Raw genomic sequence first — 57,671 nt, 5'->3', positions numbered from 1 at the left:
GCATAAAAGAGGAGTTTATTGGTTTCTTAGAAGGTAAACTTGCCGAGCTGTTTGATGAAGGTCAGCCCTTTGTACCAACAGAGAATGAAGCTGGTTTCGCATTTTCTCCATATTTAACTCTGTGTGGAATGTAAAATGCCAAATTATTTTAGCCGATTTGAGGCTTCTAAAGTGTAATTAAAACACTACTTTATAATTGCATTACAATACTTATATTTGTGCCAGTTAATATTTGAATATACAATGAGAGAGATTCAATTTAGAGAAGCTTTGCGTGAAGCCTTAAGCGAAGAAATGCGTAAAAATGAAAACGTTTTCCTTATGGGCGAGGAAGTTGCGCAGTACAATGGCGCTTATAAAGTTAGTCAGGGTATGCTTGATGAGTTTGGCGAGAAACGTGTGATTGATACACCGATTGCTGAGTTAGGCTTTGCCGGTATTGCTATAGGTGCTGCAATGAACGGATTAACTCCGGTTGTAGAATTTATGACTTTTAACTTCTCTCTGGTTGCTATAGATCAGATCATTAATGGTGCAGCTAAAATGTTGTCTATGAGTGGTGGACAGTTTCCTGTACCAATCGTATTCCGTGGCCCAACAGGTAACGCGGGTCAGTTAGGTGCACAGCACTCTCAGAATTTTGAGAACTGGTATGCAAACTGCCCGGGTTTAAAAGTTGTAGTTCCTTCAACTCCTTACGAAGCTAAAGGATTGCTTAAACAAGCTATTCTTGATCCGGATCCAGTTATTTTCATGGAATCGGAAGTCATGTACGGTGATAAAGGTGAAGTTCCTGAAGAAGAATATTACCTGCCGATTGGTAAAGCCAATGTGGTAAAAGAAGGTACTGATGTAACCATCGTTACTTTTGGTAAAATGCTTACTCGCGTGGTAAACCCTGCGGTTGAGGAATTGACTAAAGAAGGAATTAGTGTTGAAGTGATCGATTTACGTACTGTACGTCCTATTGATTATGCTACAATTATTGAGTCTGTTAAGAAAACCAACCGTTTAGTGGTTGTAGAAGAAGCATGGCCATTGGCTTCAATTTCTTCTGAGATCGCATTTAATGTTCAAAAGAATGCTTTTGATTATTTGGATGCTCCAATCTTACGCATTACTTGTGCAGATGTACCATTGCCTTACGCACCTACACTTATTGCAGCTAGTTTACCTAACGCAGAAAGAGTGGTAAAAGCTGTTAAAGAAGTAATGTACGTGAATAAATAAAACCCGTGGTTGCTCTTCTGAGCACATTATGATATAGAATCCTGTCGGTAATTCCGGCAGGATTTTTTTGTTAACCATAATTTATTTTAGGATGTCAATTGTTAGGTTTATTTTTGGCGGCAATTGTACGTTGGGAGATCAAACAAAACATAAATGAGCAATCATTCTAAAATCATTGCTGCTGAATTAGCAGTAACGGAAAAACAAGTTATCGCTACTATTGAATTACTGGATGGGGGAGCAACAGTTCCTTTTATTTCACGGTATCGGAAAGAGGCGACAGGAAGCTTGGACGAGGTACAGGTAGCTGGTATTCGCGACAGGTTTCAGCAATTGAGGGAGTTGGACAAGCGCAGAGAGGCTATTTTAAAGGCACTTGTAGCACTAGACAAACTTAGCCCGGAATTGGAAGCGCAGATCAATGCAGCGACAGATATCGCAACGATAGAGGATATTTACCTGCCTTATAAGCCTAAACGCAAAACAAGAGCTTCTGAGGCTAGAAAAAAGGGATTAGAACCTTTGGCATTATTGATACTTGAGCAAGGGAAGGTATCGCCGGAAACTGAGGCTGGTAAGTTCTTAAATGACGAGTTGGGTGTAACGTCTTTAGCTGATGCATTGGCAGGAGCCAGGGATATCATTGCGGAGATGGTAAATGAAAACGTAGAAGCGAGAACTGCTATGCGTCATTATTTCCAGCAAAAAGCAGCTTTTAAATCTACTGTAATCAAAGGTAAAGAAGAAGAAGGTATAAAGTATAAGGATTATTTTAACTGGGAAGAGTCGCTTAAAACGGCACCATCCCACCGGGTTCTGGCTATTCGCCGGGGAGAAAATGAAGGTATTCTGAAGTTGGACGCAATGCCGGCGGAAGAAGGTGCCTTGGATATCCTGGAACGACAGTTTGTTAAAGGTAACAATGCTTGTGCTGCTGAGGTCAAAATGGCTGTTCAGGATAGTTACAAACGTCTGCTTGGTCCTGCAATGGAGACTGAAATCAGAAGTGTTTCTAAAGAAAAGGCTGATGAAGAAGCTATCCGCGTATTCGCTGAGAACGCACGTCAGTTGTTGCTTGCTGCGCCAATGGGACAGAAGAATGTGCTAGCTATAGATCCTGGTTTCCGGACTGGATGTAAGGTGGTGTGTCTGGATAAGCAAGGCAAATTACTAGAAAATACAACCATTTATCCGCACACTGGGCAGGGAAATGTTAAAAAGGCAGCAGAGATACTTACAGCGCTTTGTGCTAAATATGAAATTGAAGCCGTTGCTATTGGTAATGGTACCGCTGGTAGAGAAACTGAGGTTTTTGTTCGGGGATTAAATATTCCGGGCGTTATGGTCGTGATGGTGAGTGAAAACGGAGCTTCTATTTATTCTGCATCAGAAGTTGCGCGCGAAGAGTTTCCAACACAGGATATTACGGTAAGGGGTGCTGTTTCTATTGGTCGCAGGTTAATGGATCCATTGGCTGAACTGGTCAAGATTGATCCTAAATCGATAGGTGTAGGACAGTATCAGCATGATGTTGACCAGAATAAATTACAGGCTTCCCTTGATGATACGGTAATGAGCTGCGTAAATGCGGTAGGTGTTGAGTTGAATACAGCCTCGAAGCAGGTATTGGCTTATGTCTCTGGTTTGGGTCCTCAGTTGGCGCAGAATATTGTTAATTATCGTAATGAGCATGGTGCGTTTAAAAACCGTGAGAGCTTAAGGAAAGTGCCTCGTTTGGGTGATAAAGCATTTGAGCAGGCTGCTGGTTTCTTAAGAATTAGAGATGCTGAAGCTGTTTTAGATGCAAGTGGTGTGCACCCTGAGCGTTATGCTTTGGTTCATAAAATGGCAAGGGATTTAAATTGCAGTGTAAATCAATTAGTCAAAGATACTGATCTGCAAAAGCAGATTAAGCTTCAGCAATATGTAAGCGAAGAGATTGGCTTACCCACCTTAAATGATATTCTTGCCGAGTTGGCTAAACCGGGAAGAGATCCTCGTGAGCAGTTTGAAGTGTTTAGCTTCACGGATGGGGTGAATGAAATTGCAGATCTGAAAGTAGGAATGAAATTACCAGGTATTGTAACTAACATTACCAATTTTGGTGCATTTGTAGATATAGGTGTACATCAGGATGGTTTAGTGCATACTAGTCAGATTTCTGATAAGTTTGTCAGCAATGCCAATGAGGTTGTTAAAGTGCATCAGAAGGTAGAAGTTACCGTGGTTGAGGTTGATGTGGCGCGCAAAAGGATTTCCCTTTCTATGAAAAAAGAAGTGGGTGCTAAAGCTAAGCAAGATTATAAAGGTGGTGATAGATCTAAAAATCCTGCGGGAAGGTCTTTCGCAAAGCCTGATCAGCATAAAAAAGTAGCAGCTAAACCTCAGCATAAGGCAGGGCAGAAAGAAAAGGCACTACCTGATGGGGATTTGCAATTGAAATTAGAGGCCTTGAAAAATATGTTCAAGTAATCGGAGAAAATAACCGTTCTCTTCAGAGGCTGCATTACTTGTCGCTGAAGAAGCTCCAAGAACGCTAAGGCCTCTTCTGAGAAGGTAATTTTCTTACTTACAACACAAAAGGCAGGGGTTGAACTCCTGCCTTTTGTGTTGTAATGTTTTTTGTAGGGATTGATCTTTCTTGGGATCGATTTTATCCGAAGACTTTTAGTGTTTCGTCAAAAGCTGCCCAAACCATGTATGGGTGAGAATCTGTATGGTATACTTCGCCGCTTGCGCTAATGCCAATAACACCGGCAAAGCCATCAATGGTAGCTAATTCCTGAAATGATTTATCACAGGCAGCTTTAAGGGTAAAACCGTCGGTTACGCGGGTGACAATCTTAGCGGCAAGGCCAGCGCTTACAATGTCTTCGCCAACTCCTGTGCAGGAAATGGCTGCATGTTGGTTGGCAAAGTTGCCTGCTACAGTCGCGGAGTCGCTAACGCGACATGGGATCTCAAAGCCTTTACCTCCAGTAGAGGTCGCTGCGGCAAGGTTGCCGTATTGATCTAAAGCAACGCAGCCAACAGTTCCTTTGCGTAAGGATTCTTCTCTTTTGGTTTCGTATTCCTGCTGGCGCTGCGGAGTTATGGGGTTGTAAAAGTCGAAGCCGTTTTTGCGGGCAAATGTGAGGGCGCCATCTCCGCTTAACACACGGTCATCGTAAGCCAGTAGCTTTTGTGATACCTTTATTGGGTGTTGTACGTTCTCAATATTAATTACCCCGCTAAACTTTTGGGTTATCCCATCCATTAGAGAGGCGCTTAGCCTTACCTTGCCATCACTTTGTATTTGCGAACCCAGGCCGGCGTTAAAAAGTTCATTGTCTTCCAATAATTCCGTTGCAAAAACGACGGTTTCTAAAGCTGTATGTGTTTTTAGATAGTTATAGGACTGTTGGGTAATATTAGACAAGGCATCCTGTTTTGCTTTTTTGGTCTCTTGATTGGTTGCCGACTCACTGAAAAAGCCACCATGAATAATAATTTTCATTTGCTGTTAGTCTATTGAAACTGATTTTGGATGGTGTATAGTGAGTTTGTGTAAGTTAAGGTCGTATACATCGCCGGCAGACATCGTGTGGACGGTCAAGTTACTGATGGATACCGGTTGCCCCATTTCTACATCCGTAAGGTTGGTGTCGGTGATATTTCTACCATCGACCAAGATTACCATGCCTGAGCCAATGGCCTCCATGGTATTGCCGTTTGAAATGTATAAACCTGTATCTTCTCCCAAGCCTATGCCCAGAATTCCAGGGTTGCTGGCAGCTGCATATAAAAGTCTGCCTATACGTCCTCTCTGAACGAAATGAGTATCTACAATTACGCCGTCAATAAAGCCTAATCCACCCGTGATTTTTACTTCTCCTTTTAACAAGGCGTCTTTGCTGCTGCCTTGGTAGATCATGTTTTTTGAGCTGGCTGCTGCTCCGGCAGATGTGCCTGCAATGACAATCGTCTCGTCTTGATATTTGTCGAGTAGAATTTGATGAATTGAAGTGCCACCAAAGATAGAAGATAAGCGGAGTTGATCGCCGCCGGTAAAGATAATCACATCTGCTGCCTTTACACGAGCACAATTTTCTGCTGCGTTCGCATGCTCTCTATTGGCGATATTCAATACCCCAACATTATGAACCTCAAGTTGGGCAAATGCTTTGATGTACTCTTCGCCTACTTTTTCGGGTATTAATGATGCGGTAGTGATGATTTCAAAACGCGATTCCTTATCCTTTGATGATTCAGTTGTGATTCTTTTTAAAATGCCCCTTTCAAAAAAGTTCATATTCTGAGGTAATCCAAACATGGTTTCTGTGAAACTCCCTGTATTTATCGCTCCTCCTATAATTATTAATTTCCCTTTTGGAGTCATTTTGCCTGTAATATATTATCAATAATTCCAAATATATACGCAATAGTGTAAAATCCGCCATTTTTATTAATAATAATGGGATTTATTTGTGGTTTTTTGAGTGGTTTTCCAGATTATTTCCTTGTAAAAAATAGATGTAAAGAATCGATATTGGCGTAGTAATTTATTAGAAAAATATACCCAACTTTAATGTCTCCATTTGACCGTATCAAGATAACTGTAAGATATTCCTATAATATGGTCACAATCAACACATAAAAGAACAATTTCAATATGAATATATTAGGCATACAAGTGCTCCGTGGACCGAATATTTGGTCGATTAGAAGAAAGAAGTTAATCCAGATGCGTTTGGATTTGGAAGAGATGGAGCAGCGGCCTACAAATGTGATTGAAGGTTTTGGTGAACGGATAGCAAAGTTGCTGCCTAGCTTATATTCCCACCGTTGCTCCAAGGGTGCGCCTGGTGGTTTTCTAGTTCGTATTGAAGAAGGCACCTGGATGGGGCATGTGATTGAACATATTGCGCTGGAAATCCAAACTTTGGCAGGAATGGATACGGGTTTTGGAAGAACAAGACAGACTAAAACAGAAGGTATATACAATGTTGTGTTTAGCTATATCGAGGAGAAGGCTGGCTTGTATGCTGCCGAAGCTTCGGTTAGAATTGCAGAAGCATTGATTAATGATCAGGAGTATGATCTGGAGGCAGATATCCAGCGAATGCGGGAATTAAGGGAAATAGAGCGTTTTGGCCCAAGTACCGGTTCAATTGTGGATGAGGCTATTTCAAGAGATATTCCCTGGATAAGGTTAAATAAAAGTTCTCTTGTCCAGTTGGGTTATGGTAAGAATCAGGTTCGTTTTAGAGCGACGATGACAGAAAGGACCAATAGTATTGCTGTTGATATTGCTTGTAATAAAGATGAAACCAAGAGGATTTTGCAGGATTCTGCTATTCCTGTGGCCAAGGGGGTAACCATTTCAGATGTCGCGGATTTACCTGATGCTATTAAAAAGCTTGGTTATCCGTTGGTGTTTAAGCCGCTGGATGGAAATCATGGTAAGGGTGCTTCTATCAATGTGCTGACGGATGAAGCCGCTGCTGCGGCTTTTGAATACGCTAAAATCTATTCGCGTAAAATTATTATTGAGCGTTTCATAACTGGATATGATTTCAGAGTTTTGGTTATCGACCATAAAATGGTTGCTGCTGCCTTGCGTGTTCCGGCTCATGTAACTGGTAATGGACAAGGAACAATGCAAGAGCTGATAGATAAAGAAAATGAAGACCCTAGAAGGGGGTACGGGCATGAGAATGTTTTAACGGAGATTGGTGTTGATCGCGATACGCTCGATTTGCTGGAAAAGAAAGGTTATACTTTAGAGACTGTTCCGCCGAAAGGTGAAATTGTTTACCTAAAATCTACGGCCAACTTAAGTACAGGTGGGACATCCATAGATGTAACCGATTTGGTGCATCCTCAAAATATATTTATTTGTGAACGTATTTCCAGGGTTATTGGCTTGGATATTTGCGGAATTGACATCATGGCCGAGAACCTTACTCAGCCTTTACCTGAAAATGGTGGGGTTGTATTAGAGGTTAATGCTGCACCTGGTTTTAGGATGCACCTGGCTCCAAGCGAAGGTTTACCTAGAAATGTTGCGGCTCCGGTAATTGATATGCTTTATCCGCCAGGTAAATCAGCCAGGATTCCTATTGTGGCGGTTACTGGTACCAATGGAAAAACAACGACAACCCGACTTATTGCGCATATTTTGAAAAGTAATGGTACCAGAGTTGGTTTCACAACTTCTGATGGTATTTATGTGCAGAATACGATGCTGATGAAGGGGGATACAACTGGGCCGATTAGCGCTGAGTTTATTTTAAGAGATCCTACGGTTGAAATTGCTGTACTGGAAACTGCTCGTGGAGGTATTTTAAGGGCTGGTTTAGGCTTCAATCAATGTGATATTGGTATAGTGACCAATATACAGGAAGATCATCTTGGGATTTCGGACATTCACACATTGGATGATCTGACCAAGGTAAAAGCTGTGATTATTGGCTCGGTTAAGAGAGGTGGTTGGGGAGTATTAAACGCAGATAACAAATACTGTGTTAAAATTGCGGGCAATGCCGATTGTAATGTGGCTTATTTTAGCATGGACGAAAATAACCCTGTTATTGTAGAACATAGTAAGAAAGGTGGCATAGCGGCGGTTTACGAGAACGGTTATATTACGGTTAAAAAGGGCGACTGGAAGATCAGGGTAGAAAAGGTAACACATATTCCTTTAACCTTTGGTGGAAGCGTGGATTTTATGATCCAAAATGTATTGGCTGCTACACTGGCTACTTTTTTATGGGGGTATAAAATTGAAGATATCCGCATGTCGCTAGAAACCTTTATCCCTTCTGCGGCTCAAACGCCAGGGCGGATGAATATTTTTAACTTTAAAGAGTTTAAGGTTTTGGTTGATTTTGCGCATAATGCAAATGGTTACAACGGCATAAAAAACTATCTGAAATCTATTGAGGCTACGGACCATATCGGTGTAATTTCTGCTACTGGGGATAGAAGAGATGAAGACATCAGAGAAACAGGACGCATCTCTGCTCAAATGTTTGATAAAATTATCATTTGTCAGGAAAAATATCTGCGTGGACGTGTTCCTCAGGATTTGATCGATTTATTGCTAGAAGGAATTGCTGAGGTGAAGCCTGATATGGAAGTTGTGATTAATAACAGTGGAGATGATTGTTTGAAATATCTGATGGCTACTACTAAATCAGGGTCATTCATTACAATCTTGAGTGGTACAATTGATAATGCGGTGGATAAAGTATCTGAATATCTGGATAAGGAGTTGGGCGTTTAATCGGACTTTGGAGTTTTAATGTGAATCCAAATAATAAGAGGATACTCAGTTGAATTGAGGGCCCTCTTATTATTTGAAATTGTGTAGCTTATTGTCAATCCTTTTCAGTTCCAGCGATCGACCCGAATAGTGCCTTGATAATTGCGACAACAATGGCTAAAAATGCGGCTGCCCAAAATCCTGAGGTATGAAATCCTGACATTACATTGGAAACTAATAAAATCATTAATACGGAGATGATAAAGGAAACCAATCCAAGCGTTAAAAAATTAACGGGAAAAGTGAGTACCCGTAGAATAAATCCAATTGTGGCATTGGCGAGTGCAATTAAAAGAGCTGCGATGACAGCTGACCCGAAGCTGTCTACTGTAACGCCAGGGACCAAATAGCGTGCTCCAATAAATACAGCAAGTCCGGTCAATAATAATTCTACAATAAATCTCATAATGTTTAATTTAGCGGTATGGTTAAAAGTTTTGTTAAGCAGTTCGGTGTTTTTTTCTTTGCTTTTTTTTTGTTTGCCTGTTCATCAGCAAATAACAAGCCACTTTTAATAGATTTTTCTGCAGATAGTTCGGCTATTGCATTTGACAATATCGATCGCGCCGGGTTGTTGCAATTGCAAAATGAGTCCTCTGGGACAGATTCGACACTTAATGGTTTGGTCTCTGTTCTGCAAACGCCATCCGATCAGGATTCTACACTAAAAGAGCTCCCAATCGAGGGTAGGGTTGTAGTTACTGATACTAATCTTGTTTTTATTCCTAAAATGCCTTTCGTAAAAGGAAGAGATTATTTAGTTATGACTCATTTGAATGCTCGGTTTGGAAGTGTAAAAGAAATGTTGAAAAACGACTTGAAGCCTGGGGTAAGAGCTCAGCAGCAATTACTAACCAGATAGGAACATTTCAAATATTAGAACTCATTGTGTTATAGCATTTTTAATTTATAAAAATATTTCTTACATTTGCGCTGTAATAGAGGTAAGAGGGGGCAGAAGTCCCCTCTTTTCTATTATTGGCAAATTGGTTATGCAAGTAGAAAAAAGAGTAACAGAATTAGTTGAAGAGAAGATTTCGGATAGGCCGGAGTTGTTTTTAGTTGAGGTTAGGATGCTGCCAAATAATAAGCTTATTATACACGTTGATGGCGATGAGGGGATTAGTATCCAGGATTGTGCAGCCATTAGCAGGCATGTGGGTTTTCATTTGGAGGAGGAAAATACAATTGAAAAGGCATATAATCTGGAAGTATCTTCACCAGGAGTTGGTGAACCGTTAAGGCTTAAAAGACAATATGTTAAAAATATTGGACGTGAGCTAAGTGTAAAGCTGACTGGTGGTGAGGTGAAAGAAGGGAAGTTGTTGAATGCTGATGAAAACAGCATAACCATAGAAGCAAAGGTTAAAGAAAAAGGTAAGAAAGTCCAGTTGGTAGAAACCAGCATAGACTTTAATGATATAACAGAAACAAAGGTTTTAATTTCATTTAAATAAAAATGAGCAATATTAATTTAATCGATTCATTTCAAGAGTTTAAAGACTTCAAGAACATCGACCGTCCTACAGTGATTAGTGTGCTGGAAGAGGTATTTCGCAGTATGTTGCGTAAAAAATATGGTACGGATGAGAATTGCGATGTAATTGTTAATCCGGACAATGGAGATTTGGAGATCTGGCGCACCAGAAAAGTAATGGAAGATGGCTTTTCTGAGGACGATGATTTAGAAATTGAATTGGCAGAGGTAAAACAATTGGATCCGGATATGGAAGTTGGCGACGACTACATTGAGCAGATTACATTGGAAAGTTTTGGTCGTAGAGCGATTTTAGCTGCTCGTCAGACACTAGTTTCTAAAGTATTGGAATTAGAAAAAGACGAGATCTTTAAAAAATATAAAGACAGAGTTGGGGAGATTGTTACCGGTGAAGTTTACCAGGTTTGGAAAAAAGAAACTTTGGTGCTTGATGATGAGGGTAATGAATTGATGATGCCTAAAACGGAGCAAATCCCAGCGGATTACTTCAAAAAAGGAGATTCTGTTCGCGCGGTGATTTTGAAGGTTGACATGGTAAATGCTACACCAAAAATCATTATCTCGAGAATTGCACCTGAGTTTTTACAACGTTTGTTCGAAATTGAGGTTCCTGAGATTTTTGATGGTTTGATTACCATTAAGAAAATTGTTCGTGAACCAGGAGAGCGTGCCAAGGTTGCTGTTGAATCTTACGATGACAGAATTGATCCGGTTGGAGCTTGTGTTGGTATGAAAGGTTCACGTATCCACGGTATCGTTAGAGAGCTTAAAAACGAGAATATTGACGTAATTAACTTTACAAACAATATCTCACTATATATAACCAGGGCATTGAGCCCGGCAAAAATCACCTCTATTAAATTAGATGATGAAACTAAACATGCTTCAGTTTATTTGAAGCCTGATCAAGTTTCGTTGGCAATTGGCCGTGGTGGACATAACATTAAACTAGCTGGTAAATTAACTGGTTACGAAATTGATGTGTACCGTGAAGCAGGTGAAGAAGATGAGGATGTGGATATCGAAGAGTTCTCGGACGAAATCGATAGCTGGATCATTGATGAGTTGAAATCTGTTGGCTGTGATACAGCTAAGAGTGTATTAGCTTTGTCTGTTGATGAGTTGGTAAAACGTACCGATTTAGAAGAAGAGACCATCAAAGAAGTCATGAGTATTTTAAAATCAGAGTTTGAATAACGTTGGCTATGGTGTTTACAAAATAATGTAGTAATTAAAAACTAATTGCCTACACATGAAATAAACAAGAATAAACGTTACTTTTGTATAAGAATTAAAGAAAAAATAGGATATCAATGTCAGACGACAAACCAATAATTTTATTTAAAGCAGTTAAGGAACTTAACGTAGGTATAGCTACGGCCGTTGAGTTTTTAGAAAAGAAAGGCTTTTCTGTTGAGAATAAACCCACTACTAAGCTCTCCCGCGACATGTACAATGCATTGTTGAAAGAGTTTCAGGGCGATAAGATCGTAAAAGAAGAAGCCAATCAAATTGTTATTGGTAAAATTCGTCGTGATGAGCCGGAAGTAACCGAGAAAGTTGCTGAAGCACCTAAGAAAAATGTTGAATTTGAGAACGAGGGGATTTTAATTAAAAACCTGAATGCTTATACTCCTCCGGTTGAGAAACCTAGGGAAGAAGCTCCTGCTGCTGAAAAAGTAGAAGAGAAAGCTGAAGAAGGTTCTTTGCCTGGTGTGAAAATAGTAGGAAAGATCAATCTTGATGATTTAAATGCTAAAACACGCCCTGTTAAGAAAGAGGAAGCTCCAGCACCGGAGCCTAAGGCCGAAACGCCTGTGGCACCAGTAGCACCGGCGGCTCCAGTTGAAAAAGCACCTGAGCCGGTTAAGGAAGTAGAGAAGCCGGTTGAACAGCCTGTTGCGGAAATAAAACCTGAACCTGTTAAGCCTGTGGAAACACCTAAAGCCGAAGAGCAACCAAAACCGGTTGTTGAGGCACCAGTGGTTAAAGCTCCTGAGCCAGTAGTTGCACCAAAAGTAACTCCTGAACCGCCAAAAATTGAAAAGCCTGAAGAAACTGAAGTGATTAAAGCACGTTCGGTAAAACTTTCGGGACCTAATATCATTGGAAAGATTACCTTGCCGGTAACGCCTGATCGTAAATCACAGCCAGTAGCTTCTTCGGGAGAAAGTGCTGATGCGAAAAGAAAACGTAAACGCAAGAAAACTCCTGGTGGACATCCTGGCCAACCTGGTCAAGGACAACAGCATGGTGGTGGTGGTCAAAACCAAAGCGGTCAACAAGTACAAGGCGGACAGCCGGGTGCTCCTAAGCCTGCTCCAACTTTTGCGAACAGACCTGATTTTAGAAACAATACTAACAATACAGCCAACAGGCCTAATTTTAGGAACAGCAAACCAGGATCACCTTCTGGCGGACCTAAAGAGGAACCTACGGAAAAAGAAATACAAGATCAGATTAAAGCAACACTTGCTCGTTTAAGTGGAGCTGGTAAATCTGGCAAGTTTGCTCAACGTGCAAAACTTCGTCGTCAGAAACGTGATGATGTTGCTTTGTCAGCTGATGAGGCTGCAATGGAGCAAGAGTTACAATCACGTGTACTTAAGGTTACGGAGTTTGTAACGGCAAATGAATTGGCTACGATGATGGATGAGCCGGTTACAAAAATTATCGCGACTTGTATGAGTTTAGGTATGTTTGTATCTATCAACCAACGTTTGGATGCTGAGACTTTGACCATTGTTGCTGATGAGTTTGGTTACGAAATACAATTCGTTAAACCGGATGATGAAAGTGACATCGTTATTGAAGAGGAAGATAACGAAGATGATTTATTGCCAAGAGCACCAGTTGTGACCATTATGGGACACGTGGATCATGGTAAGACATCGTTGCTGGATTATATCCGTAAAGCAAATGTGGTAGCAGGTGAGGCCGGTGGTATTACCCAGCACATTGGAGCTTATATGGTAACTACGGCAACAGGTAAGCAAGTGACATTCTTGGATACACCGGGTCACGAGGCCTTTACGGCGATGCGTGCTCGTGGTGCCAAGGTTGCGGATATTGCAATTATCGTTGTTGCGGCGGATGATGCAGTAATGCCTCAAACAAAAGAGGCTATTAACCACGCACAGGCTGCAGGCGTACCATTGGTGTTTGCTTTCACAAAAATTGATAAACCAGGTGCAAATACTGAAAAAATCCGTGAACAATTATCAGCTATGAATATTCTGGTTGAGGATTGGGGAGGTAACTTCCAATCGCAGGAGATTTCTGGTAAGAGCGGTCAAAATGTAGACTTATTATTAGAGAAGGTTTTATTAGAGGCTGAGTTATTAGACCTTAAAGCTAATCCTAACAAACGTGCTACTGGTAGTGTAATTGAAGCTACGCTTGATAAAGGGCGTGGTATTGTAACTACGGTTCTGGTACAAGCTGGTACTTTAAAGGTAGGAGATCCTATCCTTGCAGGTAGCTATAGTGGAAAAGTTAAAGCGTTATTTAACGAACGTGGTCAAAAAGTAGATAAAGCAGGCCCATCGGTACCAGTACAGGTATTGGGTATGCAAGGTGCACCTACTGCAGGTGATAAATTCAATGCACTGGAAAGTGAAGTTGAGGCTAGAGAGATTGCAAACAAACGTTTACAATTGATGCGTGAGCAAGGGCTTCGTACTCAGAAACACATTACATTGGATGAAATCGGTCGTCGTTTGGCTATCGGTAACTTTAAAGAGCTTAACTTGATCGTTAAAGGTGATGTGGATGGTTCTATTGAGGCGTTATCAGATTCATTATTGAAACTGTCTACGCCAGAGATTCAAATCAATATCATTGGTAAAGCGGTAGGGCAGATTTCGGAGTCTGATGTATTGTTAGCTTCTGCTTCTGATGCGATCATCATTGGTTTCCAGGTGCGTCCTTCAACAGGTGCACGTAAACTGGCCGAAGCTGAACAGATAGATATCCGTTTATACTCTATCATCTATGATGCGATCAATGAGATCAAAGCTGCGATGGAAGGTATGTTGGCTCCTGAGTTCGAAGAGAAGATTACAGCTAACGTTGAGATCAGAGATACCTTTAAAATCACTAAGGTTGGTACTATTGCCGGCTGTATGGTATTAGATGGTACGATTACACGTAACAGCAAGATCCGTATCGTTAGAGATGGTGTAGTAGTTTACACTGGTGAATTGGCTTCATTGAAACGTTATAAAGATGACGTGAAAGAAGTATCAAGAGGTTACGAGTGTGGATTGAACATCCAGAACTTCAATAACATTGAGGTAGGCGATATTGTAGAGGCTTACGAACAAGTTGAAGTAAAAAGGAAGTTGTAAACTTTTAAAATATATTAAGAAAGCGCATTGGAGGTTAACTTCAATGCGCTTTTTTTGTTTACAATAAATTTTTGCCCTGCCTCAAAAATTTATTTTATAATTCGAGGGATTCATAGTGGGATTTTATTGACGTAATGGGGTGCTTCATTGGCGTAAGGTAAACGGCTATTGACGTAAAGCAGTGCGTTACTAATAATATTATTAATACTTTTAGGGAAACGCAAAATCAAATAATTATGCTCTCAATTCTTTTCTTTAAAGCGTATCATCTACGGCGCTCTATTCATAAAGACTTATAGTATTCTTACTTGAAATGAACTTATCCATTTATTTGGTGTGCTGGTTCTGCGCGTGGTGAAATTTCAGAGGAAGCCGAAAATCTTAAAAAGAGTAGGCAATTAATTATATCTAATTATGTTAAAATTTTTAAAACCAGTGGTGCTAGTTGCCTTTTTAGCATCAGCAGCTTTCACAGGCTGTAAACAGCAAGAGATAGTAGTGGAAAAGATTGATGAAACACCGAACGTTGATATCCTTACGTTAAGAAAGTATTTTGCGAATAGGATCAATGTCGAGGTAGATGATTTAAAATACGATGAAAAAACCCAGCAGTTTTCATTACGTGGCGTAGATCAGGTAAGTCTTGAGAAATTAACGCGATTCTATTTAAACTCACAAGCCAAATAAAATGAGATATTTAAAAACTCTCTTGTCATTGACCTTATTTCTCTCTTTTTGTATCCAGTCAAAGGGCCAAGAGCCGAGTCAAGGAAATTATGGTAATATTGATGATGTGATTATTGCTAACGAACATTTGGTTGGACAAAAGATCAAACTTAGTAACGGGACGACAACAAGTGTTAAGTATAATGTTGATATGTCTAGAAGTTCAGTCGATGGTGGAAATAGTAATTGGTATCCTGTTGATATGAAGGTCGGTTTAGGTTACAAAGAGGGAAATGCCTATAAGTTTTTTAATGGTGCATACCTGTTTAAAAATGGCGATTTTGGAATGTATTCTTCAACCTTATATAAATTGTTGACTGCTGATGTTGATCATTCAAAATTGCCAACAGGAGCTAAGATTTATATTCTTTACGAGACTCACAAACCTAATGTCCCTGAAAGTGGCTGGCGTATTGAAGCATATTCACTAAGTGGATCAGTCGTAGCATATGATTTTATATCAGGAACGACTACTCCTGGACCAGATCCAGAGCCAGGGGCCGGAGAACCGGTAATAGGTGTTCCGCCTGCATTTACAGCGCCGGAAGTTGGTTCTGTTCCTTTATATGAGTATGTATCTGGTCTTAAAAGACGGTTTACAACTGTATACTACTCAAGTTTTCCGGGATATACTTATAACGGTATTTTAGGATATGTTTTTACATCCGCTACGCCAGAAACAGTGCCTTTATATAAGTATGGTCATCCTACAAATGGGAATGTTTATTATAGCATTAGTCAATCTGGCCCTCCTGCATATATATATATCGGAATTGTTTGTTATGTCTATGCAAGTCAGATAACTAATGCTTTTCCTGTCTATGTAAATTATTCCGCATCGTTGGGGGGCTATCATCGATATTCAAAGTATCCAGATATTTTTCCTAATTATAGATTTGACGGTATAACGTTTTATATTCTTCAGAATAGCGATGTATCTCATTTGGTTGCCGTTAATTCTTTTGCTGCTAAAAGCGGCGGTCATCATTATTTATCTACAAATGTAGTAGATGATTGGAATTATTGGAATTATTTAGGAGCTTCGTTTCGTGTGCCTAATACACAGCTTCTAGGAACGTTGCCAGTAAATGTATTTTTTAGTTCTAAAGGAAAGGATCACTTGTATACCATGGGAGGAATTAGTGACTATAGTTGGTGGGCAAGTGAAGGGGTGGCATTTTATGCATATCCTTCACAATTTCCTGGTACGATACCAATTTATAGTCATACTAGTAAAGATGAAAAAGATCATTATTACAGTCCGGATGGGGGGATATTAGATGCGAATTATTGGAAACCAGTTGATGGAGTCGCATTTTATGCTTACCCTGTAAATTAATGCTTGTATTTAAAATCTTTAGAATGGTCTTAGATGTAGGGATTCTATAATAACAAAAACTATATTTCTTTAAAATATAGTTAAATGTGAGCGCATTGGAGGTAAACTTCAATGCGCTTTTTTATGGCATGTACATGCTGTACTATTCGACTATTTACCTATTTTACAGAACATCAATTGCAGATATGTTCAAGATTAAAAATTTCTTTAAAAAGAAACCAAAGAATGTCAATCCATATGGTTGGTTTGGAAACTATAATACCTGGGATGAAGCTAAAAGTAGCGCTTCGGGGTACGAAGCGGGTAATATCCTTGAGAAAACAAAACAATCATTATTAAAAATCAAGAATGGTGAGGCTACATATGAACGGGATTCTGTGTTATTTGATAAAAAAGAGTATCCCTACGCCATTATCTCTTCGCTGTTGTATATTGCGGTTAAAAATGGGAATAAGTTAAATGTGATTGATTTTGGAGGGTCTTTAGGAAGTACCTGGTTTCAAGTTCGAGATTTTATTCTTTCTGGAATAGAAGTAGCTGGTCAATTGTTGAACAAGCCGTTTCTGGTAACCTACTCTTCCCAGAAATATACAATTAAGGTTTTAAATTGACAAAAGCGTTGTTTAAGTAGCTTTCTTAATTGCTTCATGGTAAAGTCTTTTTTGCTAAACAATGGGCTTCTAAAAAAATGACTCAGAAGCCTACCAGTCTTTTTTAATCTGAGTACAGTAAACCATTTATCGTGTAATATTTTTGCTAAAGTACTTTGATTATATATTTCCGTATTTATGTTGGCTAATAGGATTTCCTCTAAAACGAGTTTAATCTTACTAAATGGAACGTCTTTATTGTTGGTAAATGTAAAAAAGTCACTAATAAATTGTTCGCTAGGTGATTTTTCCAATAATCTACTCAGCTGATTTTCATAAATTTTTTTTCGACAACTATCCATTTGCCTTACCCGAGTACTGGTGATGTTGTTTTCCTGTGTTCTATATAGCAGTAGGGTTTCGTTCAGATTGGCTAATTTATGTTTTTCTGCAATTTGTGTTAGCAAGTAATAATCTTCAGCATATTGATAGTTTTGACTGTAACCATACTGTTTAATAGTTTCAGTTCTGAAAAAGGTTAAAGGATGTATAAAGACATTATTAAATAGAAGTTGAACTTTAATTTCCTCGTCAGTTTCGGGGACCTTAATTATTCCGATATGATTCCCTTTCTCATCAATATTTATAGCCTGGGCACCGCAAACTGCGAACAATGGGTTGGCTTCCATAAAGTGGAACTGAAGTGCCAGGCGTTCGGGTAAACTAATATCATCCGCATCCATTCTGGCGATGTATTTACCTTGTGCCAGTGCTAATCCTTTATTTAGGGTAGCAACAATCCCTAAATTTCCTGCGTTTGGGTGATATTTAATTCGGTCATCATGATTGGATTGTATGATCAATTCACTGCGATCCGTACTTCCATCATTAATGATGATAAATTCAAAGTTTGTAAACGTTTGAGCTAAAATACTTTCTATAGCATCATGTAAAAATTTCTCCGCATTATATACAGGCATTAGTACACTAACTAACGGTTTGGTCGTTATATTTTTATCCATTGTTCTAAAAGAATTTCTGAAGAATTTGGATTAGTATTGAGCCATTTTTTAGGTGCAATAACAAGTTTATTCTCATTAGTGTTTAGCCAAGCTCCCCACCAGCTAAATGTACTATTGGCAATGATCTGATTTTTACATAAACTCATCAACTGCAGGTCAATATAACTTTCATTTCCTGTGTTCCAGTTAATATAGTGAGCACTTTCTATATTTAAGTTCTCAATGCACCAATTAATGTCGTCAGAGAATATAAAATATTGTGGGCGATCTATTTCTTTGTCAATAATTTGCTTTGCCTCTGAATAATAATCGAGATTGCATATGTTTCCATGTACTGGATGATTTAAATAATCTCCTCTCCTAATATGTATGGAAACGGACTGTGTGGAAGTTATAATTTTAGCTAGTTCTAAGTTTCGACCAGTTAGTGGTTTTTTAAATTCGAATGCTTTTCTGAGTTGACCCTCGATATCAGAAAAATAGTTTTCATTTTGCCAATAACCATCATAGTACGTTGGTGCTACATTTTGGTAAATTTGAGGGCGATATTGAAACTCCTCTGCCTCTATAAAATACGCTTTCTTTAAACCTAAAATGCTACGTAACTTTCTATACATCCATTTTCGGTTATGGATATTATACAGGTCAATACTAAATGAGCTAGCTAAGTCTAAATCGATATTAAATATTCTATTGAGTTCAAATCCTTGATGTAAAGTATAATTTTTGAAATTACTTATGTCTGCCTTTACATTATTAAAGTTTTTTCTCAGTGATAAATAAAAAGCGTATTGAAACATTTGGTTCCCTAACCCACCTAAAAATTTTACAATTTTCATCTATTCCTTTTTTTAGCTTTTTTGATTTTATTGGAAATGATTGCACGTGTTATTTTGTATCCAGTAAAGAGGGGAAATTCGGTATACTTTCTAAGTATTGCGAAGGAATCAATATGGAAACGTTTTATTAAGGCCACTAACAAGTTCAAATACCTTTTCTTATCTGGATTGTTTTGTAAGTGTTCCTTATAGATGTAGAAATGCTCTCTTAACTGTATTTCTGCGTCATCTATGCATTCATTGGTTACCTGCTGATCATTTATGCCAATGTTTATTAAACTTGTCTCAGAATAGATTATTCTGGGGTTTTGTTTTAATATACGCATATACCATTCTACATCAACAAGCCATTTTAAATTGGTAGCAAAGGGAACAATACTTCTTCTCCTAATGATTACAGCACTTGGACAACCAACCCGATTCTCTAGAAATAGTTCCATCGGATTGTTTTTAAAGTGTTTCATGAAATCTTCATCTGGGGCATTTAACTTTAGTCGACCATCAGTAAAATGATCCAGACTTGGAGTAAAGGCAAAATCAGCTTCAGGATGATCATCTAGTAATTTGCAAAATTCCAATAAACTAGTTTCTTTACTTAGCCAATCATCATGAAATATAAACTTTACATAGTCTCCTTTGCAAAGTTCGAGCAATTGATTCCAATTGTTTTGTGGTCCTAAAGGCTTGTTATTCTTTTTATAGATTAACTTACCTTTAAAATCATAGTCGTTTACAATGTTTTTAACCTGATCGTTTGTTGAGTCATCTGAGATTATAATTTCATAATCTTCAATTCCTATTTGTTTTTGCAAAGCAGCAAGTGAATTTCTTAATAGCTGTTCTTTGCTTTGATAGGTTGGGATACAGACGGAAACTTTACACATCTTACGCTGTTTTTATTGCTCTTATGAGTCCACGCCTAATATATGGAGGTTGCAAATTGTCATATATAAAGATCATATATCCATTAGAGTAAGATGTTTTAAATGCATTATCTTTTAAAATGTTATCAAAAGTAATTTCATCATCTTGTAAATGGTAAGTGCAGATCGCTAGTTTCGCAACTTGAGAGGCTAAGGTATTTTTACTTCCGTCTAATAGTTGCTGTTCAGCACCATCAACATCAATTTTTAAGAAATCAATCTTCCCCATTTCCTTGCAAAAGGTATCTAAGGTGATGTTATGCACATCATCTTTATCGGAAACAAATTTGTTTATAATCTCTATTTTATCTGACCATGGTTTAAATGTTGCTTCCAGCGCCTCGATCCAATCAGGATTCGTTTCAAAAAGATATATTTTTTTAGCCTTATCAATATTCTGTAAAGCGAAATTTCCTTCAGCAGATCCAACGTCAACAATTACATCATTTTGCTCAATGTTAAACTCATGGGTTAAATATCTATGCGGAGAGGCAGGATCCTGCTCTTTTAACAAAAAGTTATGCATGTGCTGGATAGCTTGTTTCGTTAACCCTCTTTTAAAGAATAATTTCTTGTCATCCAAGAGCACATATGATAATCCAGTTTCAGCATCTGTAAATACTTCTACATCCTCTTCATTGTATTTGGAATTAAAATGGTAAGGGAAGATCTGTAATGGGTTGTTTAATAGATACGTTAAAACCGACTTTTGTTCTTCGATAATTGTTTTCTCGTGTTCTAATTCTTGAAGATATTTGAGAATTTTGGTCCTGAGTAAATTACGATTGTAATCACTTTCAGGATTGCTGTCTTCGAGAGGTTGTTGTTTTTTTTTGAAAATTGATTTTATTAACTTTAACATAATATTTTATTTAGTAAACCAGAAACACCCGCATCCATAATTTGACTTGTCCAGCAATTGTTTTGAAGGATCAATAACTAAACCCCCATCATTTTCATCTTCAGGGATAAAGGCAAATTCTTCAAGTTTCATATCCGAAAAAAGATCCAATATTTGCTGTTTGCTGTATATACGGTGCGCATTAAAATAAATCAAATCTTTAGCCCCCATTGGAGTAACCATTAATAGACTGCCTCCGGGCTTAACGACTCTCTTTAATTCATTAATCGCTTTGACATCACCGTCGTAATCAAGTGGATCGCCATAACGGCCCAGTCCTATGTGTTCAATTGTATGCATACAAGATATTGATTCGATAGAATTAGATTCAAAAGGCAGATTTAGCAAGTCTCCAGCAAGTGAGTTAAGATTGCTTAATGTTAAATTTGCGGGTCTATAATCATAAAAATCTACGGGTATAAAGGCGGAGAGGATGGAGCAAAAATGCAAAGTAGAAGAGACATCAATGTGCTTAGCTGGATTTATTTGTTTAACAATCCTGGCCGCCCAAGCAGGGTGGTAAACATAATGGCGGTCGAAACCTGTTGTTGCGGTTGCGTCGTCCATATAAGGCAATTGTAATGACTCGTCTAAGACAAATCTTCTTAAGGTGGACTGCTCTTGGGTTTTTAATTGTTCAAATTGTTTATTGAAAGCTTTCTTCCTTTTTAATTTAACTCGATATTTTTTAAACATTTTATGATAAATGTAAAAGCATTGTTTGTTTAATTTTAACGATGCCGATTTTGATAATTATTGATTTATAGTTAGTTAATAGAGGATTGTAATATATACAACTATTTGAAATTCTAAATTTAGGATAATTAAAGCATATTTTGATAGTAAGTGATGGTTTTTGAACCTGTGGGTTCCATTTAATTGCTGTTATGGTGATACGTAAGCGGTGTTTGGATGAGAATTGCAACTAATTTTAAAGAGGGAGATATTATTTAGATATTTACGCGTTAAAGAAGATTTTGTATAAATGTTAAAAGAACCCCTGATTTCTGTAATTGTTCCCACTTATAATTATGGTAATTATATTAATTTCACATTAGATTGTGTCCTCAGTCAGCACTATAAAAATATTGAGGTTATAGTAGTAGATGACGGCTCAACTGATAACACTGCTCAAGTTTTGAATAACTACTGTCAGAAAGACGATCGTATAAAATATTTTTATCAAGAAAATAGAGGTTTATCATCGGCAAGAAATCTCGGGCTTGAAAAATCAAAAGGCGATTTTATACAGTTCCTTGATTCCGATGATTTGATATCTGATTTTAAATTATCACTTCAGATTGAGGCATTCAGAGAAGATCCCAGAATTCATATTTCTTATACAAAGTGTTTTTATTTTATCGGAGAAAATACAGATGTTTTATTTGCAGGATTAAATCTGAGTAATGAAGATTGGATGCCTAAGATTTGTGGTCAGGGAATTGACGCTCTTAAAGAGTTAGTCATATCCAATATAATGCCTGTTAATTCTGCATTAATCTCAAGAAGAATGATCACTCTAGTCCATTCATTTAACGAAGACTTTAAAAGTCTGGAGGATTGGGATTTCTGGCTTAGGTGTGCTTTTAAAAATGGTTTTTTTAAGTATCTATCAAATGATAAGGCTTATGGTTTGATTAGGGTTCATGAGAATAGTATGAGTCAAAATAGAAGTCGTATGTATGATTATGAAATTAAGTTGAGGCAGGATATTGAAACATACTTGACTGAAATAAGGCCGGCAACGCAGAAAGATATTGACAGATTAAGGAAAATTAATAATAAAAAAATTAAAAACCTGTTAAGTATTATTATTGCAAATGCCGGCCCTTTTGATTTTGATAAGTTTAAGCAATTGATAAAAGACAGTGGATTTTATATGTTTTTTAAATCATACATAAAATTTATTAATGATAAAAGGAAAATTGGGTCTTCTTAATGGTAGTTTATCGCATTTATTTGGTGGGAATTTTAAGTAAGAAGAGACTATGATAACCATTATTGTATCATCAGCAAAAAGACAATTTTTAGAACATCTACGTAGAAATATTGAGGCTACAATTGGTACACCTTATGAACTTATTGCTATTGAGAATAGCAAAGGAGAAATGGGGATATGTCACGTGTATAATCAGGGTGTTTCCCGGGCAAAGTATGAAGTGCTATGCTTCATGCATGAAGATTTAGAAATTAAAACTAATAATTGGGGATTAAAGGTCTTATCTGCTTTTGACAATCATCTGGATTTGGGTGTACTGGGGGTCGCAGGATGTGCTTATAAATCCTTTGCTCCTTCTGGCTGGGATGCTGATGGTAACGAGGGAGGGGTCAAAGCGATTAATTATATACAGAACTTTAAATCCAAGACTAAAGAAGGAACTAAAGTATATTTCAATTCCACAGGAGAAGATATTGTTGAGGTAGCTTGTCTAGATGGAATGTGGTTGTGTACACGCAAGGCTATTGCCGTAAACCATAGGTTTGATGATACGCTTTTAAAAGGTTTTCATGGATATGATGTTGACTTTTGCCTAAATGTGGGACAAACCCATCAAGTTGCAGTTACATTTGAGATATTAATGGAGCATTTTTCGGAAGGTAGTTTTAGTAAAGAATGGCTTTTAGAAATTTTGAAAGTACATCAAAAATGGCAACACATCTTACCGATAAGTAAAGTAGCCCTCAGTGATGTACAACAACTTCAATTTGAGAAAAGAGCTTATAAAAGATTGATCACAAACATGATTAATTTTGGATTTAAAAAAGGAGAGATACTAAATATATTAATCAATGGTAAAAAATCCGGTAAGATACCTTTAATACAGTTTTTGAAATTGAGCTTTTGTCTTTTAAAACTATAGTCTTTTTAGCTTAAGTTTATTACCAATTGACTCTTTGTACAGTCTCGTGATTTTGCTTAACAGGGGCTTGTCAAATAAAGTATAAACCTTATTTCTATTAAATAGCAGAAGGGCAAACAGATCAATAGAAAAGTACTTATCGTCCCTAGTGGATAGCGCACTAATCAATTTATCTAAAAAAAGGATATCCTTTTCGGTATTTAACCTGGAAGTTTTGAATGTATTTAACCATTGAATACGAAGGTCATTCTCTAATTTTCTACGCTCTATTTTCTTTAAATCATCGTTGCTTGCGATTTTAATCTCAGATAGGTGTTCAGAATAAGTTACCGTATTTTCATGTTGCCTGTAGTTTACCAAAAGGGCCTTTATGAATTTAACTTTGCCTTTTGATAAGGCATTGTAGGCTATCCAATGATCATGTGTTACACCTATAGGAATTGGAATGAGGAATGGGATCAGATTTCTTTTAAAGAGCATTGCATGGCCGGCAATGCAATTACTTAGTAATACTTCGTATTTATGGCTTTCCTTGATATGACCGACTCTGTCAGTAAATTTCCTGTTCAAAGAATTACCATTCTCATCTACTAATAATGAATCGTGATAAACCAGACTATATTTATCCTCTTCAAAATGTCTAATCATTAGAGATAGCTTTTTCAAATCCCAGATGTCATCCTGATCTGAAAGTGCTATAAAATCACCTTTACAGAGACTAAGTGCACGCTCAAAATTTTTGATGTACCCTAGGTTTTTTTCATTTTGATAGAATTTTAAGAAATCGAATTTCTGACTATATGCCTCTAAAATACTTGCTGTCCTATCAGATGAGCCATCATCAACAACAATGATTTCCTTATTTTGGTAGTCTTGATTAACAAGGGAATCTAATTGTTCAACGAGGTGACTTTCTCCATTGTAAGTGCAGATGGCAATCGATATGAGTGGAATTGAAGAAGGTATATTATAACCTTCTTTTTTTATAATCGGGCCCCAAAACTCTAGATTTTTTTCCCAAGCATGACATCCGAAAGGTAGTGTGTTTCCTCCCAATTCAAAGGCATATTTCGGATGTGTTTCTATGGAAAACTTAACTGCAGTTAGAAAATCAGGAATATTTAGTTTTTTTTGTTTTCTGTTTATTTCGATTGACCAAAATAAATCTTCGTTGAAGGCGGGATTTTTAAGATCTATATAATGTTGAATCATCTCTTCTTCACTGATGGTCAAATCATAAAACTTTTTAATATTCCTGAGCGAGAAGCCTCCGTTACCAACTCTATTATACAATTGCTTGCTCTTAGGTAAGCCCTTTTGAGTAACATTGAATTTTATATATAAATCGGATTTTAGTTTATTGTACAGTCTATTAAAGGGCGTGTTCTTTTTAAGAGGCCTAAGCCATGGAGCGCCAATATAATCATATCCACTATCTGCCCAGTAATTCAACATATCAGAAAATGCGAATGCATCTGGTTGATAGATTAACATATAGTTGTAATTCAGAAAGCTTTCATAAAATTTTGGGGACAGCATGAGCCTGTTGTATCCGTGTATATCTTCAAAGAAGCTATCTTCAAAACAAACCATTTTATCAAATGGAAATTCTTTGAATATTGTAGATAAGTCTAAACTTTCGGGTTTTACAACGCAAATCGTATGGCCTTTAAACACTTTAAAGCATTGCTGTATTGAAATGCGTTCAAATTCGTTTAAGTTTTTTTTATATAAAGGAATGACTATAACATTTAACATCTACCTGAATAACGATTTAAAGATTTTTTGAATATATAAAAATACGTTCCTGGCCTTGCAAAAGATGTAGACGTCAATAGGAAAGACTTCTTTGATAATCTGTTCTCTGTCGTCTTCAAAATCAAAATCAATGTTGTTAACCCCTGATGTACCCATATCGTTAAACTTTGAAATAATAACATTGACATACCGGAATTGGTAATCACTTTTAAAATATAACAAGATGTTTAATAAGTAATCTGCCCAGATTTTATACTTAGTATTATAGCTATATATATTGAAAACACTTTTTGGATAAAACAGCGTTTGGTGATTGAAATTGTGTTTACCTACGCGATACCTATTCATTTTTCCAAATCGAAGCTTCTTTTTGCATATATAATAAGCATCTCCATAAAGAACGTCATGCTCATTATATTGGTTCTTGTCAAAAATGGCACTTAGAACGTTAGGGCTATATAATTCATCATCAGCTCCTAAAAAATAGATATAGTCGCCACTACATTTGCTAAGTGATTTGTTCATCGCATCATAAATTCCGGCATCCTTTTCAGAGCTGAAATAAGCTATATGAGCCTTGTATTTCTCAATAATATCCAGGGTTCCATCAGTGGAAATTCCATCAATAATTATGAATTCGAAATTTTTGTAGTCTTGTATAAGAACACTTTTAATAGCGCTTTCAATAGTCGGTGCCGCATTTCTTACAACAATTACAATACTAACTTTAGGATGATCAGAAGGATAAATCATATATAGTTAATCCGTAAAAGTTTGCATATCAATTAGACGTTTATATAGGCCATTATGAGTTATCAATTCAGAATGATTTCCCATTTCAATAACCTGCCCTTTATCAATAACTGCAATTTGATCTGCGTGCTGTATGGTGCTTAATCGGTGGGCAATTACAATGGATGTCCTGTTTTTCATTAGGTTATTTAGTGCTTCCTGTACCAGTTTCTCTGACTCGGTATCAAGTGCTGATGTAGCTTCATCTAAAAGCATAATAGGGGGGTTAGCTAAAACTGCTCTTGCAATACAGATCCGCTGTTTCTGACCGCCTGACAAGCGGTTTCCCCTATCGCCCACGAAGGTTTGATAACCGTCTTCAGTATTTAATATAAAGTCATGAGCATTGGCGATTTTTGCGGCATTAACAACTTCTTCTTCTGTTGCTTCAGGCTTTGCAAAAGCAATGTTGTTGAAAATTGTATCATTAAATAGCAAAGACTCCTGGTTTACAGTACCCATTTGAGCCCGTATGCTCTCAACTGTTAAATCTCTATAGTCATGACCATCAATTTTAATAGTGCCTGATTTTGCATCATGAAAGCGTGGAATAAGGTCCATCAAAGTACTCTTACCACCTCCTGATGGGCCTACCAAAGCTACTGTTTTGCCTTTCTGAATAGTTAAATTGATACTCCTTAATACCTCTTTTGTACCATAACTAAAGGATACATTTTCAAAAGTTACTGCCTGATTAAAGCCTTTTATAGTCTCGGCACCCGGTTTATTTACCATCTGTGGTTTGGTGTCGATAAGTTCTAATACGCGTTCTCCGGCGGCTATACCTGAGTGTATTCCACTGAATGCATCCGTCAAGGCTTTTGCAGGACGCATTACCTGTGAAAATATAGCAATGTAGGAGATGAATTGTCCAACTGAAAGCGCACCAGGTTGCTTGCTCATAGTTAGGGATCCACCATACCAAACAATAAACGAAACCATTAAAACACCAAGAAATTCGGATACCGGTGAGCCTAACTGTTGCCTTCTTACCATTTTTCTATTCAGATTAGAATAAAAGACATTTTCAGCATGGAACTTGTCTTTTATTCTTTGTGTTGCATTAAAGGCTTTAATGATTTTTATACCGCCTAGTGCTTCATCTAAAAATCCGATCATTTTGGCAAAAGATTCGTGTGATTCTTTTGCTTGTTGTTTTAGTCTTTTTACGATTTTGCTAATAATGAAGGCCGATATAGGAATTACCATTAACGAAAACAGGGTTAGCTTTACAGATATCATTAATAAAGCAATGATATAGAAAATGAGTGTTACAGGCTCTTTAAATACGACCTGTAGTGTGTTAGTAACCGTAAATTGTACAACCTGCACGTCTGAAGAAACTTTTGAAATAATGTCTCCTTTACGCTCATTGTTAAAGTAGCCTACATGGAGGTTCATTACATTGTTAAATACCGTTTTACGAAGGTTCAATAAGGTATGCACCCTTAAATCTTCCATTGTTCTTTGTGAAAAATACTTGAAGATGTTGGAAAGCAATACTGAAATGATGATAATAATACAGATATAGGTTAATGTTTTCTCGGGCCCATTAGTCGCCAGGGAATGATTGGCGAATTCCTGAAATTTCGCCATGACGTTAAAGTTCGAAGCCGGAGCATCAGTTGGGGCTGGAGCAGGCTTCTCGTCTGACATCATTACCCCGAATAAAGGAGCTAACAAGGTAAGGTTTAATACCCCAAAAAGTACAGCAAGTAAGGTGGTGATGATATATGGTATTGCAAATTTTTCTATTGGTTTTGCAAATGACAATAATCTGAAATAGGTTTTCATTTATAAAAATTAGGCTGCAAAGTTACGCTTTCTATAATTAAACATAAGTTTTTACAGGAATACTACATTCTTGTTGGAAATAGAGTGGTTAATCTTATCGATGATATCTTGCACATTAAGTTCAGAACCGTGTTTTCTCTTGAGGGATACAATGTTTGCTCTTGAAGCTTTTATCTGGGGGATGTGCTGCAGATATTCCTTATAACTGGTCATCATCCATGATTTTCCAAGAATAAGCTTGGGTAATACTTCTAAAAGTAATAAATAAGTAGGCCATATCCAGCCCCTGAATCCATTTAGGTGGATTTTGTGAAATATAAACCTGTTCCGATAATAGATCTTCTTAATGAACTCTGATTTAATCTGAGTTTTTGTACTCCCACTAACCTGATGAAAACAGATGGACCGGTGCTCATAATAGCATTTCCATCCAACAAGCCATGCTCTTAAGCATAGGTCTGAGTCTTCAGAAGAGAAGGGAGAGTAGATTTCATCAAAGCCATTTAATTTTTTGAGTTTTTTGGTATCTACTAAAGCATTTGCCCCTGAAAGGTAAGCTGTATAAGTACTCTCCTCGTTAGGATCAGTTGAAAAATAAAAGCGGTTAGCTTTAAGTCGGCAACCCTTGCGAAATAAAATTCGGGCTGCATCTTCTATTTTGCTGCCATCGGCACTCATAATCCGTCCCATTACCCCAAAAGTATCCTCATGTTGGAAATACTTCCATTGTTGCTCAAAGTAGTCTTCGGTAAGTCTTACATCTGAATTTAAGAGAAATGTGAGGGCATACTGTGCGGTCTTTATTCCTTGGTTGCAGGTGTAAGAGAAGCCCCGATTTTTATCATTTATCAATAGAAGAATTTCTGGGTAGTGTTGTTTTATAAAATCTACGCTTTGGTCTTTTGAACCGTCATCTATGACAATGATCTCGTAGGGAACCGCTGCTTTTTTGACTGCTTGAAGCACTGATGGTAAATAGGCTTCGAGCAAGTGCCTACCATTATAGTTTGGGATAATGACTGAAAGGCTTTTCTTCATCATGATTATTTAACGATCTTATAATTACGGTATTCAAATAGCCTGATTCCTGTTAGATCTTCTATTTTTTGTAACATCCTTCTTTTAAGGCTCATCTTAGGAGTTCTTTTAGTTAGATCTTCATCAAATGTCCAGTTAGTGGCGGCTATCCTATTTTGCATCACTTTGGGGTGATTTTCCTCAAATTTGACCAGACGATCTGCATTTCGCATGTCGAAAGATTCCTGAATTGGAAAGTTTTGCTCTACCCAGTCTTGAGTTTGATAGAATTGATTAAAATTTCTGACTTTTCCTTGTAGGGCCTTAGGCGTTTTAACCCAGCCATAATGATAAATATAGGCGTCAATTAGTTTTACCCTTAATTTTCTATCATTGATCCTAAAACCTTGTGCATCTCTGTAAGAATGTATCCCTGGCAAGTTTTTCAGTATGCGAATCTCTCTTCTATACCAACGACGTGATTCAGCATAATAATCATAAGAGGCATAGAAATGCACGTATTTTAAAAGTAGCGCTTCTATCTGCTCATCCTTCAGGTTGTCTTTCATTTCCTGTTTGATGATCTCGTGATACTTCTCATGGATACACTCATCACCTTGTATATAAATCATCCAATCAATGTCGGGTGAAATCGCTTTGATGGCTTTGTTAGTCTCTTCTGCGAATACCTGTCCTCCTTTTTGAAGAGAATCATCCCAAACCGTATTGATTATTTTTATCTTATCTGGTGAAATTGATTTTATAAGTTCAGCAGTTTCGTCAGTTGAGTTCCCTAAAGCAACAACAAAGTCATCGCATAGAGGTAAAACAGAACGGATGGCCTCCGCTACAGGGTAGTCGTTTGCGATTGCATTTCTTATAAAGGTAAAGCCTGTGACTTTCATTAATGGTATTGAATGTTTTTTTGCAAATGTAAGTTTTATTAAAGCAGGATTGGCTTTGTGTTACTCCTTTACTTTAAGCACTGGTTGCGTTAATTGCAGTTTTTTCCAATGCGTACCTCTCTGATATAGCAGCTTACTTAGCGGATATTTAAATTTAAAATGACCGTTGTAATCTATTCCAAGTCTACGGTAGGGGATGTTGGGATTTCCCTTTAAGCATTGCTTTATAGCTTCTGAATAAACTGTTGGTCCTGTCATTTTATGTACATCGTGAGGGTATTTGTTATTCCTGATATTGTCTAACATCAACTCCATGGTTTTTTGAAGAAAGGGATGCTGCGCTTCAAAAACCAATGCCCATTGTACGCATAAACCAGGATTCCGTTCATCAGAAATGATGGCAACATCATCTGGGAGGATGAAATCATTAAGACTTCCTTTAATAGAACTGTCTATATCCAGGTAGATGCCTCCTTTTTTAAGCAATATGGCATACCGGAAAAAGTCTGCCTTTGCTGCACCAATATTAAGTTGCTGATAAAGCTTTAAAGTTTCATCATCGTAAGCTTCCTTCAAAAAAGATTCAATTCTTTTATCATCATAGAACTCATAGCTGTAATCCCGATTTTTTCTTCTGAATTTTGAAATTTGCCATCTGGTAATTAATGGCAGTTTGTTGGACTTAAACGTTTGATAAATAGTCTTCGGTATTGACATTGCTAATGCTTGATCTAAGATGTTTGGAAGTAGTCCCTTTAAGGGAATATTGAATTAATTCTATTTCTTTGTAGCAAAGATACTTTATTAATGGATGCCAACGACCCACTTTTAAAAGGAATTGAACAAGGAAATTTTAATGCCCTGGCGCGGGCAATCACCTTTGTCGAAAACGATATCCCTCCGGCTACTGAATTGCTAAGGACAATCAAGGTTAATTCAAGGGTTCCTGTAATAGGTATAACTGGGCCTCCTGGAGCAGGTAAAAGTACCTTGGTTAATGCAATTACGGAGGAGATTGTAAAGGCAGGTAAGAAAATTGCTATTCTCGCCGTGGATCCTACTTCTCCATTTAATTTTGGATCATTGTTGGGCGATAGGATCAGGATGTCCCAGCAGTTTAATAACCCGAATGTATATATACGGTCATTGGCAACTCGTGGAGCATTGGGCGGAATCTCTGCAAAAACGATTGAAATTGTTGATTTAATCAAGGCAGCAGGATTTGATATGATTCTTGTGGAGACGGTTGGCGTCGGTCAATCTGAGGTCGAGATTGCCGGGCTTGCTGATAAAACTGTGGTTGTGCTAGTTCCAGAATCCGGGGATGAAATTCAAAATATAAAGTCGGGTTTGATGGAGATCGCCCAAGCGTTTGTTGTGAACAAGGCCGATAGGGAAGGGGCCGATACGTTTGCTAACAATCTTAAAAAATTGGTTCATCAGCATCATCATATTCCTGTGTTTAAAACAGTCGCAGATAAAAAGGAGGGGATAGCTGAGTTGTGTGAATGGCTGCTTCAGCCTACTTTAATTGATAATGAGCGCAAATCTTTTCTGCTGGAGGAAAAGGCCTTTAAGATTATTCAGCATTATCGTATGGTTGGTGTTGACAGAAAGAAATTACATGCGGACCTTGCTGAGGCCTTAAAAAGCCCGGATTTTAACATTTATCGTTTTACGGATAGCTGGATTTAATACGTTGATAATTAATCTGTCTTAAAAATAGGACTTAGCTGTAATGTGGGTCTGGACAGTAATTACGCGGTTTTCTTCTATTTTATTAAAAAGTTAAAACCTGCTTGAAGTGTATTTTGAACACCCTTTAGTTGCATGTCTATCCTTTTTTATCCAGAATCAAAAACTTTTGGCGTTTTAAAGTGTTTATGGGGTGTTGAATACGCTAAATGATGTTATTTATTAATAATTTAGAAGTTTGGAACGGAGTTTGTGTAAGTGTTTTGAGAATTTAAAAATTTGTTTAATTTTGCTACACAAAAAAATTATACAATTAAAATTTGTTTAACCTTAAAAAAGAAAATTATGAATTATTCTACTTTAAAAAAGGGTCTAGCAGCCTCTTTCGTAGCAATGGTTGGAGTAACAACTCTTGCTAGCGCCCAGGATGCTACGACTTCTTCTTCTGCCAAGGTATTTGGTGGTAGAGGTCAGTACAGAACGTGGTCGATTGGTGTTAACGGTGGTGTTTTATCTCCATTTGTTGCTATCGGTGGTACTAACGATTTCAAAAATGCCGAAGTTAACTTAGGTTACGGTATTTCATTGAAAAAACAATTAGGTCATGCTTTTGGCTTAGAAGGTAACATTTTCCGCGGAAAGATCTCTGGAACTAACAAAGATGTAGCTGGTGGAGTTCAAAATGGTACTAAAGAATTTGAAACTGATGTAGCTTACTCAGCTGACATTAGAGGTGTTGTAAACGTAGCTACAGTAGATTTCTTACGTCGTGAGAACTCAGTTAACTTTTACGTATCTGCTGGTTACGGTTTAATCGCTTATGCTCCTAAAGTAACTTTGGCGAATGGTTCAGTTGTTGATTGGAAAGATAAAGCTACCGGTTCTGCAACGGATAAACATGATGCTAAAACTTATGTTAAAGAAGCATACATCCCTGTAGGTGTAGGTGTTAAATTTAAAGTTTCTGAGCGTGTAGCATTTAACTTAGGTTATACTATGCACTTCTTAGACGGAGATAACTTGGATGGAGTTTATGCAAATGGCGCTTCAAACAAAGATAAATTCTCTTACGGATACGCAGGATTAGAATTCTCTTTAGGTTCTAAATCTAAACCAGCTTTAGAGTGGGTTAACCCATTAGCTTTAATGTATGATGAGTTGAAAGATCCATCTTTACGTAATGAAGTTGAAGCTTTAAAAACTCGTGTATCTGCTGTTGAACAATCTATTGAAGGTTTGAAAAAAGATAGTGATGGTGACGGTGTTTCTGATCAATTTGACAAATGCCCAGGTACTCCTGCAGGAACAGCTGTTGATGGTTCAGGATGTCCTCTACCTAAAGTAGAGACTGTTGTAGCTCCAAACACTGGTAACTTAACTGGTTTTGAAACTATCCAATTTGAATTCAACTCTTCAGTTTTAAAAACTGAGTCTTACCCTACTTTAGATAAATTATCTTCAGTATTGCGTGAAAACGGTGGTAAAGTAACTGTAAACGGTTACGCTTCAAGCGAAGGTACTGCTGCATACAATTTGAAATTATCTAAAGACAGAGCTAATTCTGTTAAAACTTACTTAGTTAACTCTGGTGTTAACGCTAGTCAAGTTGTAACTAAAGGTCATGGTGAAGCTAATCCAATTGCTTCTAACGATACTGAAGAAGGTCGTATCCAAAACCGTCGTGTTGAATCAGCTAGAAACTAATTATTTCTAATTAAATACGAAAAAGAGGGCTTCAATCTTGAAGCCCTCTTTTTTTTATTTATACCTTTGTGTAAGTATGTATTTATTCAGAAAAAAAGATTCTAGCAGGCCAACAAATACCAATATTAAAATCATGCACATCATCAATGCTATTGCCATTACGATGTTTGTGGCTGGCATTCTGTGGAAGTTAGTTGATTGGCTTTTTTTAAGTTAAAAATATACATAACAACATAACTCATAATATATGAATACGGTAATAAACACCACTGATGCTCCGGCTCCAATTGGACCATATAGTCAGGCAGTAATTGCTAATGGCTTTTTATTTTTGTCAGGTCAGGTAGCGATCAATCCTGAAACGGCTGAGCTAACCCAGTCTTCAATAAAGGAAGAGACACATCAGGTAATGAGAAACATTAAGGCTGTTTTACTGGAAGCTTCTTATGAATTTGATGATGTGGTAAAGACGACGATCTTCTTGTCAGACATGAGCTTATTCGCTGAAGTGAACGAAGTATATGGTTCCTATTTTGATAAGACATTTCCTGCTCGTGAGACGGTTGCTGTAAAAGGTTTGCCAAAGGGTGTAAACGTGGAAATTTCGATGACGGCATATAAAGCTTAAATTTTGCCTAAATCTAGTTTACGGTACTTTTTCGCAGGGATTTTATCCTTTGCTATCTGGGGCTTTTTCTCTATTCCATTAAGGAATCTGAAGGCTTTTCCTTCGGAAGAGATTCTGTATTACCGTATTTTTACCTCTCTTGTTTTTATTTGGCTTGCTATTATTGCATTCAGGAGAAAGGAACTTAAAAAGGATCTTGCTTATCTTTCGTCCATTACGGCCAAAGAAAAGCGTAACATCCTATTTCAGTTAATTGGCTCTACGTTGTTGTTAACGTCTAACTGGTATACTTATATCTACGCCGTAAATAACGTCAGTCTGCAATCTGCGGCCTTCGCTTATATGGTCTGTCCGCTGATTACCGCTTTTGGAGGTTTTTTGATTTTAAAGGAATCATTGTCCAGATTGAAATTGATCTCCCTTGGTATAGCTTTACTCAGTATTTTGTTATTGGCCACTGGCTCATTTGTAGAAGTGTTGTGGTCAGTAATTATTGCTTCACTGTATGCTTTTTACCTCATTATACAGCGTAAAATGCAGCATTTAGATAAGCTTAACGTGTTGGCTGTTCAAATAGGTTTAGCGGTTATACTAATGCTGCCCTTTTATTTATTGAAGCATGAAGGTTTTCCTCAAGACTTATGGTTTTGGGGTAATATTACAGTCATTGCTGTCTTCTTTACTATCATACCGCTTTTTTTGAGCTTATTTGCGTTGATAGGAATTCCTTCATCCACCTTGGGGATTATCATTTACATTAATCCAATTATAGCTTTCACTGTGGCTATTTTTTACTTTGGTGAACATGTCGATGTACATAAATTATTCGCTTATCTATTACTTTTGATATCTGTAATTGTATTTAATTGGGGCATAATAAAAGATATCTTTACATTTAAGAGAAAAAATATTTAAAGCTTTGTTTGCATCTACCTTAGATACGACTATCGAATTTCTGAAGGGCGTGGGGCCTAAACGTGCAGAACTTTTGCAAAAGGAGCTGGGTATTTTCACTTACGACCAATTGCTCAATTATTTTCCATTTAGATATATTGACAGGACGCGGTTTTATAAAATCAATGAATTGAGTCCGGATCTTCCTTATGTACAGATATTAGGACGAATTACCGGTAAAGAGCAAATTGGCGAAAAACATAAGAAGCGAATTGTAGCCCGTTTGACTGATGAAACTGGATCTATCGAATTGGTATGGTTTCAAAGTTTAAAATGGGTAGATGAGCATGTGATGAAAGGGAAGGTTTATATCGCATTTGGCAAGCCTGCGGTATTTAACGGGAGTTTTAGCATTTCTCATCCTGAATTGGAAAGTTACCCGAGGCCAGCGACTATTACGGGCAACCTTAGGCTGCAACCAGTTTACAATTCGACAGAGAAATTAAAGAAGTTTTTTCTGGATAGTAAGGGAATTCAAAAACTGCAGACTTTATTGTTGGAGCAGCATCTTTACGAAGTTAAAGAGACCATACCGCCTTATATTCTCGAGAAATATCACATGATATCGAGGAAGGAATCTATTTTAAATATTCACTTCCCTAAAGATGTAGCGCTATTGAAGAAAGCCGAAAGTCGGTTGAAATTTGAGGAGCTGTTCTTTATTCAGTTGCAATTGTTGCATAACAAACAACTAAGAGAGTTGAAATTTAAAGGACATCTGTTTCCTATAGTAGGAGAGCGTGTAAACACATTTTATAATGAAATACTTCCTTTCGAACTTACTGGTGCACAGAAACGCGTAATCAAAGAAATTAGAATGGATACCCAACGTGGCATTCAGATGAACCGTTTGGTTCAGGGCGATGTTGGAAGTGGTAAAACAGCTGTAGCTTTGATGAGCATGCTGCTGGCTAGTGATAACGGCTATCAGGCCTGTATGATGGCGCCTACGGAGATATTAGCCCGTCAGCACTATGAATCCATCAGTTCATTATTAAAAGATCGCCTGGTTAAGGTTTCCATACTAACAGGTAGTACAACCAAGAAGCAACGTACGCAGCTACACCAGGAACTAGAAGCTGGTGAAATTGATATTTTAGTTGGGACACATGCTTTGATTGAGGATAAAGTTGTATTTAAAAATCTTGGTCTGGTTGTGATAGATGAGCAGCATCGTTTTGGAGTAGAACAACGTGCTAAATTATGGCGTAAAAATACAGTGCCGCCACATATATTGGTGATGACCGCTACTCCGATACCAAGAACGCTCGCGATGACCTTGTATGGTGATTTAGATGTCTCTGTAATCGACGAATTACCTGTGGGGAGAAAACCTATTGAAACGAAGCATTTGTTTGAGGGGCAGCGTCTGAGAATGTTTGGTTTTATGAAACAGGAGATCGCTAAAGGTCGACAGGTTTATGTGGTTTATCCATTGATTAAGGAAAGCGAGAAGTTGGATCTTTTACACCTTGAGGCGGGAATAGAGCAGATGAGCTATCAGTTTCCAAGACCTGATTATCAGATTAGTATTGTACACGGTAAAATGAGTAATGCCGACAAGCAATACGAAATGCAGCAATTTATTGATGGCAAAAGCCAGATCATGGTAGCCACAACTGTAATCGAAGTGGGGGTAAATGTCCCTAATGCTTCGGTGATGATCATTGAAAATGCAGAACGCTTTGGGCTTTCACAATTACATCAATTGCGCGGTCGGGTAGGACGTGGTGCTGAGCAATCTTTCTGTATTCTGATGTCGGGAAATAAATTAAGTGCAGATGGGAAATTACGCCTGGAAACCATGGTGAAAACTAGTAACGGCTTTGAAATTTCAGAAATAGACCTGCAGCTTCGCGGTCCCGGCGATATTACGGGCACTCAACAAAGTGGTATACTGGAACTGAAATTGGCGGACTTGGCAAAGGATCAGCTAATTCTGCAAGAAGCCAGAAATACAGTTATAGAATTACTGACTGTAGATCCTCATCTGGAATTGCCCGAAAATAGTTTGTTGAAGACCTACCTTGCTAAAAGGCGTCGCGGTATTGCCTTCGACAAAATATCTTAATTAATCTTCATCACTTCCTGGTAAAGATCCTGCACCAGAATAGGCCCCCTTACGAATAACTGGTACGCCAAGGTGCTTATATAGTTCATCGAGGTGCATCAGACTGCCATTGGTTAAATTGCCTAGGAATATAACGATTATATCCTTTTGGAAATCGCGTACATAAATGTGTCTGAATCCGTGCCACCAACCTGTGTGGTACACTACTTTTCTATCTTTTTCTCCGTCAAACATACGCCAGCCATAACCATAATTAAAATGACCTTTAATAGCTTTGTTTCGACCTTTATACGCTGAATCCAGACTGTTTTGTGTTAATAATCTACCGTTCTTTAGATATTTGTCATATAAGACCAAGTCATGCAAAGTACTGTAGATGCCTTTATCACCAACAGGGCCATCTAAAAAGTTCTGCGCTACAGAGTATCTCCAGCTGTTACGATCATGGCCTACAACATCTACGGGGATTTTTTCATACTCTGCCTTCGAATAAACATGTGTGTTTTTCATCCCTGCAGGCTTAAATATATGTTCCATCATATATTGGGAGTAGCGTTGACCAGTTACCTTTTCAATAATTGCACCCAGCACCATAAAGTTAGAGTTGTTGTAATGGAAAACTCTGTCAGGTTTGGTATATGGACTAGGTTTTTTGTCGGCAATTACCTGCATTACTTCCTGGTTTGAAACTCCTTTTTTCATGTCACGTTTTTCCTTACGCCAGATATCATCAATGAAATAGACATAATTCATCATTCCGCTACGGTGCGATAGGAGTAATTGTACAGTTATTCCGTCATAAGGAAAGTTTGGGAAGAATTTTTTTACATCGTCTGTAAGTTTAAGCTTTCCTGCTTCAACCAGTTGCATAATTGCAACGCCGGTAAAGGTTTTGGTAATGGAGGCCAGCTCAAATTCTGAGTTTATTTTCAGGCTGTCACGATGTAGATGGTCCGCCCAACCAATAGCTTTTTCATAAATGATTTTTCCGTCCTTTGCTACAAGTACATTTCCATTAAAGCTATATTTTTTATGCAAATTTTGTACAAAGTCGGCAATCCATTTATCGCCTTTTGCCGGATTGTATGCCAATAATAAACTATCGGCCTTGTCGTCTTCAGGGATTCTCACCTTTTTATCGGCTTCTGCCTTTTTAGCTTTTTCCGCAGGGCTTGAACAAGATGAGAGCGATAAAACGGTTAATGATAGGGCTATGGTTAGCAGGCGATACTTCATGAACAATGCAATACGGTTTAAAAAGTCGAAAAATAAGGATTTTTAACCCTTTAAACGTAAAAGAGTTTTAAACATTGTACACTTTGTAGTTGATTAATTACATAATTCCAACTCATTGAGGCACAAAAACCCTAAATTTGCGGCAACAAAAAATAGAACACTATGAATTTTAGAACCGAACACGATACGATGGGTGAAGTGCAGGTGCCTGCTGATAAATATTGGGGTGCTCAAACTGAACGTTCAAGAAATAATTTTAAAATTGGTCCGGAGGCTTCCATGCCTAAAGAGATCATCCACGCATTTGGATATTTGAAAAAAGCCGCAGCATTGGCAAATACGGAGCTTGGCGTTTTATCCCAAGATAAAGCCGATTTAATTGCAAAAGCTTGTGATGAAGTGATTGCTGGTAGCTTAGATGATCAGTTCCCATTGGTGATTTGGCAAACTGGCTCGGGGACTCAGAGTAACATGAATGCCAATGAGGTTATCGCTTATCGTGCACATGTTTTAAATGGTGGGGATTTGGCTGATGACAAAAAGGTTTTGCATCCTAATGATGATGTAAATAAATCGCAGTCTTCAAATGATACATATCCTACTGCAATGCACATTGCAGCATATAAACAAGCCGTTGAAGTTACGGTTCCGGGGTTAGAAAAATTACATAAAACCCTTGTTGCAAAGTCTGAAGAATTTGCAACTATCGTTAAAACAGGACGTACTCACTTTATGGACGCTACGCCTTTAACTCTTGGACAAGAGTTTTCCGGTTATGCGCAGCAAATAAGCAATGGTCTTAGAGCGATTAAAAATGCTTTGGTGATGATAAGTGAGGTCGCTTTAGGTGGTACAGCTGTTGGTACAGGTCTAAATACGCCTAAAGGTTATGATGTATTGGTGGCAAAAAAGATAGCAGAATTAACAGGTTTGCCTTTTGTTACAGCTCCTAATAAATTTGAAGCCTTGGCTGCGCATGATGCAATGGTAGAGCTTTCAGGTGCTTATAAGCGTGTGGCCGTTTCGTTAATGAAAGTTGCAAATGATGTAAGGATGTTAAGTTCGGGACCGCGTTCTGGGATTGGAGAGATCATTATTCCTGATAACGAACCTGGATCTTCTATCATGCCCGGTAAGGTTAATCCCACCCAGCCAGAAGCATTAACAATGGTTTGTGCTCAGGTGATTGGAAATGATGTTGCTGTAAGTATCGGTGGAGCTACGGGTCATTTTGAACTGAACGTGTTTAAACCAGTGATTGCGTCTAACGTTTTACAATCGGGACGTTTAATTGGAGATGCTTGCGTGTCATTTAATGACCATTGTGCTGCCGGAATTCTTCCAAATCTTCCGGAGATTAAAAAACATCTGGGAAACTCTTTAATGCTAGTTACTGCACTGAATCCTCATGTTGGTTATGAGAATGCAGCAAAGATTGCGAAGAAAGCACATAAAGAAAATAAAACTTTAAGAGATGCCGCAATTGAACTGGGGCTATTAACCGGCGAGCAATTTGACGAATGGGTTCGTCCAGAAGACATGGTTGGTAGTTTAAAGTAAGCACCTAATTTGGTATGGGAATGTTGAGATTGGCGATTTATCTGTTGCTTATTTTGTGTGTGTCTGCTTCATGCAGAAGGTTGCCGGATGTGCAGGGAAAAGGGGAAGCTTTTTTGCAAGGTATATGGAATCAGGATAGTATCGCAAATGCTGATAAGCTCTTGAGTTATACGCAGCATAAGTTTAAGTTTACCTGCGACTCGTTTTATGTTGACCTGACCACACACTCCAAAGTGAACTACTATTCCGACTCCTGCTTTAATGGAGGGGTATGGAAGGAGTATGCCAAAGGAGTATATGAAGTAAGAGGAGATAGTCTATTTTTGGCAGGAACTTACACCAAGTCAAATTATAAACAAAAGGTGTCAGGCTGTTACCAAATTGGAAGATATGAAAAGGCGTTTTACATTAAATCTTCTGAACCTGGCAGCCTGCATCTGGAAAGTGTAGGAAACCAAAGGGAGTGTAATCTGGTTTTGAAAGAACGGATTATTTGTGTACCTAAAGAATTGTAATACCAGCATATGGCTTTTGATAAGCTTAATTATATAGCAATGAAGATGAAAAAGAGTTTAATAACGAGTGGGTACAAAGCGATATTAATTTTAGCTGTTACCTTGTACCTACCACTAAATGCAGGAGCCTGGGGTATGCTTGGGCATAGAATCGTTGCGCAGGTTGCGGAAAGCCACCTAAGTAATAAAGCAAGAAAAGGCATAAAAGATATATTAGGTAACGAAAGTCTTGCGATGGCAAGTAATTGGGGTGACTTTATAAAATCTGATCCTAGTTATGATTATTTGTACAATTGGCATTTTGTAAACTTGCCTGCAGGATTAGATAAACAAGGGGTATTTAATGTACTGGACACTGAAAAGGGGCCAAATGTATACAATAAAGTCCTTGAAATGGCTGCTATATTAAAAAATAAGCAAAGCAAAGCCGATGAAAAATTGTTAGCTATGCGTATGCTGATTCATTTAGTTGGTGACTTAAATCAGCCTATGCATACAGCAAGAAAAGAGGATCTGGGTGGAAATAAGGTTTTTGTAACTTGGTTTGGCGAAAAGTCTAATTTACATCGGGTTTGGGATGAGGCACTTATTGGTTATCAGCAACTAAGTTATACCGAATATGCGAATGCTATTGATTATCCTACAGCTACTCAATTGGGTACCTGGAAGACTTATTCATTGAAAGACTATGTTTATGGATCTTATGAGGCTTGCAATAAGATTTATGCTAATATCAAGCCTGAAGAAAAATTGAGTTATAAGTATAATTTCGAATTTGTAGGCTTGCTCAACGAGCAGCTTTTAAAAGGTGGAATTTGCTTGGCTAATGTTCTTAATGACATTTATAACTAAGGAAATGAAGATATTAATGGTTTGCCTGGGTAATATTTGCCGTTCGCCATTGGCGGAGGGTATTATGCGCCATCTGGTGGAGGAGCAGCAATTGGGCTGGGAAATCTCTTCTGCAGGAACGGGTGACTGGCATGTAAATCAGCCTGCTGATAGAAGAAGTATTGCTATAGCCAGCAATTTTGGTTATGATATTTCTAAACAAAGGGCCAGACATTTTAACCGGGATATGTTTGATGATTACGATCATATCCTGGTTATGGATCAAAATAATTTGAAAGATGTATTAAAATTAGCTTCAACTGCAGAGCATCGTAATAAAGTGAGGTTATTTTTGCCGGATGAGCTTGAAGTAACAGATCCTTATTTTGATGATAAGCTGTTTGAGCCCGTATTTTTGGAAATAGAAGAGCGCTGTAAGCAAATCATCACAGATTTTAAGTAAATACTTGTCAAATGGAATACACCGATGCGCTTAAATTATTTATGATTTTACTTGGCTGCAAACCAGAGGGGAGGCATACAGAGCAGCATGATGTATTTTTTGCCATAGGAAATTCCCTAAGCGATTTGAAGACTGATATTACGGATTTTTGGCCAGAAGCAAATGGAAAAATCCATATTGATGCCTGGCGGGAAGTAACAACGGTGGGTGGCTATAGTTTGAAAGTGGTACCTATGGCCAATATAGTGGAGTTCAACATGAATAAACTATTTTTTATCAATCTTGGGGGATATAAACCGGGAGAATTTGATGAGCTCCATTATAAGATGCTCTTGATTACTGACACCATAGCGGAAGCCACCAGATTGGCCAAAGAGACTACTTTTTATAGGCATACAGGATTTGAGAGTGCTGTTTCTCATATCGATGATAAGTATGGAGTCGATGTTGATGATGCATTTGAAATCGCTGACGTTCTTCCAGAGCATGTGAAAAGAAGGTTCCACATACAAATAGAACCTACAACTTTCCCCTTTGAAGATGAATTACACCTTGGTTATCTACCACTAAGTAAAGTCTGAATTTCCCTCCTTTTTGTTTAGTATACAGTTGTTTATCTAAAATTGTCATATCTTTGACCCGATGAGCAAAATTTGTTTCCTATTGATTTGCCTTTTTATCTCTAATGAGGCTATGTCCCAAACAAGTCCTTTTTTGTCGCAACAACCGCCATCAGTAAATGGGGCCGTGAATATTGTTGCTTCTAATCTGGAAGAAAATAATGGGGATACCTATTTTGCCGACGCAGAGAAGAAAGAGCGTCATGGCGATTTAAATGAAGCGATTACCCTATTTGGTAAGGCCGCATTTGAATACAATAGTTCTAAGAAGTTTAGCCAATACGGGTCAGCATTATTAAGATTAGCGAATGCTCATTATTTAATGGCGCATTATGCTGAAGCTGAACAGGTGACACTTAATGTCGCTTTAAAAAATTACTCCAAAATTGGCAGTAAGACAGGACAGATGGAATCGTATAATCAGTTGGGTAAAATATACCTGGCAGCAGATAAGTTAACGCAATCCTTATGGTTCTATACGCAACAAGGGATACTTGCTAAACAAGTAGGCGATAACAATGCATATATAGATTCGGTTTTGGGTCTTGCACAGGTAAAAACGAAGAAAAAAGAATACACGCTTGCCTTGAAAGACATAAATAGGGCCGAGCTTTTGGCGAAGTCTTCAAATCTAGCAAGATTTAAAAATCAAATTAGAGAAGCAAAGGCTCAGATCCCCGCTAAAGCTATGGCCAAGAAACAATTGGTGAAACAATAAATTATAAAACAAATCGTTTTTTTTGTATCATTGTCATTATAGTAATTTGACTACTTTTAGTATGTTTACAGAAAAGAGACAGTAATAATACTGTCTCTTTTCTTTTTTTTTCTAAAATTGGTATCATATTAGTACTAAATACAAAAATGGATTTTAAAATCGTAAAAGAGATGTTAAAAAAGATATTACTGGTAACCTTTACTGCCGCAGTTCTTGCATGTCACGCGGCTCCACAACCCCAACAATTGGTTCCGGGAGTCAGCAATATTATGCCCGATGAGAAGCAGGCCTTGGTATGTAAGGAGATAGTTGCGCTGATTGAAAATTACAATTACAAGAAAATAAAAGTAAACGATTCGATCTCTTCACTGGTATTGGATAAATACATTAAGGAGCTTGATCCCTATAAATATTATTTCCAGGCATCAGATATTAAGGAGTTTGAGAAATTCAGATTTTCATTAGATGATGATTTCCGTAACGGAGACTTGAACGCTCCATTTTATATATTTAATGTTTATTTAAAGCGATATAACGAATTTATCAACTTTGCTTTCACTGAAATTAAAGCAAAGCAGAATTTTAATGCGAATGAGACCTATGTGTTTGATCGTGAAAAAATGCCTTGGGCAAAATCAAAGACTGAGTTGGACGATATCTGGAGAAAAAGGATTAAATACGAATTGGTTAATTTAAAGATTGCCGGAACTGCTGAGGCTAAGAATCAAGAAACACTTACAAAACGTTATCAAGCGTTGAAGTCGCAAGCTTCAAAACTAAATAATCAGGATGTGTTTCAGACTGTGATGGATGCGTTTACCGAAACGATTGATCCACATACAAACTACTTCAACCCGACCAATGCTCAGCAATTCAATGAAGACATGGCTAGGTCTTTTGAAGGTATCGGTGCAAGATTACAATTAGAAAACGAAGTGCTGAAGATTTCAGAGGTAGTTCCAGGCGGACCTGCATTTAAAAGCAAGCTATTAAGTGCTGGCGATAGGATTATCGGAGTAGCGCAAGGTGATGGTGAATTTGAAGATATTATTGGCTGGAGAATTGAGAATTCTGTTGCGAAAATAAAAGGTCCTAAAGGTACAAAGGTTCGTTTGAAGATCATTCCAGTAGGTAAAGAAATGTCTTCTAAGCCAGTTATTATAGAATTGGTGAGAGAGAAAATCGTAATGGAAGACCAATCTGCTAAAAAGAAAGTACAGACTATACAATCTAATGGCAAACCATACAAAATCGGTGTCATTACTGTCCCTGCTTTTTATGCTGATTTTAAAGCGGCAAATGCAGGGGACCCTAATTATAAAAGTACAACACGTGACGTAAGGCTATTGATTGACACCTTGAAAAGACTAGATAAGGTTGATGCAATTGTAATGGATTTAAGAGCAAATGGTGGCGGTTCTTTGGTGGAAGCTATCGATCTTACTGGTTTGTTTATCAATAAAGGGCCCGTTGTGCAGGTTAAGGACCTTAAAAACGATGTAGAAGTAAGTGAGGATACCAATCCTGGTGTAGTATGGGATGGTCCATTAGGGGTTATGGTAGATAGATTGAGTGCTTCTGCGTCTGAGATCTTTGCTGGTGCAATTCAGGATTATGGAAGAGGAATTATCATGGGGACACAAACCTACGGTAAGGGAACTGTGCAGTCTTCAATCGATATGAATAAATTGGTTAATCCGTCTATTTTACAGAAGCTAGCGGCTTTGGTAAATAAAAATGGAATGATACTAAAAGGAGCTAAGGATGACGTTAAGCTTGGGCAAATCAACCTTACAATGGCTAAGTTTTATCGCGTAACCGGTAGCAGTACACAACATAAAGGAGTAATGCCTGATATTCAATTCCCATCGTTATATCCAATGGATAAAATCGGAGAGGATACAGAACCTTCGGCCTTACCTTGGGATGAAGTTAAAAGGTCTGATTTTGCCCCTGTTGGCGATCTAACACCGTTTAAATCAGAACTTGTGAAGCTGCATGACCAACGTATGGAGAAATCACCTGATTATAAGATTATGGTGCAAGATATTGCTGAATCTAAAAAGCGTGAGTCTGAGGTTTCAGTGCCTTTAAATGAAGGTAAATTGAAAATAGAAAGAGACAGTCTTGAAGCGAAGAACCTGTCCAGGTTAAACGCTTTAAGAGCATCAAGAGGTTTGGCCCCTGTTAAAAAAGGAGACAAGATAAAGAAAGAAGATAATTTTGATTTTATTCAGAATGAGAGCTTAAAGATTATGGCCGACTTTATGGAACTGACAAATCCTAAGGGAAAACAACTTGTTAAAACTACGGCAGAGTTTAAATAAAGATCATTCAACTATATACAAAAAGGGCATCATATACATGATGCCCTTTTTGTATATAAGCAAGTGTTTATTTTTTGCTGTCTGTATTTTTTTGAATTTGCATGGCCATCATTTCTTTCATGGTGCGGTTCATCCCTTCAGTTGAGCCATCCAGGAAGATTACATTGCCTTCGCTATTCTCTGCAAATTGTTTAATTGACTCTGTCCACATGGTGAAAAGGATTACCGATATATCCAGATTAGCTTCTTCCATTTCCATGGCAGCTTTAGTCATACCATGTGCAACCTCAGCTCTAAATAAGGCAATACCCTGTCCACGAAGCTGTGCAGCTTCACGCTCAGCAGCGGCAGCAATTTTAATGGCATTACCATCCGCTTCAGCTCCTTTAGTCTTAGTAATTAATAAAGCCTGACCTTCATTTTCTGCAGCTGCTTTTAAGTTATTAGAAGCCACAACACGACTCATCGAGCGCATGATCTCCTCGTCAAAAGTAATGTCGTTAAGTTGTAAATCCTGCAAATGATAACCCCAACTTTCCAATACCTGGTCAATTTGATGTTTAACATGGTCTACAATTTCATTACGCTGTGCAAGTACATTGGCTTGCTTCTGTGTGGCCACATAAGCCCTGATCGACCCTTCGATGGTACGAATTAGCGCCTGCATTAAGTTCGTTGAATCTACGAACTTAAAAGCTACGTTTTTAATAGTTTCTTCATCGTGGTTGATTACAGAATAAAGGAGCATTGCCTTAAAGTATACATTTGCCTGATCTTGAGTAACCGCTTGAAAAGATAACTCTACTGACCGGTTCTGTATCGAGATTCGGGAGTGAATGGTTTCGATTAGAGGTATTTTTAGGCTAAGTCCTGGGCTTAAAAGCCGTCTATACTTGCCAAAAATTGTAACTACAGCAATTGTGCCTTGTTTAACGGTAACGAATGAGCTGATTAAAATGACTATCAGAACAAAAAGAATGATGTACGTTGTATACATAATGGGGTTTTATAGGTTACGAATATGACGATATCAAGATACTAAAATTTTTGTCTCATTTGAAGATTTAATGATCTTATTGTTGAATTCGCCATAAAGGCATGGATATTGTAATACGATTTGTACTAAATCTAATCATCATGAATGTTAAACGTATTTTTGGCACTGTACTAACCGTATTAGGTGTAATAGGACTTATTTATGCCGGATATGGCTTTGTGAAGCACAGCATTCAAAGCCGCGAACTGGTTGTTGCTGGTATTATTGGATTGATATTTTTTGTATCAGGTATCGGTTTGGTTAAAAATACAAAGGACGAGTCTTAGTTTCTAAACTGAATTCGTCCTGATGAGGAGAAATCTAAATTGTGTCCAGGGAAGTCCGTGTCAGTTAGTAATTTAATTTTTTTGAAAGCTCCGTCCTGAGCATCTACGGTTAGACGATTGATCTTGTCCTGTTTTACAGAAACGATATCCGCAAATAAGAAATCTCCTTTGGTGTTTATTTTGAGTCGTAATAGGGGCGCAATTCCATTCGGACCTTTAAGGCTAAACATCCCATAGGTGCAAAAATTTCCCAGACTATAAGCGATAAACTTGTTTTTGTAGACTTCTACAGCGCGGGTTACGTGTGGGCCGTGACCTAAAACTACATCGGCACCAGCATCAATTACAGCATGAGCAAATGCGTATACATTGCCGCGGTTTTCGTTGTAAAATATTTCCGTTTTCTTGGTTACATGTTCAAATTTGGCACCTTCTGCACCTCCATGAAAGGAAACGATTACAATGTCGGTTTCTGCTTTTAAACGTTTAACCAATTGTGTTGCGCTGTCCACTTTATTTATCGATACCGTATTCTCATTGGGTGCAAAAGCGCAGAAAGCATACTTGATACTATCTTTTTCAAAAACACTGAAAGGATGGGACATCAGGCCAGCATAATTGATGTTTAGTGAATCTAAAATGGCCGCGGTTCTTGTTCTTCCTTTTAAGCCAAAATCGCCCACATGATTGTTGGCTACACTGAGTAAGTTAAATCCGGCTTTTTTGATGATCCCAGCATAGCGTTCGGGCATTCTAAATGCAAAGCAGCTGTTTCCAATTGTGTCTTTGCACTTTGTAGATTTTCCATTGTTCAAAAAACAACCTTCTAAGTTGCCAAAAATAATGTCGCCAGTCAAAAAGGATTCGACTGTTTTAAAGCTGTTTACTCCATCATCTGGAGGTAGATTGGATTTACTTGGGTAAGCGGAGCCGATCATGATGTCGCCAACAGCTACAATGGAGATTGTATCCTTTTTTATCACCTTAAGCGTATCCTGGATAGGTAAATGTTTAGGAACACTTGCGGTATTGCTTTGGCAGCTTGACATAGCAAGTAGGATGGTGGCGGATAAAAAGCTTATGGTAGAAAATTTCATCTTTATCTGGGTATAAAAAAAGTCCTTCTAAATATTTAGAAGGACCAGTATTGTTAAAGGTTAAGAGGATCTATTCTTGAATAAGATCTTCCTTTACGCCATCTAGTATACGGCCACCTTTATAAAAATATCTTGAGTAATAAGGTTCGTTTAAATTGCTGATCACTACACCGCGACTTGACGAAGCATGCGCGAAGCGATTGTCTCCAAGGTAAATCCCGATATGCGTAATACTGCGACTTTTTATTTTGAAAAATACCAAATCTCCTTCTTTCAGTTCATCTTTAGGCAATGGGTCAACCATGCTAAAAATATCACGTGAGTTTCTTAAGATGGTAGTGTTGAAAACTTTATCATAAATTGCTTTGGTGAAGGCCGAGCAATCAATTCCTTTTTGTGTATTTCCTCCAAATCTGTAAGGAGTACCAATCCATTCGTAAATGAATTTGTAGAGTTTTACGTTTGAAGTTGCATCTACTGCAACACCCATAACTTGTGAAAAATATTGTGAAGCTAAATTATCTGGGTCAGCTAATTTATTTGTTTCTTTTGTTTTCGTTTGTGCGTTGATAGCCGTAAGACTGCACATACAAATCAGGGAGGACAACAAAAACTTTTTTATCATGTTATACTGTTAAGTTTGGGTATTAATCACTTACACTTAAACGTACACCACTATGGGCTTATTGTTTGGATGGCAAACATATACATTTTACAAATGTTATCCAAATACGGGCAAGTTTATATTGAAAGTTATTAACATTTTAACAAAGTCGGCCAATTTTTTTCCACCATATAAGTTTCTGTCAGTCGCGTTTTGAGTGCAACTTATGATTGCGTTCTGAATGTTCTGTTTGCTTTTAATTTGTTAACTTGGCCATATGTGTTAATATTGACCTCATTAGAAGCGTTACTGGTCAACTTAATTTATGTAATCATTATAGGCATTTTACATCAATTGCTTCGATTTATTGCAATAAAAAAGTAGATTTGCTCTCGTAAAAAAATCAACACCCCAAAAATGAGTGCAGTAGAAATAAATAAAGATACCTATCTGAAGTGGTTTGAGTCGATGTTGCTGATGCGCAAGTTCGAAGAGAAAACCGGTCAACTTTACGGACAACAAAAAATCCGTGGATTTTGTCATTTATATATCGGTCAGGAAGCGGTTGTAGCGGGAGCAATTTCTGCTATGCAGAAAGGAGACTCCATGATTACTACTTATCGTGATCATGCTCATGCACTGGCTTTGGGTGTAAGTGCAGATAGCATTATGGCAGAAATGTACGGTAAAGCTACTGGCTGTTCAAAAGGAAAAGGTGGTTCAATGCACATGTTCAGTAAAGAATTTCATTTCTATGGTGGACACGGAATTGTAGGTGGACAAATTCCATTGGGAGCGGGTATTGCATTTGCTGAAAAATATAAAGGTACCAACAATGTAAACATTTGTTACATGGGTGATGGTGCCGTTCGTCAGGGTGCTTTAAACGAGGCATTCAATATGGCTATGCTTTGGAAACTTCCTGTAGTGTTTGTTTGTGAAAACAATTTTTACGCAATGGGTACTTCTGTTGAGCGTACTACAAACATGACTGACATTTACAAAATAGGTTTGGGCTTTGATATGCCATGTGCTCCGGTTGACGGCATGGATCCGGTTGCAGTTCATAATGCAATGGACGAAGCTATCCAACGTGCAAGAGCTGGTGAAGGTCCAACCTTCCTGGAAATGAGAACATACAGATACCGTGGACACTCGATGTCAGATCCAGCTAAATATCGTACTAAAGATGAATTAGAAGAATATAAAGCTAAAGATCCAATTGAGTCTGTGAGAGAAGTTGTTTTGAAAGAGAAATATGCTGATCAGGCTTGGATTGAAGAAGTTGAAGGTAAGATAAAACAGATTGTTGATGATGCTGTGAAATTTGCAGAAGAATCTCCTTTCCCTGATGCATCAGAGTTATTTAAGGATGTTTATGTGCAACAGGATTATCCTTACGTAAAAGATTAATTAAGAACGCATTTCAATAGATATTATAGAATGGCTGAAATAGTTAGAATGCCCAAAATGAGCGACACCATGACTGAAGGTGTAATGGCTAAATGGCATAAAAAAGTTGGCGATAAAGTTAAAAGCGGTGATGTAATGGCCGAAGTGGAAACCGATAAGGCGACCATGGATTTAGAATCATATTGGGATGGTACCGTTTTATACATTGGTGTAGAAGAAGGTAAAGCTGTTCCAGTTGATGCTGTTATTGCTGTAATCGGTAAAGAAGGCGAAGATTATAAAGCAGCCCTTGATGCAGAAAGCACTGTAAGTGCAGCTCCAGCTGCTGAAACTAAACCTGCTGAAGAAGCGAAAGCAGAAAGTACTCCTGCAGCGGCTACAGGTTTAACTGAAGCAGATATAGAGAAAATGGGTGTTACTGTAGTTAGAATGCCTTTGTTAAGCGATACCATGACTGAAGGCGTAATTGCTGAATGGCATAAAAAAGTTGGTGATAAAGTTAAAGATGATGATATCCTTGCTGATGTAGAAACCGATAAGGCTACTATGGAAGTGATGGGTTATGCAGAAGGAACTTTATTGCATATTGGTGTTGAAAAAGGTCAGGCAGCTAAAGTAAATGGCATTATTGCTATTGTTGGCCCTGCTGGAACTGACATCAGTGGAATTCTTAGTCAAGGTGATGCACCAGCAAAACCTGCTGCTGATAAAAAATCTGATGCTCCAGTAGCAGAGAAAGCAGCTGCAGAAGAAGAAGCTCCGGCTTCATCTGCTAGCACTGATCGCGTAAAAGCATCTCCATTAGCAAAAAGAATTGCAAAAGATAAAGGGATTGATCTTGCACAAGTTGCAGGTAGTGCAGATGGTGGACGTATCATTAAGAAAGATATTGAAAACTTTAAATCTGCTCCAGTATCGGCAAAAACAGAGTCTTCATCAGCTCCGGCTACAGAGAAAGCTGCGCCAGTTATTCCTCAATATGTTGGTGAAGAAAGATATACTGAGAAGCCAGTATCGCAAATGCGTAAGGCGATTGCTAAAAGTTTAGGCGAGAGCTTGTTTACAGCTCCACATTTCTACTTAAACATAAGTATTGATATGGACAATGCGATGGCTGCACGTACTGCTATTAATGCAGTAGCTCCTGTTAAGGTTTCATTCAACGATATTATAATTAAAGCTGTTGCTATTGCGTTAAAACAACATCCTGCGGTTAACTCTTCATGGCGTGGTGATAAAATTCGCTTCAATGAGCATACAAACATCGGTGTAGCAATGGCTGTAGAAGACGGCTTATTGGTTCCTGTTGTTCGTTTTGCTGACGGTAAATCATTATCTCATATCTCTGCGGAGGTTAAAGCTTATGGACAGAAAGCGAAAGCTAAAAAATTACAGCCGTCAGATTGGGAAGGATCTACGTTTACAGTTTCTAATCTAGGTATGTTTGGTATTGATGAGTTTACATCAATCATCAACTCTCCTGATGGGGCAATTTTATCTGTAGGTGCGATACAACAGATTCCTGTAGTTAAAAACGGAGCAGTTGTACCGGGTAATGTTATGAAACTAAGCTTAGGCTGCGATCACCGTGTGGTTGATGGTGCTACAGGCGCTGCTTTCTTACAAACACTTAAAGGATTTTTGGAACAACCAATCACATTATTGGTTTAACTTTCAAATCATAAAAATACGAAAGGTTGTCTGTGTAAAAGCAGACAACCTTTTTTTATGCCTGTTAGTTTTGTACTTTTGCGCTCATGTCGAATATCAAACCCTCTTTAGCAAAAGGAACCAGAGATTTTTCTCCTCAGGAAATGGTGAAACGTAATTTTATTTTTGATACCGTTAAAACGGTTTTCAAGAAGTATGGTTACGCCGAAATACAAACGCCTTCAATGGAGAACCTTTCTACTTTAACAGGTAAGTACGGCGATGAGGGGGATAAGCTGATATTCAAAATATTAAATAGTGGTGATTACCTTTCTAAAGTAAAACCTGAATTATTGGCGCAAGCCAATTCAAACGCAATGATTTCATCCATTAGTGAGAAAGCTTTAAGGTACGATTTAACCGTGCCCTTTGCCCGTTACGTTGTGATGCACCAGAATGATATTTCATTGCCTTTTAAACGTTTCCAGGTACAGCCAGTATGGCGTGCTGATAGACCACAAAAGGGGCGTTACAGAGAATTTTATCAGTGTGATGTGGATGTAGTAGGTTCTGATAGTTTATTGAACGAGGCGGAGTTTATTCTGATCTATCAGGAAGCACTGAGTAATCTGGGATTAAAAGACTTTACCATAAAAATCAATAATCGTAAAATATTATCTGGGATAGCCGAAGTTATTGGTAAACCTGAATTGATTATTGATATGACCGTTGCTATTGATAAGCTGGATAAAATCGGTTTGGATGGGGTAACCAAAGAGTTGATTGAGCGTGGCTTTACTGAAGCTGATATTGAAAAATTAAAACCTGTTATCTTATTGGAAGGCTCTAATGAGCAGAAAATGGAGAGCTTGAGATCGGTTCTGGCAAGTTCCGAAACTGGTCTAACCGGGATAAAGGAAATAGAGGCAGTATTTGATTATGTAAATGAAATGCTGAAAGCGGATTCATCATTAAGGCCTAATGTGGAGCTTGACATTACACTTGCACGCGGCTTAAACTATTACACCGGTTGTATTTTTGAAGTTAAAACCAATGAAGTAGCTATGGGCAGCATAGGTGGTGGCGGAAGGTATGACGATCTAACCGGGATGTTTGGTTTAAAAGGTTTGACTGGAGTTGGTGTTTCCTTTGGCGCCGACAGGATTTATGATGTATTACAGGAACTAAACCTCTTTCCTGAATCTGCTGCTATTGGCACAAAGGTATTGATTAGTAATTTTGATCAGGAGGCCGAAAGATACGCGCTGCCGATCTTACAGCGCTTACGGACGGAGAATGTAGCCGCAGAACTTTATCCTGCCTCAGCGAAGCTTAAAAAGCAAATGAGCTACGCAGATGATAAGCGCATTCCATATGTGGTTCTGATTGGAAGCGACGAAATGCAAACAGGTTTATTAACCTTAAAGGATATGCAAAGTGGACAGCAGCAAAAACTAACTGTTGAAGCTATAATTGAACTATTGAAAAATTAACTGGCGGCAGAGGCCATAAAAGCATCGAGATTTTTTCTGGCCTTTGTCTTGATTTTATTTTTGATAAAGCTTGTCCAGCCTAACAGCAGGCCTGTAGAACCAAGAGACTGCTTTGCCCAATCGTAAAAGCTAAAGCGGTCTGTATGTTTAATGATTTTATTATTCTCAATGATAAATGAGGCTTTAATGCGATTGTGCACCTTGTTTCCTGTAGCCGAAAAGGTATACCAGGCATCCCATTCAGCATGAGTACCTGTTTCATCTTCGATGACGTTTTTGAATTCAATTCGCATGTCTTTGCCACTTTTAAGTAGCATGGCCCACATCGATCTGACTTCCGCAGCATTTAAGTTTGTGAATACAGGATCGCTAAATGTTGCATCAGCAGCATAACAATCTTGCATAGCCTGGGCATCTTTGCGCTGAAAACTGCTGTAAAAATGATGGATCAGTTGTTCGTTACTAGTCATATCTAAATCTTTCTATCTAATCTACGAATTACCCGAATGATTTAGTATGTTTTTCCCGCAAGTATTCCTTCAATCCTATCAAGCAGATCATCAATGTCAAAAGGTTTTGGTAAAAAGCCATTTGGCTTATACTCTCCGTGCTGTATATTCTGGGCTGTGTATTTTGCAGAGATCATTAAGACAGGCAAGTTTTCTGTAATTTGATTTGTTCTAAGCTGTTTTAATAAGTCTCTTCCATCTCCGTCAGGAAGCATGATGTCAAGGATAAGAAGGTCAGGTTTATTCTGATCAATGTGCGTCATCATATCCGCACTTTTGCTTAATCCGGTGACTTTATAAGACTCGCTTTGCAAAATTAAAGTGATCACATCAAGAATAGCGTTATTGTCCTCAATTACAAGGATATTCTTAAATGTAACAGCTTTTTTTTTCAAAATCGGGGTAATTTATGAGATACAAATATATTAAGTAGAGTGCCTTGTTTAGCTATTATTTATTTTTTAAACAATAATCTTTATGGCTAATTAGCCTGACTGAAGTAAAATAATTGTCAATAATAAAAAATATGTGTGTTTTGATGAAACCTTTTGCGATTAATATAGTCTTATATATAGTTTTTAGTTTTAGGTTAAAAAGGGGAGCAATTGTGGCGATTGTTCCTCTTTTTTGTTTGTACAATTCTTGTCATAGATTGGCAATGATTATAAATCATTGAGTAGAATTTGTTAGTTTTGACACGAATTGGAGAGAAGACACTTACATATCCATCGGATATTATCGGTTGTGTTGTTATGGGTATTTGCCATAGCACTTACTCCCATTGCTGCCTTTCACAATCATCATCACGATGAGCCAAAATGTTCAGTGCATGAAAAAACATGTACCCATAAATTGCATATTGGCAATCAAACAGAGCATTGTTTAGTCTGTGAAGCCCATTTCGAAAAAAATTACATTACTGCTAAACATCAATTTCAGGTTTACCTGGTTTGGAAACCAGCATCCAAATCTTACCACACTATAAGTGGATCATACACAGAATTAATTGACCTGGCGCTTCGGGGTCCTCCTGCAGTCTAATCGCCAATTTGCAGGTAGCATACCTGTTTTCCTTAATTATTATTTTGATGGATCGGCATGATTTTCCATGCTGGTGCAGTCGTTTAAACAATTTATTCCGATGAAAAGAGTACATCTTTTACTAGTTATAGCGTTATATCTATTTTTCCCGGTATCGAGTTTCGCTACCGAAGTTGCCCAATTTAGAGGCAAGGTTATTGACGCCAGTACACAGGCTCCACTGGCAGGTGCAACCATTTATATTACAGATTTAAAAGCCATCACAAGCACCAATGCTCAAGGAGAGTTCATTCTCAAAAATGTACCCGCAAAAGGAAAGTTTTTGCTTGAAGTTCGCTTTGTAGGCTACAAAACATATTCGACAGTTGTTGATTTGGGCAGCCAACATAACTTAGTGATCCCTTTATCACCATCCGTTATCGAGAGTGCTGAGGTTGTCATCACTGGCTCGCCTTTTAGTTCTAACAATAAAACCAATAGTTTATCGGTGGTTACGGTTGGTAAAACACAGTTAGCCCAATCAGGAGGGACAAACCTGGTTGATGCGATTGCTAAAATTCCGGGCGTATCCCAAGTAAGCACAGGCGGCGCCATTTCCAAGCCAATTGTCAGAGGCCTTGGTTATAACAGGGTTTTAACAATGGTTGATGGAGCGAGAGAAGAAGCGCAGCAATGGGGTGATGAGCACGGTATCCAGGTTGATCAGTTCTCGGCAGCCAGGATCGAAATTTTAAAAGGTCCAGCAAGTTTATTGTACGGTTCTGACGCTTTGGGAGGTGTGATTAATGTGATCGACGATCTCGTGCCGGCTCCGGGTGTACATAATGGTGCATTTAGCTCTACTTACAGTACGAATAATGGACTAAGTGCCTCTTCTTTAATGTTACAAGGAAACAATGATGGCTTTGTTTACCGCGGTCGTGCATCCTATAAAAATGCATACGGCTTTGGGTATAAAGATACCACTGTGCCAAACTCGGGATTTAATGAGTTAGATTTTAACGGAATGTTGGGTTTAAATAAAAGTTGGGGCTACTCGCATCTAAGTTTTTCCCGTTTTCATACCAATATCGGCCTTGTCGAAAACGGGCCAGATGCTGAAGGTAAATTTCTGAATGAAGATGGAGATGTGATCAGCCAATCAGAAGCAAAGAAAAGGGAACTTGGTTTGCCATTTCAAAACCTAACACATTATAGAGCAGCCTTAAACAGTAATTTTATTCTCGGAAAAGGGCAATTGAAAACCGTATTTGCTTTCCAAAGTAACATCAGGAAAGAGTTTGAAGAAAGCGTACAGGAGCCAGGGTTAAACTTAAACCTAAAATCATATACTTACGATGTAAAGTACAACTTCCCTAATTTCGGCGAGTGGCAGCCTGCTGTTGGTGTGCAGGGTATGTACCAAAATAACGTAAATAGCGGGGAAGAATTTTTGATCCCCGACTACAACAGCAACAACATTGGGGCCTTTGTTTATTTGAAACGAAATTTCACAAAAGGGGCGATTAATGCAGGTGTACGTTACGATTACAAAAAGATGAATGGTAAAGATTTGAGCTTTAATGGCGAACAGATCTTTAATGGTTTTAACAACGAGTTCTCTAATGTATCAGGTTCATTGGGTTTTGCCTTCGAAGTTGCAAAAAATCTAGTGCTTAAAGGCAACGCAGGTTCGGGCTTCAGGGCACCGAACATTGCCGAACTTGGGGCTAATGGGCGACATGAAGGAACCTTTAGATACGAAATTGGGAACAGCAATCTTAAACAAGAAACCAGTCTGCAGTTCGATCTAGGACTTGAATATACAGCCGAGCAGGTAACCTTTGGCTTAAATGCCTATGCCAATCGGATCTTCAATTACATTTATCCAGGAAACTTTAATCAGGAAACCATTCCGTTTAATAACGAGGATGGAAGTGTAGAAACCTTGCCGGTTTATCGCTATGTGCAAACTAATGCTGATTTATATGGCGGAGAGGCTTCTGTTGATTTTCATGTGGTAAAATCCCTACATTTTGAAAACTCATTCACTTACACCAAAGGTGTTAACAGGGCAAATGATCAGGCTTTACCATTCATTCCTGCTGCCAGCATTAGCAACGAAATACGTTTTGAACCAAATGTAAAAGGATTAACGGATAGTTACCTAAAAGTTGGTGTTACAAATACATTTAAACAAGCTCGTTTTGATAGTTTTGAAACGCAAACCAACGGTTACACTCTGTTGGATGCCGGTTTTGGTACCAGTTTCAATACCGGTAAAGGTAAATTGAACGTTTGGGTAACCGGACAAAACCTTTTAAATAAGGAGTATTATAATCACCTGAGTAGATACAAACCGGTTGGTATTTATAACCCGGGCCGAAATGTTACATTTGGTATTAGTGTTCCTTTTCTATAGTATCTAGTATCAATAATGTAAAAGGGAGATGGTGCGAGCACCATCTCCCTTTTTTTATGTGCGCCCGGCACGGGCGCAAACTCTAGGGTGGAAGTCCCGAACGCACCTTGATAGTGGGAAGCGTTAACTTAAGGCAAGGGTGTCCTCCGCGAGGAGGAATCTGAAGGAAGCCGGCGGTAAATCTCTGGCCTGACGAACAGGAAGCGAATTAGGCAGTTGGATGTGGGTGAGTTTGCATAACAAAACAAAGCCCTAAACTATCCGAAACATCCTGCTGTACATTCGACAGGTATATGGAGAGAAAGTTTGCGTTCTTACCCGGGGAGGTCTGCCGAGTAGTTGCCGGAGGGGGATGCGCCTCCCGAAGGAACAAGGTTATGTAGTGATACATAACTGCCACCGCAGAAGTCAGCAGAGGCCATAGTACTTTTTTTTTTTTTAGAAGGAAGGGCTGAACATTAAATGTCCGAGTAGTACTACCGGAAATGGGACTATCGTAAAGAAAGCAGAAAACTCCGAATGGAGAGCTGCTCTGTAAGGAATATGCTGGAAGCAGAAAGGTAGCAGGGAGCGCTGAGCGATATCTTGAAAGAAAGCAGGAAACAAGGAAACAGAGAAAAAAAAAATGCAATTCGACATGTTACTCGAAGAAATTATCAGTAAAAGCAATCTGTATCCGGCTTATGATCGGGTTGTAGGGAACAAAGGAGCTGCCGGAGTGGATAACATCGGTTTTTCAGACTTTTCTGAGCAAGTTAAAACTGAATGGCCATTGATCAAAAGTCAACTGGAGCATGGTGAGTACCGGCCTAAAGCAGTTAAGCGGGTCAAGATTCCTAAATCTAGTGGGGGAATCCGCCTGTTAGGTATTCCTACTTATATGGACAGGATGATTCAACAAGCGATCTCGCAAGTACTGGTTAAGCTATATGATTCCGACTTTTCAGAAAACAGCTATGGGTTCCGCG

General features: G+C 38.1%; 52 protein-coding genes and 1 pseudogene (1 of these 53 running past the window's edge). 32 read left to right on the top strand and 21 right to left on the bottom strand.

Features of this window, described 5'->3' with window-relative positions:
• From BLS35_RS16685 to BLS35_RS16675, 3 genes are all read left to right on the top strand, one after another.
• Nucleotides 1–134, top strand: partial view of a PD-(D/E)XK nuclease family protein gene (locus BLS35_RS16685; RefSeq protein WP_254778941.1) — the final stretch only. 2,782 nt of this gene lie to the left of the window's left edge; only the last 134 of its 2,916 coding nucleotides appear in the window; its start codon lies off the left edge, out of view; it ends in the stop codon at nucleotides 132–134.
• Nucleotides 135–243: 109 nt separating this feature from the next.
• Nucleotides 244–1,230, top strand: a complete 987-nt coding sequence (locus BLS35_RS16680; protein WP_090783126.1) for a pyruvate dehydrogenase complex E1 component subunit beta — start codon at nucleotides 244–246, stop codon at nucleotides 1,228–1,230.
• 153 nt (nucleotides 1,231–1,383) lie between these two features.
• Nucleotides 1,384–3,702, top strand: a complete 2,319-nt coding sequence (locus BLS35_RS16675) for a Tex family protein (protein WP_090783124.1) — start codon at nucleotides 1,384–1,386, stop codon at nucleotides 3,700–3,702.
• 181 nt (nucleotides 3,703–3,883) lie between these two features.
• Here BLS35_RS16675 and BLS35_RS16670 read toward each other — a convergent pair whose 3' ends face one another.
• Both BLS35_RS16670 and BLS35_RS16665 read right to left on the bottom strand, forming a co-directional pair.
• Complete coding sequence (locus tag BLS35_RS16670; protein ID WP_090783122.1) at nucleotides 3,884–4,726, bottom strand: isoaspartyl peptidase/L-asparaginase; 843 nt, start codon at nucleotides 4,724–4,726, stop codon at nucleotides 3,884–3,886.
• 6 nt (nucleotides 4,727–4,732) lie between these two features.
• Nucleotides 4,733–5,608 carry a cyanophycinase gene (locus tag BLS35_RS16665; protein WP_090783120.1) on the bottom strand — a complete coding sequence of 292 codons (876 nt, stop codon included), beginning with the start codon at nucleotides 5,606–5,608 and terminating at the stop codon, nucleotides 4,733–4,735.
• 273 nt (nucleotides 5,609–5,881) lie between these two features.
• On the opposite strand from BLS35_RS16665, the gene cphA reads away from it, so the two are divergent.
• Nucleotides 5,882–8,497 (top strand): cyanophycin synthetase, encoded by a 2,616-nt coding sequence (cphA, locus tag BLS35_RS16660; RefSeq protein ID WP_090783118.1) that lies wholly within the window; start codon nucleotides 5,882–5,884, stop codon nucleotides 8,495–8,497.
• Between the two features lie 94 nt (nucleotides 8,498–8,591).
• On the opposite strand, the gene BLS35_RS16655 is transcribed toward cphA, so the two are convergent.
• Nucleotides 8,592–8,942 carry a phage holin family protein gene (locus BLS35_RS16655; protein ID WP_090783116.1) on the bottom strand — a complete coding sequence of 117 codons (351 nt, stop codon included), beginning with the start codon at nucleotides 8,940–8,942 and terminating at the stop codon, nucleotides 8,592–8,594.
• 18 nt (nucleotides 8,943–8,960) lie between these two features.
• On the opposite strand from BLS35_RS16655, the gene BLS35_RS16650 reads away from it, so the two are divergent.
• The 7 genes from BLS35_RS16650 to BLS35_RS16620 all read left to right on the top strand — a co-directional run bounded on the left by BLS35_RS16650 (nucleotide 8,961) and on the right by BLS35_RS16620 (nucleotide 17,059).
• Nucleotides 8,961–9,398, top strand: coding sequence for a hypothetical protein (locus BLS35_RS16650; protein ID WP_090783115.1), 438 nt, complete (start codon nucleotides 8,961–8,963; stop codon nucleotides 9,396–9,398).
• A 130-nt stretch (nucleotides 9,399–9,528) separates the two neighbouring features.
• Nucleotides 9,529–9,993 (top strand): ribosome assembly cofactor RimP, encoded by a 465-nt coding sequence (gene rimP, locus BLS35_RS16645; RefSeq protein WP_090783113.1) that lies wholly within the window; start codon nucleotides 9,529–9,531, stop codon nucleotides 9,991–9,993.
• 2 nt (nucleotides 9,994–9,995) lie between these two features.
• The gene (gene nusA, locus BLS35_RS16640; protein WP_090783111.1) at nucleotides 9,996–11,231 is read left to right on the top strand and encodes a transcription termination factor NusA; all 1,236 of its coding nucleotides are present in this window, start codon (nucleotides 9,996–9,998) and stop codon (nucleotides 11,229–11,231) included.
• A 116-nt stretch (nucleotides 11,232–11,347) separates the two neighbouring features.
• Complete coding sequence (infB, locus tag BLS35_RS16635) at nucleotides 11,348–14,383, top strand: translation initiation factor IF-2 (protein ID WP_090783109.1); 3,036 nt, start codon at nucleotides 11,348–11,350, stop codon at nucleotides 14,381–14,383.
• 414 nt (nucleotides 14,384–14,797) lie between these two features.
• A complete protein-coding gene (locus BLS35_RS16630) occupies nucleotides 14,798–15,070 on the top strand; it encodes a hypothetical protein (protein ID WP_090783107.1) in 273 nt (90 codons plus the stop codon).
• 28 nt (nucleotides 15,071–15,098) lie between these two features.
• Nucleotides 15,099–16,448, top strand: a complete 1,350-nt coding sequence (locus BLS35_RS16625; RefSeq protein WP_132226010.1) for a hypothetical protein — start codon at nucleotides 15,099–15,101, stop codon at nucleotides 16,446–16,448.
• Between the two features lie 86 nt (nucleotides 16,449–16,534).
• On the top strand, nucleotides 16,535–17,059 hold the full coding sequence (locus tag BLS35_RS16620; RefSeq protein ID WP_254778940.1) for a methyltransferase, TIGR04325 family: 525 nt from the start codon (nucleotides 16,535–16,537) through the stop codon (nucleotides 17,057–17,059).
• Here BLS35_RS16620 and BLS35_RS16615 read toward each other — a convergent pair.
• From BLS35_RS16615 to BLS35_RS16595, 5 genes are read right to left on the bottom strand one after another with little or no spacing between them, the layout of a single operon-like run.
• Complete coding sequence (locus tag BLS35_RS16615) at nucleotides 17,020–18,060, bottom strand: glycosyltransferase family 2 protein (RefSeq protein WP_090783103.1); 1,041 nt, start codon at nucleotides 18,058–18,060, stop codon at nucleotides 17,020–17,022. The genes BLS35_RS16620 and BLS35_RS16615 overlap by 40 nt on opposite strands.
• Complete coding sequence (locus BLS35_RS16610; protein WP_090783101.1) at nucleotides 18,045–18,899, bottom strand: alpha-1,2-fucosyltransferase; 855 nt, start codon at nucleotides 18,897–18,899, stop codon at nucleotides 18,045–18,047. The genes BLS35_RS16615 and BLS35_RS16610 overlap by 16 nt, the downstream gene beginning before the upstream one ends.
• Nucleotides 18,896–19,783: a glycosyltransferase family 2 protein gene (locus BLS35_RS16605; protein WP_090783099.1), complete on the bottom strand. Its 888-nt coding sequence runs from the start codon at nucleotides 19,781–19,783 to the stop codon at nucleotides 18,896–18,898. Before BLS35_RS16605 ends, BLS35_RS16610 begins: the two co-directional genes overlap by 4 nt.
• A 1-nt stretch (nucleotide 19,784) precedes the next feature.
• The gene (locus BLS35_RS16600) at nucleotides 19,785–20,684 is read right to left on the bottom strand and encodes an FkbM family methyltransferase (RefSeq protein WP_090783097.1); all 900 of its coding nucleotides are present in this window, start codon (nucleotides 20,682–20,684) and stop codon (nucleotides 19,785–19,787) included.
• 6 nt (nucleotides 20,685–20,690) lie between these two features.
• Nucleotides 20,691–21,419, bottom strand: coding sequence for a DUF268 domain-containing protein (locus tag BLS35_RS16595; protein ID WP_090783095.1), 729 nt, complete (start codon nucleotides 21,417–21,419; stop codon nucleotides 20,691–20,693).
• 289 nt (nucleotides 21,420–21,708) lie between these two features.
• Here BLS35_RS16595 and BLS35_RS16590 point away from each other — a divergent pair, with 289 nt between their 5' ends.
• Together BLS35_RS16590 and BLS35_RS16585 are read left to right on the top strand one after the other, a co-directional pair.
• Nucleotides 21,709–22,662: a glycosyltransferase family 2 protein gene (locus tag BLS35_RS16590; RefSeq protein ID WP_090783093.1), complete on the top strand. Its 954-nt coding sequence runs from the start codon at nucleotides 21,709–21,711 to the stop codon at nucleotides 22,660–22,662.
• A gap of 49 nt (nucleotides 22,663–22,711) precedes the next feature.
• Nucleotides 22,712–23,584: a glycosyltransferase gene (locus BLS35_RS16585; protein ID WP_090783091.1), complete on the top strand. Its 873-nt coding sequence runs from the start codon at nucleotides 22,712–22,714 to the stop codon at nucleotides 23,582–23,584.
• On the opposite strand, the gene BLS35_RS16580 is transcribed toward BLS35_RS16585, so the two are convergent.
• The 6 genes from BLS35_RS16580 to BLS35_RS16555 are packed head-to-tail and all read right to left on the bottom strand — an operon-like array spanning nucleotide 23,579 to nucleotide 30,567.
• Entirely contained in the window at nucleotides 23,579–25,342 is a 1,764-nt protein-coding gene (locus BLS35_RS16580; protein ID WP_090783089.1) for a DUF5672 family protein, read from the bottom strand. The genes BLS35_RS16585 and BLS35_RS16580 overlap by 6 nt on opposite strands.
• Nucleotides 25,343–26,095: a glycosyltransferase family 2 protein gene (locus tag BLS35_RS16575; RefSeq protein ID WP_090783087.1), complete on the bottom strand. Its 753-nt coding sequence runs from the start codon at nucleotides 26,093–26,095 to the stop codon at nucleotides 25,343–25,345.
• A gap of 6 nt (nucleotides 26,096–26,101) precedes the next feature.
• A complete protein-coding gene (locus BLS35_RS16570) occupies nucleotides 26,102–27,928 on the bottom strand; it encodes an ABC transporter ATP-binding protein (RefSeq protein WP_090783085.1) in 1,827 nt (608 codons plus the stop codon).
• Between the two features lie 51 nt (nucleotides 27,929–27,979).
• Nucleotides 27,980–28,969, bottom strand: coding sequence for a glycosyltransferase family 2 protein (locus BLS35_RS16565; RefSeq protein WP_254778938.1), 990 nt, complete (start codon nucleotides 28,967–28,969; stop codon nucleotides 27,980–27,982).
• A 2-nt stretch (nucleotides 28,970–28,971) separates the two neighbouring features.
• Nucleotides 28,972–29,850: a glycosyltransferase family protein gene (locus BLS35_RS16560; RefSeq protein ID WP_090783083.1), complete on the bottom strand. Its 879-nt coding sequence runs from the start codon at nucleotides 29,848–29,850 to the stop codon at nucleotides 28,972–28,974.
• 60 nt (nucleotides 29,851–29,910) lie between these two features.
• A complete protein-coding gene (locus tag BLS35_RS16555) occupies nucleotides 29,911–30,567 on the bottom strand; it encodes a glycosyltransferase family 32 protein (RefSeq protein WP_090783081.1) in 657 nt (218 codons plus the stop codon).
• Between the two features lie 90 nt (nucleotides 30,568–30,657).
• On the opposite strand from BLS35_RS16555, the gene meaB reads away from it, so the two are divergent.
• From meaB to recG, 6 genes are all read left to right on the top strand, one after another.
• Nucleotides 30,658–31,545 (top strand): methylmalonyl Co-A mutase-associated GTPase MeaB, encoded by an 888-nt coding sequence (gene meaB, locus BLS35_RS16550; protein WP_090783079.1) that lies wholly within the window; start codon nucleotides 30,658–30,660, stop codon nucleotides 31,543–31,545.
• A 345-nt stretch (nucleotides 31,546–31,890) separates the two neighbouring features.
• Nucleotides 31,891–33,249 (top strand): OmpA family protein, encoded by a 1,359-nt coding sequence (locus BLS35_RS16545; protein WP_090783432.1) that lies wholly within the window; start codon nucleotides 31,891–31,893, stop codon nucleotides 33,247–33,249.
• 76 nt (nucleotides 33,250–33,325) lie between these two features.
• A complete protein-coding gene (locus tag BLS35_RS28400; protein ID WP_371328251.1) occupies nucleotides 33,326–33,466 on the top strand; it encodes a DUF6728 family protein in 141 nt (46 codons plus the stop codon).
• 30 nt (nucleotides 33,467–33,496) lie between these two features.
• Nucleotides 33,497–33,877, top strand: coding sequence for a RidA family protein (locus BLS35_RS16540; protein WP_090783077.1), 381 nt, complete (start codon nucleotides 33,497–33,499; stop codon nucleotides 33,875–33,877).
• A gap of 3 nt (nucleotides 33,878–33,880) precedes the next feature.
• Complete coding sequence (locus tag BLS35_RS16535; protein ID WP_090783075.1) at nucleotides 33,881–34,792, top strand: EamA family transporter; 912 nt, start codon at nucleotides 33,881–33,883, stop codon at nucleotides 34,790–34,792.
• Nucleotides 34,793–34,796: 4 nt separating this feature from the next.
• Nucleotides 34,797–36,902, top strand: coding sequence for an ATP-dependent DNA helicase RecG (gene recG / locus BLS35_RS16530; RefSeq protein ID WP_090783073.1), 2,106 nt, complete (start codon nucleotides 34,797–34,799; stop codon nucleotides 36,900–36,902).
• Here the strand turns inward: recG and BLS35_RS16525 are convergent, their stop codons facing one another.
• On the bottom strand, nucleotides 36,903–38,138 hold the full coding sequence (locus BLS35_RS16525) for a serine hydrolase domain-containing protein (RefSeq protein ID WP_090783070.1): 1,236 nt from the start codon (nucleotides 38,136–38,138) through the stop codon (nucleotides 36,903–36,905).
• A 162-nt stretch (nucleotides 38,139–38,300) separates the two neighbouring features.
• Between BLS35_RS16525 and fumC the strand changes: the two genes are divergently transcribed.
• From fumC to BLS35_RS16490, 7 genes are all read left to right on the top strand, one after another.
• The gene (gene fumC, locus BLS35_RS16520) at nucleotides 38,301–39,698 is read left to right on the top strand and encodes a class II fumarate hydratase (protein ID WP_090783066.1); all 1,398 of its coding nucleotides are present in this window, start codon (nucleotides 38,301–38,303) and stop codon (nucleotides 39,696–39,698) included.
• A 14-nt stretch (nucleotides 39,699–39,712) separates the two neighbouring features.
• Nucleotides 39,713–40,213: a fumarate hydratase gene (locus BLS35_RS16515; protein ID WP_090783064.1), complete on the top strand. Its 501-nt coding sequence runs from the start codon at nucleotides 39,713–39,715 to the stop codon at nucleotides 40,211–40,213.
• Nucleotides 40,214–40,258: 45 nt separating this feature from the next.
• Nucleotides 40,259–41,065 (top strand): S1/P1 nuclease, encoded by an 807-nt coding sequence (locus BLS35_RS16510; protein ID WP_090783430.1) that lies wholly within the window; start codon nucleotides 40,259–40,261, stop codon nucleotides 41,063–41,065.
• 4 nt (nucleotides 41,066–41,069) lie between these two features.
• Nucleotides 41,070–41,507 (top strand): low molecular weight protein-tyrosine-phosphatase, encoded by a 438-nt coding sequence (locus BLS35_RS16505; RefSeq protein ID WP_090783428.1) that lies wholly within the window; start codon nucleotides 41,070–41,072, stop codon nucleotides 41,505–41,507.
• Nucleotides 41,508–41,518: 11 nt separating this feature from the next.
• Nucleotides 41,519–42,088, top strand: coding sequence for a DUF1543 domain-containing protein (locus tag BLS35_RS16500; RefSeq protein WP_207909128.1), 570 nt, complete (start codon nucleotides 41,519–41,521; stop codon nucleotides 42,086–42,088).
• Between the two features lie 133 nt (nucleotides 42,089–42,221).
• The gene (locus tag BLS35_RS16495) at nucleotides 42,222–42,845 is read left to right on the top strand and encodes a hypothetical protein (RefSeq protein ID WP_254778936.1); all 624 of its coding nucleotides are present in this window, start codon (nucleotides 42,222–42,224) and stop codon (nucleotides 42,843–42,845) included.
• Nucleotides 42,846–42,991: 146 nt separating this feature from the next.
• Nucleotides 42,992–45,172, top strand: coding sequence for a carboxy terminal-processing peptidase (locus tag BLS35_RS16490; protein WP_090783059.1), 2,181 nt, complete (start codon nucleotides 42,992–42,994; stop codon nucleotides 45,170–45,172).
• A gap of 67 nt (nucleotides 45,173–45,239) precedes the next feature.
• Here the strand turns inward: BLS35_RS16490 and BLS35_RS16485 are convergent, their stop codons facing one another.
• Nucleotides 45,240–46,169, bottom strand: coding sequence for an SPFH domain-containing protein (locus tag BLS35_RS16485; protein WP_090783057.1), 930 nt, complete (start codon nucleotides 46,167–46,169; stop codon nucleotides 45,240–45,242).
• Nucleotides 46,170–46,309: 140 nt separating this feature from the next.
• Here BLS35_RS16485 and BLS35_RS16480 point away from each other — a divergent pair, with 140 nt between their 5' ends.
• A complete protein-coding gene (locus BLS35_RS16480) occupies nucleotides 46,310–46,495 on the top strand; it encodes a hypothetical protein (RefSeq protein WP_090783055.1) in 186 nt (61 codons plus the stop codon).
• On the opposite strand, the gene BLS35_RS16475 is transcribed toward BLS35_RS16480, so the two are convergent.
• Nucleotides 46,492–47,592, bottom strand: a complete 1,101-nt coding sequence (locus BLS35_RS16475; RefSeq protein ID WP_090783053.1) for a CapA family protein — start codon at nucleotides 47,590–47,592, stop codon at nucleotides 46,492–46,494. The two genes, BLS35_RS16480 and BLS35_RS16475, sit on opposite strands and share 4 nt — an antisense overlap.
• Nucleotides 47,593–47,662: 70 nt before the next feature.
• Complete coding sequence (locus BLS35_RS16470; RefSeq protein WP_090783051.1) at nucleotides 47,663–48,217, bottom strand: C40 family peptidase; 555 nt, start codon at nucleotides 48,215–48,217, stop codon at nucleotides 47,663–47,665.
• 396 nt (nucleotides 48,218–48,613) lie between these two features.
• Between BLS35_RS16470 and pdhA the strand changes: the two genes are divergently transcribed.
• The 3 genes from pdhA (at nucleotide 48,614) to hisS (ending at nucleotide 52,752) form a co-directional block, all read left to right on the top strand.
• Nucleotides 48,614–49,609, top strand: a complete 996-nt coding sequence (gene pdhA, locus BLS35_RS16465; RefSeq protein WP_090783049.1) for a pyruvate dehydrogenase (acetyl-transferring) E1 component subunit alpha — start codon at nucleotides 48,614–48,616, stop codon at nucleotides 49,607–49,609.
• Nucleotides 49,610–49,639: 30 nt separating this feature from the next.
• Nucleotides 49,640–51,280: a pyruvate dehydrogenase complex dihydrolipoamide acetyltransferase gene (locus tag BLS35_RS16460; protein WP_090783048.1), complete on the top strand. Its 1,641-nt coding sequence runs from the start codon at nucleotides 49,640–49,642 to the stop codon at nucleotides 51,278–51,280.
• 86 nt (nucleotides 51,281–51,366) lie between these two features.
• The gene (gene hisS / locus BLS35_RS16455) at nucleotides 51,367–52,752 is read left to right on the top strand and encodes a histidine--tRNA ligase (protein ID WP_090783046.1); all 1,386 of its coding nucleotides are present in this window, start codon (nucleotides 51,367–51,369) and stop codon (nucleotides 52,750–52,752) included.
• Here hisS and BLS35_RS16450 read toward each other — a convergent pair.
• Both BLS35_RS16450 and BLS35_RS16445 read right to left on the bottom strand, forming a co-directional pair.
• Entirely contained in the window at nucleotides 52,749–53,222 is a 474-nt protein-coding gene (locus tag BLS35_RS16450; protein ID WP_090783044.1) for a nuclear transport factor 2 family protein, read from the bottom strand. The two genes, hisS and BLS35_RS16450, sit on opposite strands and share 4 nt — an antisense overlap.
• 41 nt (nucleotides 53,223–53,263) lie before the next feature.
• Nucleotides 53,264–53,656, bottom strand: a complete 393-nt coding sequence (locus BLS35_RS16445) for a response regulator transcription factor (RefSeq protein ID WP_090783042.1) — start codon at nucleotides 53,654–53,656, stop codon at nucleotides 53,264–53,266.
• Nucleotides 53,657–54,402: 746 nt separating this feature from the next.
• On the opposite strand from BLS35_RS16445, the gene BLS35_RS16440 reads away from it, so the two are divergent.
• On the top strand, nucleotides 54,403–56,703 hold the full coding sequence (locus BLS35_RS16440) for a TonB-dependent receptor (RefSeq protein WP_090783424.1): 2,301 nt from the start codon (nucleotides 54,403–54,405) through the stop codon (nucleotides 56,701–56,703).
• Nucleotides 56,704–56,911: 208 nt separating this feature from the next.
• Here the strand turns inward: BLS35_RS16440 and BLS35_RS27550 are convergent, their stop codons facing one another.
• Nucleotides 56,912–57,094, bottom strand: coding sequence for a hypothetical protein (locus BLS35_RS27550; protein ID WP_139205885.1), 183 nt, complete (start codon nucleotides 57,092–57,094; stop codon nucleotides 56,912–56,914).
• Between the two features lie 246 nt (nucleotides 57,095–57,340).
• Between BLS35_RS27550 and BLS35_RS16435 the strand changes: the two are divergent.
• Nucleotides 57,341–57,671 (top strand): annotated as a pseudogene (locus BLS35_RS16435) (group II intron reverse transcriptase/maturase); the annotation flags it as partial.

This window comes from Pedobacter sp. ok626 (assembly GCF_900100435.1).
Classification (GTDB): Bacteria; Bacteroidota; Bacteroidia; order Sphingobacteriales; family Sphingobacteriaceae; genus Pedobacter.
Note: the sequence above shows the minus strand (reverse complement) of the source record. Positions and strands in the feature narration are given on the sequence as shown.

Bases quoted from the DNA above. Each gene is read 5' to 3' on its own strand.
- BLS35_RS16680 (WP_090783126.1), top strand. From the start codon at position 244: ATGAGAGAGATTCAATTTAGAGAAGCTTTGCGTGAAGCCTTAAGCGAA.
- BLS35_RS16675 (WP_090783124.1), top strand. From the start codon at position 1,384: ATGAGCAATCATTCTAAAATCATTGCTGCTGAATTAGCAGTAACGGAA.
- BLS35_RS16670 (WP_090783122.1), bottom strand. From the start codon at position 4,726: ATGAAAATTATTATTCATGGTGGCTTTTTCAGTGAGTCGGCAACCAAT.
- BLS35_RS16665 (WP_090783120.1), bottom strand. From the start codon at position 5,608: ATGACTCCAAAAGGGAAATTAATAATTATAGGAGGAGCGATAAATACA.
- cphA (WP_090783118.1), top strand. From the start codon at position 5,882: ATGAATATATTAGGCATACAAGTGCTCCGTGGACCGAATATTTGGTCG.
- BLS35_RS16655 (WP_090783116.1), bottom strand. From the start codon at position 8,942: ATGAGATTTATTGTAGAATTATTATTGACCGGACTTGCTGTATTTATT.
- BLS35_RS16650 (WP_090783115.1), top strand. From the start codon at position 8,961: ATGGTTAAAAGTTTTGTTAAGCAGTTCGGTGTTTTTTTCTTTGCTTTT.
- rimP (WP_090783113.1), top strand. From the start codon at position 9,529: ATGCAAGTAGAAAAAAGAGTAACAGAATTAGTTGAAGAGAAGATTTCG.
- nusA (WP_090783111.1), top strand. From the start codon at position 9,996: ATGAGCAATATTAATTTAATCGATTCATTTCAAGAGTTTAAAGACTTC.
- infB (WP_090783109.1), top strand. From the start codon at position 11,348: ATGTCAGACGACAAACCAATAATTTTATTTAAAGCAGTTAAGGAACTT.
- BLS35_RS16630 (WP_090783107.1), top strand. From the start codon at position 14,798: ATGTTAAAATTTTTAAAACCAGTGGTGCTAGTTGCCTTTTTAGCATCA.
- BLS35_RS16615 (WP_090783103.1), bottom strand. From the start codon at position 18,060: ATGGATAAAAATATAACGACCAAACCGTTAGTTAGTGTACTAATGCCT.
- BLS35_RS16610 (WP_090783101.1), bottom strand. From the start codon at position 18,899: ATGAAAATTGTAAAATTTTTAGGTGGGTTAGGGAACCAAATGTTTCAA.
- BLS35_RS16605 (WP_090783099.1), bottom strand. From the start codon at position 19,783: ATGTGTAAAGTTTCCGTCTGTATCCCAACCTATCAAAGCAAAGAACAG.
- BLS35_RS16600 (WP_090783097.1), bottom strand. From the start codon at position 20,684: ATGTTAAAGTTAATAAAATCAATTTTCAAAAAAAAACAACAACCTCTC.
- BLS35_RS16595 (WP_090783095.1), bottom strand. From the start codon at position 21,419: ATGTTTAAAAAATATCGAGTTAAATTAAAAAGGAAGAAAGCTTTCAAT.
- BLS35_RS16590 (WP_090783093.1), top strand. From the start codon at position 21,709: ATGTTAAAAGAACCCCTGATTTCTGTAATTGTTCCCACTTATAATTAT.
- BLS35_RS16585 (WP_090783091.1), top strand. From the start codon at position 22,712: ATGATAACCATTATTGTATCATCAGCAAAAAGACAATTTTTAGAACAT.
- BLS35_RS16580 (WP_090783089.1), bottom strand. From the start codon at position 25,342: ATGTTAAATGTTATAGTCATTCCTTTATATAAAAAAAACTTAAACGAA.
- BLS35_RS16575 (WP_090783087.1), bottom strand. From the start codon at position 26,095: ATGATTTATCCTTCTGATCATCCTAAAGTTAGTATTGTAATTGTTGTA.
- BLS35_RS16570 (WP_090783085.1), bottom strand. From the start codon at position 27,928: ATGAAAACCTATTTCAGATTATTGTCATTTGCAAAACCAATAGAAAAA.
- BLS35_RS16565 (WP_254778938.1), bottom strand. From the start codon at position 28,969: ATGATGAAGAAAAGCCTTTCAGTCATTATCCCAAACTATAATGGTAGG.
- BLS35_RS16560 (WP_090783083.1), bottom strand. From the start codon at position 29,850: ATGAAAGTCACAGGCTTTACCTTTATAAGAAATGCAATCGCAAACGAC.
- BLS35_RS16555 (WP_090783081.1), bottom strand. From the start codon at position 30,567: ATGTCAATACCGAAGACTATTTATCAAACGTTTAAGTCCAACAAACTG.
- meaB (WP_090783079.1), top strand. From the start codon at position 30,658: ATGGATGCCAACGACCCACTTTTAAAAGGAATTGAACAAGGAAATTTT.
- BLS35_RS16545 (WP_090783432.1), top strand. From the start codon at position 31,891: ATGAATTATTCTACTTTAAAAAAGGGTCTAGCAGCCTCTTTCGTAGCA.
- BLS35_RS28400 (WP_371328251.1), top strand. From the start codon at position 33,326: ATGTATTTATTCAGAAAAAAAGATTCTAGCAGGCCAACAAATACCAAT.
- BLS35_RS16540 (WP_090783077.1), top strand. From the start codon at position 33,497: ATGAATACGGTAATAAACACCACTGATGCTCCGGCTCCAATTGGACCA.
- BLS35_RS16525 (WP_090783070.1), bottom strand. From the start codon at position 38,138: ATGAAGTATCGCCTGCTAACCATAGCCCTATCATTAACCGTTTTATCG.
- fumC (WP_090783066.1), top strand. From the start codon at position 38,301: ATGAATTTTAGAACCGAACACGATACGATGGGTGAAGTGCAGGTGCCT.
- BLS35_RS16515 (WP_090783064.1), top strand. From the start codon at position 39,713: ATGGGAATGTTGAGATTGGCGATTTATCTGTTGCTTATTTTGTGTGTG.
- BLS35_RS16510 (WP_090783430.1), top strand. From the start codon at position 40,259: ATGAAAAAGAGTTTAATAACGAGTGGGTACAAAGCGATATTAATTTTA.
- BLS35_RS16505 (WP_090783428.1), top strand. From the start codon at position 41,070: ATGAAGATATTAATGGTTTGCCTGGGTAATATTTGCCGTTCGCCATTG.
- BLS35_RS16500 (WP_207909128.1), top strand. From the start codon at position 41,519: ATGGAATACACCGATGCGCTTAAATTATTTATGATTTTACTTGGCTGC.
- BLS35_RS16490 (WP_090783059.1), top strand. From the start codon at position 42,992: ATGGATTTTAAAATCGTAAAAGAGATGTTAAAAAAGATATTACTGGTA.
- BLS35_RS16485 (WP_090783057.1), bottom strand. From the start codon at position 46,169: ATGTATACAACGTACATCATTCTTTTTGTTCTGATAGTCATTTTAATC.
- BLS35_RS16480 (WP_090783055.1), top strand. From the start codon at position 46,310: ATGAATGTTAAACGTATTTTTGGCACTGTACTAACCGTATTAGGTGTA.
- BLS35_RS16475 (WP_090783053.1), bottom strand. From the start codon at position 47,592: ATGAAATTTTCTACCATAAGCTTTTTATCCGCCACCATCCTACTTGCT.
- BLS35_RS16470 (WP_090783051.1), bottom strand. From the start codon at position 48,217: ATGATAAAAAAGTTTTTGTTGTCCTCCCTGATTTGTATGTGCAGTCTT.
- pdhA (WP_090783049.1), top strand. From the start codon at position 48,614: ATGAGTGCAGTAGAAATAAATAAAGATACCTATCTGAAGTGGTTTGAG.
- BLS35_RS16460 (WP_090783048.1), top strand. From the start codon at position 49,640: ATGGCTGAAATAGTTAGAATGCCCAAAATGAGCGACACCATGACTGAA.
- hisS (WP_090783046.1), top strand. From the start codon at position 51,367: ATGTCGAATATCAAACCCTCTTTAGCAAAAGGAACCAGAGATTTTTCT.
- BLS35_RS16450 (WP_090783044.1), bottom strand. From the start codon at position 53,222: ATGACTAGTAACGAACAACTGATCCATCATTTTTACAGCAGTTTTCAG.
- BLS35_RS16440 (WP_090783424.1), top strand. From the start codon at position 54,403: ATGAAAAGAGTACATCTTTTACTAGTTATAGCGTTATATCTATTTTTC.
- BLS35_RS27550 (WP_139205885.1), bottom strand. From the start codon at position 57,094: ATGTATCACTACATAACCTTGTTCCTTCGGGAGGCGCATCCCCCTCCG.